Annotated in this window: 55 protein-coding genes (2 of these 55 running past the window's edge); 28 read left to right on the forward strand and 27 right to left on the reverse strand. The window is 64.1% G+C overall.

The window, feature by feature from the left end:
* Both V6B08_RS20180 and V6B08_RS20185 read right to left on the reverse strand, forming a co-directional pair.
* Nucleotides 1-1,014: the 5' portion of a tetratricopeptide repeat protein gene (locus V6B08_RS20180; protein WP_341984327.1), read on the reverse strand. Its footprint begins 789 nt before the window's first position; the window shows 1,014 of its 1,803 coding nt (coding positions 1-1,014); its start codon is at nucleotides 1,012-1,014; its stop codon lies off the left edge, out of view.
* Nucleotides 1,011-1,316, reverse strand: a complete 306-nt coding sequence (locus V6B08_RS20185; protein WP_341984329.1) for a hypothetical protein — start codon at nucleotides 1,314-1,316, stop codon at nucleotides 1,011-1,013. Before V6B08_RS20185 ends, V6B08_RS20180 begins: the two co-directional genes overlap by 4 nt.
* A gap of 122 nt (nucleotides 1,317-1,438) precedes the next feature.
* Between V6B08_RS20185 and V6B08_RS20190 the strand changes: the two genes are divergently transcribed.
* Both V6B08_RS20190 and V6B08_RS20195 read left to right on the forward strand, forming a co-directional pair.
* The gene (locus V6B08_RS20190) at nucleotides 1,439-3,139 is read left to right on the forward strand and encodes an ABC transporter permease (RefSeq protein WP_341984331.1); all 1,701 of its coding nucleotides are present in this window, start codon (nucleotides 1,439-1,441) and stop codon (nucleotides 3,137-3,139) included.
* Complete coding sequence (locus V6B08_RS20195) at nucleotides 3,136-4,680, forward strand: tetratricopeptide repeat protein (protein ID WP_341984333.1); 1,545 nt, start codon at nucleotides 3,136-3,138, stop codon at nucleotides 4,678-4,680. Before V6B08_RS20190 ends, V6B08_RS20195 begins: the two co-directional genes overlap by 4 nt.
* A gap of 4 nt (nucleotides 4,681-4,684) precedes the next feature.
* Here V6B08_RS20195 and V6B08_RS20200 read toward each other — a convergent pair whose 3' ends face one another.
* The 7 genes from V6B08_RS20200 to V6B08_RS20230 all read right to left on the reverse strand — a co-directional run bounded on the left by V6B08_RS20200 (nucleotide 4,685) and on the right by V6B08_RS20230 (nucleotide 11,136).
* The gene (locus V6B08_RS20200; RefSeq protein WP_341984335.1) at nucleotides 4,685-5,059 is read right to left on the reverse strand and encodes a hypothetical protein; all 375 of its coding nucleotides are present in this window, start codon (nucleotides 5,057-5,059) and stop codon (nucleotides 4,685-4,687) included.
* Nucleotides 5,046-5,807 (reverse strand): ABC transporter permease, encoded by a 762-nt coding sequence (locus tag V6B08_RS20205; RefSeq protein WP_341984338.1) that lies wholly within the window; start codon nucleotides 5,805-5,807, stop codon nucleotides 5,046-5,048. Before V6B08_RS20205 ends, V6B08_RS20200 begins: the two co-directional genes overlap by 14 nt.
* Nucleotide 5,808: 1 nt before the next feature.
* Nucleotides 5,809-6,633, reverse strand: a complete 825-nt coding sequence (locus tag V6B08_RS20210; protein ID WP_341984340.1) for an ABC transporter ATP-binding protein — start codon at nucleotides 6,631-6,633, stop codon at nucleotides 5,809-5,811.
* Nucleotides 6,633-7,640, reverse strand: coding sequence for an ABC transporter substrate-binding protein (locus V6B08_RS20215; protein ID WP_341984342.1), 1,008 nt, complete (start codon nucleotides 7,638-7,640; stop codon nucleotides 6,633-6,635). The genes V6B08_RS20210 and V6B08_RS20215 overlap by 1 nt, the downstream gene beginning before the upstream one ends.
* A 23-nt stretch (nucleotides 7,641-7,663) precedes the next feature.
* A complete protein-coding gene (locus tag V6B08_RS20220) occupies nucleotides 7,664-9,049 on the reverse strand; it encodes a dihydroorotase (RefSeq protein ID WP_341984344.1) in 1,386 nt (461 codons plus the stop codon).
* Nucleotides 9,050-9,052: 3 nt separating this feature from the next.
* A complete protein-coding gene (locus V6B08_RS20225) occupies nucleotides 9,053-9,829 on the reverse strand; it encodes an IclR family transcriptional regulator (RefSeq protein ID WP_341984345.1) in 777 nt (258 codons plus the stop codon).
* A gap of 257 nt (nucleotides 9,830-10,086) precedes the next feature.
* Nucleotides 10,087-11,136 carry a Fe(3+) ABC transporter substrate-binding protein gene (locus V6B08_RS20230; protein WP_341984347.1) on the reverse strand — a complete coding sequence of 350 codons (1,050 nt, stop codon included), beginning with the start codon at nucleotides 11,134-11,136 and terminating at the stop codon, nucleotides 10,087-10,089.
* A gap of 174 nt (nucleotides 11,137-11,310) precedes the next feature.
* On the opposite strand from V6B08_RS20230, the gene V6B08_RS20235 reads away from it, so the two are divergent.
* Nucleotides 11,311-12,384, forward strand: coding sequence for a hypothetical protein (locus tag V6B08_RS20235; RefSeq protein ID WP_341984349.1), 1,074 nt, complete (start codon nucleotides 11,311-11,313; stop codon nucleotides 12,382-12,384).
* Here V6B08_RS20235 and V6B08_RS20240 read toward each other — a convergent pair.
* Genes V6B08_RS20240 through V6B08_RS20250 form a run of 3 tightly spaced genes read right to left on the reverse strand, consistent with a single transcriptional unit; the run spans nucleotide 12,341 to nucleotide 15,194 of the window.
* The gene (locus V6B08_RS20240) at nucleotides 12,341-13,138 is read right to left on the reverse strand and encodes an alpha/beta fold hydrolase (RefSeq protein WP_341984352.1); all 798 of its coding nucleotides are present in this window, start codon (nucleotides 13,136-13,138) and stop codon (nucleotides 12,341-12,343) included. The genes V6B08_RS20235 and V6B08_RS20240 overlap by 44 nt on opposite strands.
* Nucleotides 13,135-14,685: a benzoate-CoA ligase family protein gene (locus V6B08_RS20245; protein ID WP_341984355.1), complete on the reverse strand. Its 1,551-nt coding sequence runs from the start codon at nucleotides 14,683-14,685 to the stop codon at nucleotides 13,135-13,137. Before V6B08_RS20245 ends, V6B08_RS20240 begins: the two co-directional genes overlap by 4 nt.
* 38 nt (nucleotides 14,686-14,723) lie before the next feature.
* Nucleotides 14,724-15,194 (reverse strand): flavodoxin domain-containing protein, encoded by a 471-nt coding sequence (locus V6B08_RS20250; RefSeq protein ID WP_341984357.1) that lies wholly within the window; start codon nucleotides 15,192-15,194, stop codon nucleotides 14,724-14,726.
* Between the two features lie 96 nt (nucleotides 15,195-15,290).
* Between V6B08_RS20250 and V6B08_RS20255 the strand changes: the two genes are divergently transcribed.
* The 5 genes from V6B08_RS20255 to gpt all read left to right on the forward strand — a co-directional run bounded on the left by V6B08_RS20255 (nucleotide 15,291) and on the right by gpt (nucleotide 20,425).
* On the forward strand, nucleotides 15,291-16,205 hold the full coding sequence (locus V6B08_RS20255) for a helix-turn-helix transcriptional regulator (protein ID WP_341984359.1): 915 nt from the start codon (nucleotides 15,291-15,293) through the stop codon (nucleotides 16,203-16,205).
* Nucleotides 16,206-16,264: 59 nt separating this feature from the next.
* Nucleotides 16,265-17,941, forward strand: coding sequence for a 2,3-epoxybenzoyl-CoA dihydrolase (gene boxC, locus V6B08_RS20260; protein ID WP_341984361.1), 1,677 nt, complete (start codon nucleotides 16,265-16,267; stop codon nucleotides 17,939-17,941).
* Nucleotides 17,942-17,943: 2 nt separating this feature from the next.
* A complete protein-coding gene (gene boxB, locus V6B08_RS20265) occupies nucleotides 17,944-19,356 on the forward strand; it encodes a benzoyl-CoA 2,3-epoxidase subunit BoxB (RefSeq protein ID WP_341984363.1) in 1,413 nt (470 codons plus the stop codon).
* A gap of 101 nt (nucleotides 19,357-19,457) precedes the next feature.
* Nucleotides 19,458-19,925: an acyl-CoA thioesterase gene (locus V6B08_RS20270; protein ID WP_341984365.1), complete on the forward strand. Its 468-nt coding sequence runs from the start codon at nucleotides 19,458-19,460 to the stop codon at nucleotides 19,923-19,925.
* The gene (gpt, locus tag V6B08_RS20275; RefSeq protein WP_341984367.1) at nucleotides 19,922-20,425 is read left to right on the forward strand and encodes a xanthine phosphoribosyltransferase; all 504 of its coding nucleotides are present in this window, start codon (nucleotides 19,922-19,924) and stop codon (nucleotides 20,423-20,425) included. The genes V6B08_RS20270 and gpt overlap by 4 nt, the downstream gene beginning before the upstream one ends.
* An 18-nt stretch (nucleotides 20,426-20,443) precedes the next feature.
* Here gpt and V6B08_RS20280 read toward each other — a convergent pair whose 3' ends face one another.
* From V6B08_RS20280 to V6B08_RS20300, 5 genes are all read right to left on the reverse strand, one after another.
* The gene (locus V6B08_RS20280; protein WP_341984369.1) at nucleotides 20,444-21,652 is read right to left on the reverse strand and encodes a hypothetical protein; all 1,209 of its coding nucleotides are present in this window, start codon (nucleotides 21,650-21,652) and stop codon (nucleotides 20,444-20,446) included.
* Between the two features lie 123 nt (nucleotides 21,653-21,775).
* Nucleotides 21,776-22,414 (reverse strand): ABC-type transport auxiliary lipoprotein family protein, encoded by a 639-nt coding sequence (locus V6B08_RS20285; protein WP_341984370.1) that lies wholly within the window; start codon nucleotides 22,412-22,414, stop codon nucleotides 21,776-21,778.
* Entirely contained in the window at nucleotides 22,411-23,439 is a 1,029-nt protein-coding gene (locus V6B08_RS20290) for an MlaD family protein (RefSeq protein ID WP_341984371.1), read from the reverse strand. Before V6B08_RS20290 ends, V6B08_RS20285 begins: the two co-directional genes overlap by 4 nt.
* Complete coding sequence (locus tag V6B08_RS20295) at nucleotides 23,439-24,275, reverse strand: ABC transporter ATP-binding protein (protein ID WP_341984373.1); 837 nt, start codon at nucleotides 24,273-24,275, stop codon at nucleotides 23,439-23,441. The genes V6B08_RS20290 and V6B08_RS20295 overlap by 1 nt, the downstream gene beginning before the upstream one ends.
* Nucleotides 24,276-24,278: 3 nt before the next feature.
* Nucleotides 24,279-25,388: an ABC transporter permease gene (locus V6B08_RS20300; protein WP_502258306.1), complete on the reverse strand. Its 1,110-nt coding sequence runs from the start codon at nucleotides 25,386-25,388 to the stop codon at nucleotides 24,279-24,281.
* Nucleotides 25,389-25,489: 101 nt separating this feature from the next.
* On the opposite strand from V6B08_RS20300, the gene V6B08_RS20305 reads away from it, so the two are divergent.
* Both V6B08_RS20305 and V6B08_RS20310 read left to right on the forward strand, forming a co-directional pair.
* Nucleotides 25,490-26,281 (forward strand): hydroxypyruvate isomerase family protein, encoded by a 792-nt coding sequence (locus tag V6B08_RS20305; RefSeq protein ID WP_341984377.1) that lies wholly within the window; start codon nucleotides 25,490-25,492, stop codon nucleotides 26,279-26,281.
* A gap of 107 nt (nucleotides 26,282-26,388) precedes the next feature.
* A complete protein-coding gene (locus V6B08_RS20310; protein ID WP_341984379.1) occupies nucleotides 26,389-27,498 on the forward strand; it encodes a TRAP transporter substrate-binding protein in 1,110 nt (369 codons plus the stop codon).
* Between the two features lie 3 nt (nucleotides 27,499-27,501).
* On the opposite strand, the gene V6B08_RS20315 is transcribed toward V6B08_RS20310, so the two are convergent.
* On the reverse strand, nucleotides 27,502-28,212 hold the full coding sequence (locus V6B08_RS20315) for a DUF6969 family protein (RefSeq protein WP_341984381.1): 711 nt from the start codon (nucleotides 28,210-28,212) through the stop codon (nucleotides 27,502-27,504).
* Between the two features lie 253 nt (nucleotides 28,213-28,465).
* Here V6B08_RS20315 and V6B08_RS20320 point away from each other — a divergent pair, with 253 nt between their 5' ends.
* The 10 genes from V6B08_RS20320 (at nucleotide 28,466) to argE (ending at nucleotide 36,387) form a co-directional block, all read left to right on the forward strand.
* Nucleotides 28,466-28,840 carry a c-type cytochrome gene (locus V6B08_RS20320; protein WP_341984383.1) on the forward strand — a complete coding sequence of 125 codons (375 nt, stop codon included), beginning with the start codon at nucleotides 28,466-28,468 and terminating at the stop codon, nucleotides 28,838-28,840.
* Between the two features lie 100 nt (nucleotides 28,841-28,940).
* Nucleotides 28,941-29,597 carry an MlaC/ttg2D family ABC transporter substrate-binding protein gene (locus tag V6B08_RS20325; RefSeq protein WP_341984385.1) on the forward strand — a complete coding sequence of 219 codons (657 nt, stop codon included), beginning with the start codon at nucleotides 28,941-28,943 and terminating at the stop codon, nucleotides 29,595-29,597.
* A gap of 17 nt (nucleotides 29,598-29,614) precedes the next feature.
* Complete coding sequence (locus tag V6B08_RS20330) at nucleotides 29,615-30,427, forward strand: tetratricopeptide repeat protein (RefSeq protein WP_341984387.1); 813 nt, start codon at nucleotides 29,615-29,617, stop codon at nucleotides 30,425-30,427.
* Between the two features lie 98 nt (nucleotides 30,428-30,525).
* A complete protein-coding gene (locus V6B08_RS20335) occupies nucleotides 30,526-31,722 on the forward strand; it encodes an MlaA family lipoprotein (protein WP_341984389.1) in 1,197 nt (398 codons plus the stop codon).
* 16 nt (nucleotides 31,723-31,738) lie between these two features.
* Nucleotides 31,739-32,347 (forward strand): gamma carbonic anhydrase family protein, encoded by a 609-nt coding sequence (locus tag V6B08_RS20340; protein ID WP_341984391.1) that lies wholly within the window; start codon nucleotides 31,739-31,741, stop codon nucleotides 32,345-32,347.
* Nucleotides 32,348-32,467: 120 nt separating this feature from the next.
* Entirely contained in the window at nucleotides 32,468-33,049 is a 582-nt protein-coding gene (locus tag V6B08_RS20345; RefSeq protein ID WP_341984393.1) for a sigma-70 family RNA polymerase sigma factor, read from the forward strand.
* Nucleotides 33,046-33,495, forward strand: a complete 450-nt coding sequence (locus tag V6B08_RS20350; RefSeq protein WP_341984395.1) for a hypothetical protein — start codon at nucleotides 33,046-33,048, stop codon at nucleotides 33,493-33,495. Before V6B08_RS20345 ends, V6B08_RS20350 begins: the two co-directional genes overlap by 4 nt.
* Nucleotides 33,496-33,500: 5 nt before the next feature.
* Nucleotides 33,501-33,977 carry a periplasmic heavy metal sensor gene (locus V6B08_RS20355; RefSeq protein WP_341984397.1) on the forward strand — a complete coding sequence of 159 codons (477 nt, stop codon included), beginning with the start codon at nucleotides 33,501-33,503 and terminating at the stop codon, nucleotides 33,975-33,977.
* A 203-nt stretch (nucleotides 33,978-34,180) separates the two neighbouring features.
* Nucleotides 34,181-35,179 carry a D-erythronate dehydrogenase gene (gene denD, locus V6B08_RS20360; RefSeq protein ID WP_341984399.1) on the forward strand — a complete coding sequence of 333 codons (999 nt, stop codon included), beginning with the start codon at nucleotides 34,181-34,183 and terminating at the stop codon, nucleotides 35,177-35,179.
* A 20-nt stretch (nucleotides 35,180-35,199) separates the two neighbouring features.
* Nucleotides 35,200-36,387 carry an acetylornithine deacetylase gene (gene argE / locus V6B08_RS20365; protein WP_341984401.1) on the forward strand — a complete coding sequence of 396 codons (1,188 nt, stop codon included), beginning with the start codon at nucleotides 35,200-35,202 and terminating at the stop codon, nucleotides 36,385-36,387.
* Nucleotides 36,388-36,644: 257 nt separating this feature from the next.
* Here argE and V6B08_RS20370 read toward each other — a convergent pair whose 3' ends face one another.
* Both V6B08_RS20370 and V6B08_RS20375 read right to left on the reverse strand, forming a co-directional pair.
* Nucleotides 36,645-38,027 carry a serine hydrolase domain-containing protein gene (locus V6B08_RS20370; RefSeq protein WP_341984403.1) on the reverse strand — a complete coding sequence of 461 codons (1,383 nt, stop codon included), beginning with the start codon at nucleotides 38,025-38,027 and terminating at the stop codon, nucleotides 36,645-36,647.
* A 15-nt stretch (nucleotides 38,028-38,042) separates the two neighbouring features.
* Nucleotides 38,043-38,864, reverse strand: coding sequence for an enoyl-CoA hydratase (locus tag V6B08_RS20375; protein ID WP_341984405.1), 822 nt, complete (start codon nucleotides 38,862-38,864; stop codon nucleotides 38,043-38,045).
* 274 nt (nucleotides 38,865-39,138) lie between these two features.
* On the opposite strand from V6B08_RS20375, the gene typA reads away from it, so the two are divergent.
* The 3 genes from typA to V6B08_RS20390 all read left to right on the forward strand — a co-directional run bounded on the left by typA (nucleotide 39,139) and on the right by V6B08_RS20390 (nucleotide 43,437).
* The gene (gene typA / locus V6B08_RS20380) at nucleotides 39,139-40,962 is read left to right on the forward strand and encodes a translational GTPase TypA (protein WP_341984408.1); all 1,824 of its coding nucleotides are present in this window, start codon (nucleotides 39,139-39,141) and stop codon (nucleotides 40,960-40,962) included.
* A 146-nt stretch (nucleotides 40,963-41,108) separates the two neighbouring features.
* Complete coding sequence (locus tag V6B08_RS20385) at nucleotides 41,109-42,149, forward strand: adenylate/guanylate cyclase domain-containing protein (protein WP_341984410.1); 1,041 nt, start codon at nucleotides 41,109-41,111, stop codon at nucleotides 42,147-42,149.
* Between the two features lie 19 nt (nucleotides 42,150-42,168).
* Complete coding sequence (locus V6B08_RS20390) at nucleotides 42,169-43,437, forward strand: MFS transporter (RefSeq protein WP_341984412.1); 1,269 nt, start codon at nucleotides 42,169-42,171, stop codon at nucleotides 43,435-43,437.
* A 47-nt stretch (nucleotides 43,438-43,484) separates the two neighbouring features.
* Here V6B08_RS20390 and V6B08_RS20395 read toward each other — a convergent pair whose 3' ends face one another.
* Nucleotides 43,485-44,795 (reverse strand): UDP-glucose dehydrogenase family protein, encoded by a 1,311-nt coding sequence (locus V6B08_RS20395; protein ID WP_341984414.1) that lies wholly within the window; start codon nucleotides 44,793-44,795, stop codon nucleotides 43,485-43,487.
* 25 nt (nucleotides 44,796-44,820) lie between these two features.
* Nucleotides 44,821-45,699 (reverse strand): UTP--glucose-1-phosphate uridylyltransferase GalU, encoded by an 879-nt coding sequence (galU, locus tag V6B08_RS20400; protein ID WP_341984416.1) that lies wholly within the window; start codon nucleotides 45,697-45,699, stop codon nucleotides 44,821-44,823.
* Between the two features lie 210 nt (nucleotides 45,700-45,909).
* On the opposite strand from galU, the gene V6B08_RS20405 reads away from it, so the two are divergent.
* From V6B08_RS20405 to V6B08_RS20420, 4 genes are read left to right on the forward strand one after another with little or no spacing between them, the layout of a single operon-like run.
* Entirely contained in the window at nucleotides 45,910-46,713 is an 804-nt protein-coding gene (locus tag V6B08_RS20405; RefSeq protein WP_341984417.1) for an enoyl-CoA hydratase, read from the forward strand.
* A gap of 9 nt (nucleotides 46,714-46,722) precedes the next feature.
* On the forward strand, nucleotides 46,723-47,205 hold the full coding sequence (locus V6B08_RS20410; RefSeq protein ID WP_341984419.1) for a CoA-binding protein: 483 nt from the start codon (nucleotides 46,723-46,725) through the stop codon (nucleotides 47,203-47,205).
* A 5-nt stretch (nucleotides 47,206-47,210) separates the two neighbouring features.
* Nucleotides 47,211-48,530: an O-acetylhomoserine aminocarboxypropyltransferase gene (locus V6B08_RS20415; RefSeq protein WP_341984421.1), complete on the forward strand. Its 1,320-nt coding sequence runs from the start codon at nucleotides 47,211-47,213 to the stop codon at nucleotides 48,528-48,530.
* Between the two features lie 3 nt (nucleotides 48,531-48,533).
* Nucleotides 48,534-49,181, forward strand: a complete 648-nt coding sequence (locus tag V6B08_RS20420) for a hypothetical protein (RefSeq protein WP_341984423.1) — start codon at nucleotides 48,534-48,536, stop codon at nucleotides 49,179-49,181.
* A 10-nt stretch (nucleotides 49,182-49,191) separates the two neighbouring features.
* Here the strand turns inward: V6B08_RS20420 and V6B08_RS20425 are convergent, their stop codons facing one another.
* The gene (locus V6B08_RS20425) at nucleotides 49,192-50,058 is read right to left on the reverse strand and encodes a helix-turn-helix domain-containing protein (RefSeq protein ID WP_341984426.1); all 867 of its coding nucleotides are present in this window, start codon (nucleotides 50,056-50,058) and stop codon (nucleotides 49,192-49,194) included.
* A gap of 107 nt (nucleotides 50,059-50,165) precedes the next feature.
* On the opposite strand from V6B08_RS20425, the gene pobA reads away from it, so the two are divergent.
* Nucleotides 50,166-51,347 carry a 4-hydroxybenzoate 3-monooxygenase gene (gene pobA / locus V6B08_RS20430; RefSeq protein ID WP_341984428.1) on the forward strand — a complete coding sequence of 394 codons (1,182 nt, stop codon included), beginning with the start codon at nucleotides 50,166-50,168 and terminating at the stop codon, nucleotides 51,345-51,347.
* Here pobA and V6B08_RS20435 read toward each other — a convergent pair whose 3' ends face one another.
* The 4 genes from V6B08_RS20435 to V6B08_RS20450 all read right to left on the reverse strand — a co-directional run.
* A complete protein-coding gene (locus tag V6B08_RS20435; RefSeq protein WP_341984430.1) occupies nucleotides 51,348-52,559 on the reverse strand; it encodes an MFS transporter in 1,212 nt (403 codons plus the stop codon).
* A 93-nt stretch (nucleotides 52,560-52,652) separates the two neighbouring features.
* A complete protein-coding gene (gene cutA / locus V6B08_RS20440) occupies nucleotides 52,653-52,979 on the reverse strand; it encodes a divalent-cation tolerance protein CutA (RefSeq protein WP_341984432.1) in 327 nt (108 codons plus the stop codon).
* The gene (locus tag V6B08_RS20445; RefSeq protein WP_341984434.1) at nucleotides 52,972-53,973 is read right to left on the reverse strand and encodes a COX15/CtaA family protein; all 1,002 of its coding nucleotides are present in this window, start codon (nucleotides 53,971-53,973) and stop codon (nucleotides 52,972-52,974) included. The genes cutA and V6B08_RS20445 overlap by 8 nt, the downstream gene beginning before the upstream one ends.
* Nucleotides 53,974-53,978: 5 nt before the next feature.
* Nucleotides 53,979-55,444, reverse strand: the 3' portion of a protein-coding gene (locus V6B08_RS20450) for an AMP-binding protein (RefSeq protein WP_341984436.1). The gene runs 151 nt beyond the window's last position; only the last 1,466 of its 1,617 coding nucleotides appear in the window; the start codon falls outside the window, past its right edge — the gene reads right to left on this strand; the stop codon is at nucleotides 53,979-53,981.

The following is a 55,444-nucleotide window of genomic DNA, read 5'->3' on the forward strand; positions in this document are numbered from 1 at the left end:
GCCCTCGGCAGCCTGCGTCAGCCAGCGGATGCCGCCGGCCGGATCCGCCGGCCCACCGCGCCCGCGCAGCAGCATTTCGCCGAATTTGCCCATGCCGGGCACGAAGCCGGCTTCCGCCGACAGTTGATAGGCCGAGCGTGCCGATGCGGCATCGGGCGGGCCGAGGCGCGGGCTGTTGAGCAGCAGGCCGAGATTGTAGCCGGCAATCGCCGTCCCCTGGCTGAGCGCGCGGCGATACAAATCCGCCGCCTGGCGCGGATCGGCGGCAACGCCGATGCCGAGGTCATAAAGCCGGGCGAGATCATTCGTGGCTGGACCATAACCGGCCTCGGCGGCCTGGCGCAGCAGCCTGGCGGCGCGCGGTGCATCGGCCTTCAGGCCATTGCCGCCGGCCAATAGCAGGCCGGAAAAATACAGCGTTGCTTCCGGGTGGCCGCGCTCCACGGCCTGTTCCACCAGGGCCATGCCCTCGGGCACCCGGCCCTCGGCGATATCCAGCCGGCCGAGGCGGTAGCGGGCATTCAGCGCACCGCCGGCAACGGCCCGCGCCAGCATCTGGCGGGCTTCCGCCGCCTCGCCGCGCAGCAGCAGCAATTCCGCGAGATTGGCGGTGGCGGAGGCTTCCCCGCCCTCGCCGGCCTGGCGCAAAGCCTTCTCGGCGCCGACCAGGTCCTGCGGCCCGCCACTGCCGGAAAGCAGCATATAGCCATGGGCGCCGAGGCCCTTCACATGGCCCTGGGCCGCCGCGCGGCCAAACCAGGCCCGCGCCGCCGGCCAATCCGCCGGGCCACCGAGGCCGAACTGGTAATCCAGCCCCAACTGATACTGCGCTTCCGCCTCACCGGCCTCGGCGCGGCGCTGCAACTCGGGCCGCGCCGGCTGCACGCCGGTCGGCTTTTCCAGCGGCTGGCTGACCGGGGCATCCTGCACCCCGAGCGCCGCCCAGGCCGGCCCCCCCGCCTGCAAACAGAAAACCAGCAGGGCGGCGGTACTAACGGTACTGAAAGACTTCATGCGACCCCGTCGTCGCGCAGCGCCTCGCGGCCTGCCTCGGTCAGCTTGCACACCACCCAGTCGGGCTTGATCGGATTCTCGAACCATGGCTCGGCCCAGCCGGCGCGGATGCAGGATTTGATGGTCTGCAGGCTGATCTGCTGGCCATCGAGATCGAACAACGGCAGCTTGCCGCCGGGCTGGCTCAGGCCTCGCTTGAGGTAGAGACGCTGTGCATGCGTGGTCTTGGTCACGGGTTCCGGCTCCACGGCCGCCACCGGCGGCTGGTAGTGACGCATCAATCTTACCACTTCACCCATCATACATCCCCTTCGTCGGCTGCGGCCAAGGCAAAGACCGGCGCCCGGTTGATCCGGCCGGCCCCGCCCTTCCGACGCTGGCGCAAATCCTTTAAAGAAATACCAATTCAAACCAAGAAGATGCCGTGACCGAGGTTACCTTTTCACCGAATGCGGCCCCCCAGGGATTAGCCCGGCGCGGCCATGGCCGGCTGGCCTGGACGCTGTTCGCCGCCGTACTGGCCCTGCTGATCGCCGCCCCGCTGCTGGCGGTGCTGGCCAATCTCGGCCGGCCGACCCAGGGCGTGTTCGCGCATCTGGCCGCCACCGTGCTGCCGGAGATGCTGCTCAACACCGTGCTGCTGCTGTTTGGCGTCGGCCTCGGCTCGGCGCTGATCGGCGTCGGTTGCGCCTGGGCGGTGACGATGATCGAATTTCCCGGCCGGCGCCTGTTGAGCTGGCTGCTGTTCCTGCCGCTGGCGATCCCGGGCTATGTCTCGGCCTTCGTCTATGGCGAGTTGATGCAGTTCGCCGGCCCGGTGCAGACCGCCGTGCGCCAAACCTTTGGCTGGAGCCGGGGCGATTACTGGTTTCCCGATGTGATGACCTTGGGCGGCGTCACCGCGCTGCTGACGCTGGCCTTCTATCCCTATGTCTACATGCTGGCCCGCACGGCGTTTCAGGATCAGTCGGTCTGCGTGCTGGAAGTCGGCCGCACGCTCGGCATCCGGCCCTGGGGCCGCTTCTGGCGCATCGCGCTGCCACTGGCCCGGCCGATGATTGCCGGCGGCATCGCCCTGGTGCTGATGGAGACGCTCGCTGAATTCGGCGCCGTCAGTTATTTCGGCGTGCCCACCTTCACCACCGCGATCTACCGCACATGGTTCGGCATGGGCAATCCGGTGGCGGCGGCACAGCTTGCCGGCATGCTGATGCTGTTCGTGCTTGGCGCGGTGATGCTGGAGCGTATCAGCCGCCAGGCCAAACGCTTCCACCACACCTCGGCGCGCACCCGGCCGCTGAAACTGCACCGGCCCACACCGCTGCTGGCCGTCCTCACCCTGCTGCTCTGCGCTCTGCCGGTGCTGCTTGGCTTCCTGCTGCCGGCTGGCCGGCTGCTCTATCTCGCCATCACCGAGGGGGACTCGCTCGGCTCCGCCCGCCTGCTCGGCTTCGCCCTCAACAGCTTCATGCTGTCTGGCCTGGCGGCGCTGCTGCTGGTCAGCCTCGGCCTGTTGCTCGCTTATGCCCAGCGCTTGGCGCCGGGCCGGCTGCTTTCCTGGCTGGGGCAATTCGCCACCATGGGTTATGCCGTGCCCGGCTCGGTGATTGCCATCGGCATCCTGCTGCCACTGGCCAGCCTGGATCACACCTTGAATACCTGGATGCAGCGGCTGTTCGGCCATGCGCCCGGGCTGCTGCTGTCTGGCACCCTTCTCGCCTTGCTCTATGCCTATGTGGTGCGCTTCATGGCTGTCACTCACAGCACCATGGATGGCGGCCTGCACCGCATCCGGCCGAGCCTGGATCAAGCAGCGCGCGTGCTGGGCGAAAGCCCGTTCGGCGTGGTGCGCCGGGTGCATGCACCGCTGCTGCGCGGCAGCCTGTTTACCGCCGCGCTGCTCGCCTTCGTGGATGTGCTGAAGGAACTGCCGGCGACGCTGATCGTGCGGCCGTTTGATTTCGACACCCTGGCAGTGCGCGTCTACCAGCTTTCCAGCGACGAACGGCTGAGCGAAGCCTCGACCGGCGCGCTGATCATCGTTGCCGCCGGGCTGCTGCCCGTGCTGTGGCTCAATGCCGCCCTGGCAGGTTCCCGCCCAGGCCAAGAACAGGACACCCCATGACCAAACCCAGCGACATGCTGCTGCAGCAATCCGGCATCGGCGGCGACGTTACCGTGCCGGTGGCATTCGACCTGCTCAACAAGGGCGAAGTGGAACTGGCCAACGCCGCTTTCACGCGCATCCTGCAGAAACAGCCGCGCTCGGCGGAGGCGCTGTTCGGCCTCGGCCAGATCGCGCAGCGGCGCGGCGACCTCAAGGAAGCCGCACAGTTTTACAGCCGCGCCGTGCAGGCCAACCGTTCGCTGATCGAGCCGCATATGGCATTGGGCAACGTGTTTCAGGCCATGGGCCGGCTGAGCCAGGCCTATAGCGCCTACAAGGAAGGCCTTTCCGTGGCGCCCGGCTACGCGCCGCTGCATTTCAATATCGGCGTTTGCCTGCGCCGCATGGGCGACCATGATACCGGCATCGCGGCGCTGAAGAATGCCGTGAAGCTGCAGCCGGACCACGTGATGGCGCTGTTCAGCCTGGGCAATGCCTACCGCGACCGCGAAGATGCCGCCAGCGCCGAGCAGTATTACCGCGAAGCCGTGCGCCTGCGCCCCGACTATGCCGACGCGCAATGCAATCTCGGCGGCCTGCTGGCGCAGCGCAAGGCGCATGAGGAAGCCGCCGCCTGCTTCGATGCCGCTTTGCGCGCGGTGCCGAACCATTTCGTGGCGCTGAAGAACCGCTCGCTGTCGCTGTTCCAGCTTGGCCGCTACGAGGAAGGCGCGCTGAATGCCGCCGCCGCGCTGAAGCAGCAGCCGGACGACATGATGCTGCATTACCATATGGGCGAAATGATCTACGGCCTGATGCGCAGCGGCAATGTGGAGACCGCGCGCCGCCATGCCCGCGAATGGGCGGCAGCGTATCCCGACAACAGCGTGGCACAGCATATGGCCGCCGCCGCGATGGGCGAAGGCGCCCCGAGCCGCGCCGACGACGCCTATGTGCGCGAAACCTTCGACCGCTTCTCCGCCGATTTCGAGAAGGTGCTGGGCGGCCTGGAATATCGCGCGCCGCAATTGCTGGAAGCCGCCATTGCCGCCCGCATCGGCGACCGCCGCGGCCTAAGCATCCTGGATGCCGGCTGCGGCACCGGGCTATGCGCGCCGCTGCTGAAGCCGCGCGCCGACAAACTGATCGGCGTGGACTTGAGCGGTGGCATGCTGGCGAAGGCCGAGGGGCGCGGCTATGACGCGCTGCATGAAGCCGAACTTGGCGCCTTCCTGCGCGGCACGCCGGACCGCTACGACCTCACTGTCGCCGCCGACGTGTTCTGCTATTTCGGCGACCTGGCGCCGCTGCTGGCCGATCTGGCGCCGCGCATGACGCAAGGCGCCCTGCTGGCTTTCACCGTCGAGCGCATCGACGGCGAGGCGCCGGCGGGGGGCTATCGCCTCAATCCCACCGGCCGCTATGCCCATGCCGGCAGCTATCTGCAGAACGTGCTGGCGCAACACGGCTTCACCGAATTGCAGATGCAGGAAGATGCCGCGCGCGTCGAAATGGGCGTGCCGGTGCCCTGCTATGTGGTGACCGCGCTGAAGGCCTAAACCGTCAGGCGGCGCCGCGCGGCACCAGGCGCACGGGCGGCTCGCCCTGCTCCAATGCCTCGGCCTCAATCATGCCGGCGAGATGCACTTCCTGCACGCAATCGCATTGCCCGGTGGCGACGCGGGCGCGGGAATACCATTTCTTCACATCGTCCATCATGGCTTCCATGAGGCGCTTGCGCATATCCCGCTCCGGCCATTCGGCGATCAGCCAGGCCAGCATCGCCTCATCGAGGAACATGTTGCCGAGATCGGCCGGATCGACGCCAAGCTGCATGGATTCGGCGCGTGCCTTGGCCAGTATCGCCACCGCCCGGCGGCGGCGCTCGGCGGCATCATTATCATTGTTCGGGATGGTAGCAGTGTCAGAGGGCGACATTGTTATCCGGCCTCCAGTGGTTGAAGCGGCGTTCCAGCAGCTTGACGATTTCGGTGAGGGTGATGCCGAGTGCCGCCAGCGACAGCACCACGACGAAGACATAATCGGTGGCGAACTGGTTGCCGTAATTGGTCAGCATGAAGCCCATGCCGGCGATGCCGAGGAACATCTGCGCCACGATCATGCCGATGATCGCCTGGCCAATGCCCAGCCGGAGGCCGGACATGATGAACGGCACGCTGCCCGGAATGATCACGGAAAAGAAAAGCTGCCGTTCGTTGGCGCCGAAGGAATAGGCCGTTTCCAGCAGCCGGGCCTCGATATTCTTCACCCCGGCATAGGTGCTGAGCAGGATCGGGAACACGGTGGTGCCGAACACCACCACGATCTGCGCCTGCACGCCGAGGCCGGCCCAGACGATGATCAGCGGGATCAGGGCGATACGCGGCACCACGTAAAGCGCGCTGACATAAGGATCGAGCAGGTATTCCAGGGTGCGGAAGCGGCCCATCAGCAGCCCGACCGGAATGCCGATGACGATGGCCGAGACGAAGCCGGCAGTGGTGACACCGAGACTGACCAGCACCGCCATGGGCAATTCGCCCGACGAGATAGTGGTGGCGAAAGCCTTGGCGATCTTCACCGGCGTGGACAGGAAGATCGGGTTGATATTGCTGCCGACGATCTGCCAGGCGGCCAGCACCACCAGCAGCGACAGGCCACGCAAAGCCCATTTGTTGCTCAGCATCTTACGCCTCGCTTGCGGTTTCGCCGGCGCTGCCGCGCTGGCCGAAGAGATGGTCGCGCAGCCGCTTGCGCAGGCGGGCGAATTCCGGCTCGGCGCGCACATCGTAATTCCAGCGCGGTTTCGGGAACGGCACCTCGATGATCTCACGGATGCCGGCAGGACGCCCGCCCAGCACCACGATACGGTCGGAGAGGTAGATCGCCTCGTCGATATGGTGCGTCACGAACAGCACCGTCTTGCGCGTCTTTTCGACAATGCGCAGCAGTTCATCCCAGAGAAATTCCGCCGTCTGCGCATCCAGGCTGCCGAACGGCTCGTCCATCAGCAGGATCGCCGGATCGGTGGCCAACGCACGGGCGATGCCGACGCGCTGCTGCATGCCGCCGGAAAGCTCGTGCGGAAAGGCATGGCCGTGATCGCCCAAGCCCACCAGGCGCACGAACTGTTCGGCACGCTCACGCCGGGCAGCGCGGGATTCGCCCTGCAACTCCAGCCCGAGCTCGACATTCTGCAGCACGTTGCGCCAGGGAAACAGATTGATCTGCTGGAACACCACGCTGCGGTCGCGGCCCGGGCGTGTCACCGCCCGGCCATCGATCTCGACCGTGCCGGCATTGGCCTGCGCCAGACCGGCAACGATGCGCAGCAGCGTGGTCTTGCCCGAGCCACTGGCACCGATGATGCTGATGAACTCATTCTCCCGCACGTCAAGGTTGACGCCGTCAAGGATCGTCGCCTGCCCCGCGTCCTGTTGCTGGCCGCGGCGCAGGGGAAAACTCTTGCCGACGCCCTTGAGACGCAGGCGCGGTACGCCAGCAGCGGCCATCAGACCGTCCCCAGCTTCGCAACCGCACGGGCGACATGGCCGGTGACGGCCCATTTGTCAAAATCGACGGGGCCGGAAATGACGCCGTAGCGCACCATGTCGGCCACGGTTTCGTCGCCGGCGGTCTTGTTCAGCAGCGCGTCATTCGGATCCCACGGACCGGTTTTGAGCAGGATGTCGTAGGAACGCGAGATCACATCCGGTGTCATCGGCGCCAGCGGCGGCGGTGCATAGGACATGAATTGCTGCTTGTTCAGCGCCTCGCGGGTGGAAAGCAGATGCGCACGCACGATGGCATCGGCGGTTTCCGGATTCTTCTCCAGGAAATCGCGCTTGGCCCAGAAGGCCTTGAAGATGGTGTTCTTCAGGCCGTCGAATGGCGCCGGCACCAGATCGAACGATCCCTTCTCCATCAGGTCGAGCGCCTGGCCGACCTGGAACATCGCCGCCTTCACGGCGCCCGAGATCATGGCATTGGCACGGCCGGCGCCGCCGCCAACAACACGCCACTGCACCTTGGTGGGATCGGCGCCCTGGGAGCGCATCATCATCACCAGCAGGTAATAGGTGGAATCGACCAGCGAGATGACGCCGACTTCCTGGCCCTCGAGCTGCTTCAGGCTGGTGATACCCTTGGCCGCCACCGGCACCAGATAGGGCCGCGCGCCGGAGGCCAGACAGAAGACGCGGATATCCTGGTTCTGCAGCACAGCGGCCAGGCCGGAACCGAGCGTGGAAATGCCGACCTCGGCCTCGCCAACCAGAACCGCCTGGATGGCGCGCACCGCGCCAGGCACATAGGTGACGCTGGTCTGGTAGGCGCCTTCCTTGGGCAGGAAGACCTCGAAGGTGCGCACATCGGGCAGCGACAGGATATCCAGCGTGGTGCCATTGGCGACACGCACCTGCTTGGCCTGCGCCCAGGCTTTCGGAGTAAGCGACGGCACGACGCTGGAGAACGCGCCAAGCGCGCTGGCGGCAAGGAAAGAACGGCGGTTGATGATCATGGACCTCTCCTGTCTGCTATTCATTAAACTTGGGTGGAACTGGCAATGAAGCGGCCCTTGCCGGGCTCTCCGGTGACCTTACCGTTCTCCATCACGACGCGGCCGCCGGCGATGGTCATGGCAACGCGGGCGGAAACGTCGCGGCCGGTATAAGGCGACCATTTGACCTTGGTGTAGCATTCCTCGTCGGTGAGGCGGCCCGGACGCGCCATGTCGACAACGGCAATATCGGCATCGGCACCGACCCGCAGCGTGCCCTTGCGCGGATAAAGGCCAATCAGCTTCGCCGGCCCCGTCGCCAGCACCTGCACCAGGGCTTCAAGCGTCAGCACATTCTGGTTCACCATGCTGAGCAGCACGGATGTGACATGGTCGAGCTGCGGATTGCCGAACGGAATGCTCCAGGCATCCTTCCAGCCTGGCTCCAGTTCGGCGCGGGTATGCGGCGCGTGGTCGGTGGCCAGAACATCCACTAGGCCTTCGCGCACACAGCGCAGCAGCGTGGTACGCTGGGTCAGCGGCAGGCCGTAGGGCGTGCTGGCGGGGCCGAGGCGTGCCATGTCCTCCTCACCCAGCAGCATGTATTTCGGATTGATTTCCAGCGACACCGGCACGCCCTCGGCAGCCGCCTCGCGGATCATCTTGATGCTGCGCTCGGTGCGCACATGCAGGATATGGGTGCGCGCCTGGGAGGCACGGCTCATCTCGATCAGCGTGCCGATGGCGGTGTGATCGCCGACGAAATTCTCGCCGAAATAGGCTTCCAGGAAGTCGCGTGGCCCGGTGGTGCCCGCCGCCCAGCGCTTCTTCGATTCATGGGTGAAAAGCTGCTGGTTCTGCGGATGTACGGCGCAATAGATGCCGAGGTCGCGCGCCAGCTTCAGCACGTCGTAAAGCTCGCCATGGTCGCCGGTGAACAATTCCGGGTCATGCGGGTATTTCGACTTTGGATCCGAGACCATGAAAATCTTCACACCGATGGCGCCCTCTTTCACCATGCCCGGTATCTCGTCCGGATTGGTGGCACCGGCATAGAGCGCGAAATCCACCAGCGCCTTCTGCGCCACGGAGTCGCGCTTGTTGCGGAAACGCTCGGCGGTGAGCAAGGCCGGCTTGTTGTTCGGCATGTCGACAACGCAAGTGACGCCACCATGGGCCGCCGCCTGGGTACCGGTGAGGAAGTCTTCCTTGTAGGTCAGGCCCGGGTCGCGGAAATGCACATGGGTGTCGATGAAGCCCGGCAGCGCGATCTGGCCGGTAATGTCGATCACGCGCTCGGCCGGCGGCGTCCAGTCACGCGCCGAAACGAAGGCGACCTTGCCTTCCGAAATGCCGAGCGAGGCCTCGACCAGGCCGCCATCGGTGAAAACCTTGCCCCCGACCAGCAGAATATCGACTGACTTACCCATGATTCACGCAGCTCCTGCCATATCGCGCCGGCCTTCGCCGGCGCTGTAACCCAACTTGTTGGAAATCTCTTCCGCGGCGCGCTTCACATGCGCGCCGAGCACGGCCGTGGCCGCGCCATCGAAACGCTCGCGCGGCCCCCACACATCAATCGAGGCCATCACGGCACCGCTGGCATCCCGGATCGGCGCAGCGATACCCCAGATGCCCTCGCGCCATTCGCCGCGATTGACGGCAAAGCCCTTGTCGCGGATATCGGCGAGTTCGCGGGCCATCGCCGCCTTGGTGATGATGGTGGCCGAGCTGTGGCGCTGCAGCGGATACTGCAACTGCGCCGACAGCGGCTCGGAAAAGGCCAGCATGGCCTTGCCGCAGGAGACGCAATGCATCGGCACGCGGCTGCCGATCTGGGTGATGGCGCGCAGCGGGTGCGGGCTGTCAGCCTTGTCGACATACACCATCATCAACCCTTCCGGCACCGCAAGCTGCACCGACTCGTTGGCATCGATGCAGAGCTGGCGCACCACAGGGCGGGCGACTTCCGTGAGGCTCAGGCGCCGCAGGCTGCGCGAACCGAGTTCCCACAGCTTCATCGACAGCACATAGCCGCCGCGTTCGCCTTCCTGCACCACATAGCCCTGATCCATCAGCGTGCGCAGCAGGCGATGCACATTGGCCTTGGTCAGGTTCAGCGACACTGCCAGCTCGGTAACGCCGCGAGGCTGTTCGGAGATGGATAACTCCTCGAGCAGGGTCAGGGCTTTGACGACGGTTTTATCCACTGGGGTCAGCCTTATCCGCTTGCGTATTGTTCCAAATATTGATACAGTGGTACGAATCTTGGAATAGGATAAGCAGCCCTGCGCCTGTAACGCAAGGGTAAAAAAATCCATGCGCCCTATCGGCCAGCAACGGCTTGCGGGCGGCGAGAAGCAGCCAGACGGCTTTCGCCAGAAAATTTAAGGTGGAGAATTTCAGGCAAAGAAAAAGGGCGGGAGCCTGAGCCCCCGCCCTGTTTGTCTCATCTATTGCTGGAGGTTTACTTCCAGCCGGCGCGATCCATCAGCTTCAGCGCCGCTTCGTTGTTCTTGCCGAACACGGCAGCATTCACGTTGTCTTCCTTGAACTCGGCCCAACGCTGGATCACCGGGTGCAGCTTCACGCCACCAACCACCGGGAATTCATAATTGCCCATGGCGAAGTAGCTCTGCGCCTGCTTGGAGGCCAGGTATTCCAGGAACTTGATCGCGTTGGCCTTGTTCGGCGAATAGCGCGCCACGCCGGCGCCGCTGATATTCACATGGGTGCCGCGATCCTGCTGGTTCGGGAAGATCACCGCCAGCTTCGACACCACTTCCACATCCTCAGGCTTGGTCGAAGCCATCAGGCGGGCAAGATAGTAGGTGTTCGACACAGCGATATCGCCTTCACCGGCGGCCACCGCCTTGAGCTGGTCGGTATCGCCGCCCTTCGGCGGACGCGCCATGTTGGCGACCACACCGCGCGCCCAGGCTTCGGTCTTTTCCTCGCCCTGGGAAGCGATCATGGCGCCAACCAGCGACTGGTTATAGACGTTGGTGGAGGAGCGGATCACCACCTTCCCCTTCCACTTCGGATCGGCGAGATCCTCGTAGCGGCTGATCGAACCCGGCGCAACACGGGCCTTGTTCACCACGATAACGCGGGCGCGCTTGGAGAAGCCGAACCACTGGCCCGACGGCTCGCGCAGATGATCCGGGATCAGCTTCTCAAGTTCGGCCGACTTGATCGACTGCAACAGGCCCATCTCCTGGGCGCGGTAGAGGCGGCCGGCATCGACGGTGATCACCACATCAGCCGGGCTCTTGTCGCCCTCGGCCTTGAGGCGCTGGATCAGTTCATCCTCGCGCGCTTCCAGGCGGTTCACCTTGATACCGGTCAGCTTGGTGAATTCGGTGTAGAGCGCCTCGTCGGTATCGTAGTGACGCGACGAGTAGAGATTGACCTCGCCCTGCGCCAGCGCCTGGCCCGGCAGCACCAGCATGGCGGCAAGAGCGGCGGCGGAAAGCCCGAAAGCAGCAGCGGCGCGACGCGTCGGATGCTTGATCATTGAGGACACTCCCTAGTTCCTTTTGCGAATAAGAATAATCTACGTATAAATACCCTGCCCTCTGCCACCCCGCAAGTGCGACTAAGTCGCATTTTTGTTATATCACGAAAACGTTTGTTTTCCGCAAATAACCGTGCTTTGACAGTTTCACGGGCAATCACCACGATGTCCGCAATGTCCATCCTGCGCCGCAGCCTGTCCCTTTGCTTCATCGTTTTGCTGCTCGCGGGCTGTGTCTCGACGGACAGGCAAGCTGCGTCATCTGCCGCTCCGCGCCTGCTGCCGCGCGACAAGATCGTGCTTGCCTCCACCATCTCCGTGGACATCACCAGCATGAGCGCCGTGCTGCCGCTTTATCGTGGCACGGCAGAGGGACGCACGGTCTGGCATGTCATCACCGACTCATCCGATGCAGCCGATGCCAAGCTGCGCGGCGTGGTGCATGCGCCACTGCTGGCCCGCGCCGGCCATGTGCAGGAAGTGCGTGAGCGGAACGGCGTGATCGACTTCAATGCGGCGCCGGATTTTTCAGCCAACCGCCGCGTGCAGCCGGGACCGCAGGGCTTTCCTCCCGCCTCTGCCCTGCCAGGCGCCACGGCACCGGCCGGCTATTCGCCCTTCATCCGTCTCAGCCCCGATGGTCCGGTGCTGAATGCGCCGATCGTTGCGGTCGGAGACGGCCCTTTCATCATCGAAGGCCACGGCACGACGCTGGACCGCGTGCTGGCCATCGACACCGCACAACGCCGCGTCACGCTGCAGCTCAGCCTCGGCTTCGCCGAAGGCCGGCGCGTGCTGTATTTCAGCAGCGAAGCCTCCGACCCGGCGGTTGCGGCTCTGGAGCGCGCCACCTATGTGCCGCAGCTCGGGCGTGGCGATGGCGATATCGGCCTGCTGGCTTTCCTCAATGGCCGCGAGCAAGGCATGCAGACACTCTTGCTGAAAGGCCGCATCGCTGCCGAAGCCCTGCCGGAGACCGCCGCCGGCCTTGGGTCGCCGGACAATGTGCTGACTGCTTTTCCCACCGGCAAGACCGCCGGCGGTTATTCGCCGCTGTGGAGCGTGACATTGCTGCTGTGGAGCGATGAAGCCGTGGCGGCTCGGCGGAATTCGCGCCAGACCGACCAGGCGGCGATCTATCGCCTCTATGGCAAAGGCTTGAGCGGACCCGATGGCAAGGCGGTGGAGCCGAGCGGCATCACCGTCAATTGCCCGGTCGTGGCATTCCTCGACGAAGCGCCGCCGTGAAATCAACCAGCGCCGCGCGCACCGCATCGGGCTGGTCCTTGTGCGGCGAGTGGCCGCAGGCGGGCAGCACCAGCGTCTCCACCCTGCCCTTGGCCAGCGCCTTGATGGTGTCGATCTGACGCAACGTGCCGTATTCGTCGCCCTCGCCCTGGATGGCCAGCAGCGGCAGCGTGATCCGCGCTACTTCGGCCTCAATATTCCAACGGGCGAAATCCGGGTTGAGCCAGGAATCGCACCAGCCACGAAAAGCGCAATCGACATTGTCGCCGTGATACTTCGCCAGCCGTGCCCGCAGGTCGCCCTGCTCATAAGCCTGATGCGCCGCCTGGATCGAGCCGAAGGACACCGCCTCGCCATAGCTGTGTGGCGCCATTACAGCCAGGCCGAGCAGGCCTGAGGGCGGGTTCGAGCCGGCATGGATCAGTGCAATCGAGGCACCATCGGAATGGCCGACCAGGATATAGCGTTCAACGCCCAGCGCGGTGAGAAGATGCGGCAGATGGATCAGCGCATCGTCATGCATGTAGGTGATCGGGCGCGGCAGCGCGCAGGCACTGGACGCGCCATAGCCGATGCGGCTGTAGACCAAGGTGGGTAAGCCGGTGGCGGCGGCAACGGTATCGGGGAAATCGCGCCACATGGCAACGCAGCCAAGGCCTTCATGCAGGAACACCAGCACCGGCAAATCGCCCTGGCGCGGGCCGATCCAGCGGTACTCGATGCGGCCGCCCGGAATCTCTGCGTACTCGGTCATTGCCTCAACTTGAAACGCTGGATCTTGCCGGTGGCGGTCTTGGGCAGTTCGGCGACGAACTCGATCCAGCGCGGATATTTATGCGGCGCCAGACGCTCTTTCACGAATTGCTGCAACTCGGCGGCCAATGCCGCATCGCCGCCGATGCCGTCGCGCGTCACCACATAGGCCTTGGGCTTGATCAGCTTGTCGGTGTCTTCATTCGCCACCACGGCGGCTTCCAGCACCTTGCCATGGGCCATCAGCGCGGACTCAACCTCGAAGGGCGAAACCCAGATGCCGCTGACCTTCAGCATGTCGTCGGAGCGGCCAGCATAGGCGTAATAGCCATCCTTGTCGCGGGTGTATTTGTCGCCGGTGCGGGTCCAGGGGCCATGGAAGGTGGCGAGGCTCTTGGCGCGGTTATTCCAGTAGGCGACGCAGCAGGACGGGCCGGCGACCAGCAATTCGCCGATCTCGCCATCCGCCACATCGCGGCCCTGCTCATCGACGATGCGCAGGTCATAGCCCGGCACTGCCTTGCCGGTGGTGCCATGGCGGATGTCGTCGGGCCGGTTGGAGACGAAGATATGCAGCATCTCGGTGGAGCCGATGCCATCGAGGATCGAGACACCGAAACGCTGGTCCCAGCGTTTGGCAATATCCTCAGGCAGCGCCTCACCCGCCGAAACGCATTGCCGCAGTTTGGCTGAGCCGCTTTCGCGCGTGATCGACTGGTCGGCCAGGATCGCGGCATAGAGCGTCGGCACGCCGTAGAAAATGGTAGGCTGGTGCTGCTTCAGGCGCGCCATCACGCTTTGCGGCGTCGGGCGTTCGGCCATCAGCACGGCGGTGGCGCCGACATGCAGCGGGAAGGTCATGGCATTGCCCATGCCATAGGCGAAAAACAGCTTCGCCGCCGAGAACACCACATCAGACTCGCGGATGCCCAGCACTTCGTCGGCATAGAGCACGGCGGTATGCACCAAGTCGCCATGCAGATGCATCGCGCCCTTGGGCTTGCCGGTGGAGCCGGAGGAATAGAGCCAGAAGCCGATATCGTCCGGCGTGGTATCAACCGCTTCAAGCTGATCCGACTGCTCGGCCAGCAGGCTTTCCAGCGGCTTGATGGTGGGCGCCACGCGGCCCGATACCAGCACCTGCTTCAGGTGGGGCTGGTCGTTGACGATGGGGCGGAATTTCTCCAGCAGCGCATCGGAGACCGCCAGCACCACGGCGCGGCTGTCGCGCAGCAGGAAATCGTAATCCGCAGTCGGCAGCAGCGTGTTCACCGGCACCGGCACGGCACCAATCTTCAGGGCGCCGAAAAAAAGCGCCGGGAAGTCGATGCTGTCCAGCATCGCCATCAGTACGCGCTGTTCGCGCTGCACGCCCTGGGCCTTGAGCAGATTGCCTGCGCGGTTCACCCGCGCGGCCAGATCGGCATAGGTATGGCTGCCGCGGTCGTCGATGAACGCGACCTTTGCGCCGCGCCCCTCGGCGACATGCCGGTCGATGAAATGAGTGGCGGCGTTATACCGCCGCGGCAGGTCTAGAAAGCGCGGCATGGTTTCCTCCCAGAAACCGTTTTCTTGTTTTTATGGTGTTAGGCAGCGGCCTGTTGCAGCGGCTCCACCACCTTCACCCATTCCAATGCCCAGGCGACGCCATCCTCTTCCGGCAGCGTGGTGCCAGACGCATTGTGCTGCATGCGCTCGCCCACCAGGGTGGCGCCGAGATCGCGCAGGATCTGTTCGAACTGGGCGCCGCCATTGTTGAAGGTGTCGCCATAGGTGGTGTCGCCAAGGCCGATGACGCCAACCAGCTTGCCGGCGAGGTCCGGGCGGACCTTTTCCAGATCGGCATAGAAGTCGCGGGCATTGTCGGGCACATCGCCCTGGCCGTAGGTGGATGTGCAGATCAGGAAAGTGCCCGGACGGGCAAACACATCGGCCTTCAGATTATCCATCAGCAGCACGTCGACGCCATGGCCCTCGGCCTCCAGCGCCTTCTTCACGTCGCCGGCGACGATCTCCGCCGTGCCGGTCATGGTGCCGACCAGAATACTCACCTGCATGATCACCCCTCTTAACGCCACTGATTTTCACAAGAGGCCGAAATATAGCGCATTGATTTCTAGCGTTCCAGCCCAAAAAGCACTATAATGCATGTTATGGTCAAGGCACCGGAACAATCTCCCGTCAGCGATACGGCGGATAACGAAGACCAGGCTTTCCTCGCAGCGGTGGGCGAGCGCGTGCGCAATGCCCGTGCCCGGCGCGGCATGAGCCGCAAGATCCTGGCCCGCGATTCCGGCGTGTCGGAACGCTACCTCGCCCAGCTCGAAACCGGCGCCGGCAATATCTCCATCCTGCTGCTGCGCCAGATCGCCCAGGCGATGGACCTGCCGATCGGCGATTTCCTCGCCGACCGGCCGAAATATGGCGTCGATCAGGCGCTGCTGCTGCAGCAGATCGAAGAACTGACCCCGGCACAACAGCAGGACCTGCAGGCCATTATCCGCGAACGCTTTGGTGTCGCCCCCGCCGTGAAGCGCCATATCGCCCTGATCGGCCTGCGCGGTGCGGGCAAGACCACGTTGGGCCAGCGACTGGCCGCCGGTCTGGGCCTGCATTTCGTCGAAATGGCCAAGGAAATCGAGGCCGAAGCCGGGCTGAGCTTGAACGAGATTTTCGACCTCTATGGCCAGGGCGCCTATCGCCGCTTCGAGCGCCGGGCGCTGGAGCGCGTTACCGCCGAACGCGCGCCGGCGGTGATCGCCAGCGGCGGCTCGCTGCCCTCCGAACCCGGCACCTTCGCGCATCTGCTGGCCAATTGCTTCACCATCTGGCTGAAGGCGCGGCCGGAGGAGCATATGGGCCGGGTGGTGGCCCAGGGCGACATGCGCCCGATGGCCGGCATGTCGGAAGCCATGGGCGACCTGAAGCGCATCCTGGCCCAACGCGAAACCCTCTATGCCAAGGCCGACATGGCCTTTGATACCGCCGGCAAGCCGGTGGAGGCCGCCAGCGCCGAATTGCTGGCCGCCCTGCAGGCCCATCCCGGCTGGCTCTCCCCTGCAAAATAATTCTTGAGCCGATCAAAAAATGCATTATAATGCCGGTCACGTTCTAGGGGTGAAACGCCATGGCCGAGCCAAAAACCGATGCCGCCGCGCTGCCGCCGGTGGATTTCCGCACTGATCCGAGCCGCTACAAGCATTGGAAGCTGAGCATCGACGGTCCCGTCGCCACGCTGGCGCTGGATGTGCGGGAAGATGGCGGCCTGCGCCCCGGCTATGAACTGAAACTGAATTCCTACGATCTCGGCGTCGATATCGAACTGCATGATGCCGTGCAGCGCCTGCGCTTCGAGCATCCGGAAGTGCGCAGCGTGGTGCTGACCTCCGCTAAGGAACGCGTATTCTGCGCCGGCGCCAATATCCGCATGCTCAGCCAGTCCACCCATGGCTGGAAGGTGAATTTCTGCAAGTTCACCAACGAAACCCGCAACAGCATCGAGGAAGCCACCGCTGAATCGCGCCAGACCTATATCGCCGCCGTGAACGGCCCCTGCGCCGGCGGCGGCTATGAACTGGCGCTGGCCGCCGACCACATCGTGATGGCCGATGACGGCAATACGGCGGTGTCGTTGCCCGAGGTGCCGCTGCTGGCGGTGCTGCCCGGCACCGGCGGCCTCACCCGCCTGGTGGACAAGCGCCAGGTGCGCCGCGACCGCGCCGATTTCTTCTGCACCCTGGAAGAAGGCATCAAGGGCAAGCGCGCCGTGGAGTGGCGCCTGGTGGATGAAGTGGTGCCGCGCACCCGGCTGAACGAAGCCGTGCGCGAGCGCGCCCTGAAGCTGGCCGAAAAATCCGACCGCCCCGCCGATGCCAAGGGCATCGCGCTGCCGGAACTGGTCCGCCAGGTGAATGGCGCCTCGCTGGCCTATTCCCATGTCGATGCCAAGATCGACCGCGCCAAGGGCATCGCCGAGATCACCGTGCATGGCCCCAAGGCCGCCGCGCCGGCAACGCTCGACGGCATTGATGCCGGCTTCTGGCCGCTGGCGCTGGCGCGCGAGCTGGATGACCTGGTGCTGCATCTGCGCACCAACGAGGAAAGCATCGGCATGTGGGTGATCCGCAGCACAGGCGATGCCGATGCGGTGGCGGCCTATGACGCGCTGCTGGAACAGCATAAGAGCGACTGGCGCGTGCGTGAAATCCGCCTGTTCCTCAAGCGCGTGTTCAAACGCATCGACGTCTCTTCGCGCAGCCTGTTCGCGCTGATCGAGCCCGGCTCCTGCTTCACCGGCACGCTGTTGGAACTGGCGCTGGCCGCTGACCGCTCCTACATGCTGGACGGCCAGTTCGAGGGCGACAACCGCCCGCCCGCGACGATCCGCCTGACGCCGCTGAATTTCGGCGCCTATCCGATGGTGAACGGCCTGTCGCGCCTGCAAAGCCGCAGCCTGGATGACCTTGCCCGTGTCGATGCGTTGCGCGACCAGATCGGCGAAGACCTGGATGCGGAAGCCGCCGACGAAGCCGGGCTGGTGACCTTCACGCCCGACGACATCGACTGGGAAGATGAAGTGCGCATCGCCATCGAGGAACGCGCCGCCTTCTCGCCCGATGCCCTCACCGGCATGGAGGCGTCTCTCCGCTTCGGCGGCCCGGAGACGATGGAAAGCAAGATTTTCGCGCGCCTCACCGCCTGGCAGAACTGGATCTTCCAGCGCCCGAACGCGGTGGGCGAGCAAGGCGCGCTCAAGCTCTATGGCACCGGCCAGCGTGCCAATTACGACCGCAGGAGGGTCTGACCATGGCGATCGACTACGCTTCGCGCATCCCGAACAACGTCAACCTCTCCGACAACCGCCGCCTGCAGCGCGCGCTGGAGGATTGGCAGCCGAAATTCCTCGACTGGTGGCAGGATATGGGCCCGGCGGGCTTCCAGGCGCGCGAGGCTTACCTGCGCACCGCCATCAGCGTCGATGCCCAGGGCTGGGCGAATTTTGGCTATGTGAAGATGCCGGATTACCGCTGGGGCATTTTCCTTGCCGAGCCTGAAGCCGGCCGCAAGGTGAATTTTGGCGACCACAGGGGCGACGACGCCTGGCAGGAAGTGCCCGGCGAATATCGCGGCGTGCTGCGCCGCCTGATCGTGACCCAGGGCGATACCGAGCCGGCTTCCGTCGAACAGCAGCGCCTGCTGGGCCAGACCTGCCCGTCGCTCTACGACCTGCGCAACCTGTTCCAGATCAATGTCGAGGAAGGCCGCCATCTCTGGGCCATGGTCTACCTGCTGGATGCCTATTTCGGCCGCGATGGCCGCGAGGAAGCCGAAGCCCTGTTGCAGCGCCGCTCCGGCGATGCCGACAAGCCGCGTATCCTCGGCGCTTTCAACGAGGCGACACCGGACTGGTTGAGCTTCTTCATGTTCACCTTCTTCACCGACCGCGATGGCAAGTTCCAGCTCGCCTCGCTGGCGGAAAGCGGCTTCGACCCGCTGTCGCGCACCTGTCGCTTCATGCTGACCGAGGAAGCGCACCATATGTTCGTGGGCGAGACCGGCATCAGCCGCGTGCTGCAGCGGACCTGCGAAGTGATGCGCGACTTCAAGACCGATGACGTGCGCAAGCATGGCGTGATCGACCTGCCGACGATCCAGAAATACCTCAACTTCCATTTCTCGGTATCGCTCGACCTGTTCGGCTCGGAAATCTCCACCAACGCCGCCAACTACTACACCATGGGCATCAAGGGCCGCTTCGATGAGACCCGCATTGCCGACGACCACAAGCTGACCGACGCGGCCTACAAGGTGCTTGAAGTTCATGGCGACGGTTTCCGCGAGAAGGAAGAATCCGCCCTCACCGCCCTGAATGAACGGCTGCGCGACGACTACGTGGCCGATTGCGCGCGCGGTGTGATGCGCTGGAACCAGGTGATCAAGCGCGCGGGCATCGACTTCGAACTGAAGCTGCCGCACCGCGCCTTCCATCGCCAGATCGGCCAGTTCGCCGAACTGCGCGTCGATCCCCAGGGCCATATCATCAGCCAGGCGGAATGGGATGCCCGTCATCACCGCTGGCTGCCGACCGAGGAAGACCGCCTCTATGTCATCAGCCTGATGCATGCGGTGACCGAGATCGGCAAATACGCCAACTGGATCGCTCCGCCGGCCCGCGGCATCAACAACATGCCGGTCGATTTCGAGTATGTCCGGGCCTGAGGCCCGGCCCCCTTTCCTCCCCAACATGGCACCGGGGCTCCGCCGAAATGGTTGGAGCCCCATCTTTTTTTACGCCCCGGCCCTGTGTATAGTCCGCCGCCATGAAACCCGTGCCGCCACCCTATTCGCCAGACCGCCTGTTTGCCATCGAGCGCGTGGTGCAATGGGGCGAGGCCGACCCGGCCGGCATCGTCTACACCACGCAATTCCTCGACTATGTGATCGAGACGGTGGAAAGCTTCTGGCGCGAGCAGATCGGCTGCAGCTGGTACCACCTGCACAAGCGGCACAATCTCGGCTCGCCCACGGTCAGTTCGAAGCTGGATTTCCAGAAGCCGCTGCGCGCCGCTGATCCCTTCACGGTCGAGCTGCGCATCCCGCGCCTCACCCGCTCCACCATCACTTTCCATATCGTCGGCCGCAATGCCGCTGGCGAAAGCTGCTTCACCGGCGAACTGGTCTCCTGCATCATCGACGATCAGGCGGTGCGCTCGGTAACGATTCCGGACTGGATCCGGCAGCCCATCGAGGCCTACCGGACAGCGACTGCACAAGAGGACATGCCATGACCGAGGGCCACGGCTACAACAAGTTCTTCCCCGTCTCTTGGGAGGAACTGCACCGCCATTGCAAGGCACTGGCCTGGCGCCTGCTGGAGCGCGGCCCCTATCAGGGCGTGGTGGCGATCACCCGTGGCGGCCTGGTGCCGGCAGCCATCGTGGCGCGCGAACTGAATGTGCGCGTGATCGAGACGATTTCCTGCTCGACCTATAACGAACTCGAGCGCGGCACCAAGGTGAATATCCTGAAGCAGGCCGATGCGGCGCTGCCTTCCCAGGGCGAAGGCTGGCTGATCGTTGACGACCTGGTGGATACCGGCATCACCGCCAAGGCGGTGCGGCAATTGCTGCCGAAGGCGCATTTCGCCACCATCTACGCCAAGCCGAATGGCCGCCCGATGGTGGATACCTACATCACCGAAGTGAGCCAGGACACCTGGATCCTGTTCCCCTGGGACCAGGAAGCGGTGATGAGCAAGCCGATCGTCGAACTGAAGAAGGGCGGCTAGGCCCGGTCACCGGTTTGGTCACTGGTTCGGCGCCGGATTGGCTGCTGGATTGGGCTGAGGATTCGGTGCCGGATTCGCCGCCGCCGGTTTCGCCGGCAGGTTCTTCGAGCCGATATAGACCGTGTTGCTCAAGCCCATCAGGATCAGGTAGCCCTCCGGAATCGACGGAATCTCATAGGTCGTCAGCACATTGGCGAGCACGAAGCCGGCCGAGATGACGGTGAAGATCAGCATCTGCAACCGCGTGACGTCGATTACCTCGCCTTCCGCCCCGCCGCCGACCAGATCAATGAACAGCGAGCGCGGCGCATTCGGATCGGGTGCAGCAGCATCGCTCGGCGTCGGGCTGACCTTGGCCAACAGCGTGGCGCCACCAGCAATGCCGAGCAAGACCAGCGTGCTGCTGGAAATATCAACCAGCGCACCGGAAATCAGCATGACATAGACCGAAGAGAAGGCCACCACGATGGTCCAGAGCATGACCTGGAACTGCGACAGGCTGGCCTTGCCCGATCTGGTACCGATCAAGCGGTAGATCCAGTTCGGCCCCTTTTCGTCTTTGGCGCCGTCCGTGCTTGGACGCTTCTTGGTCATCCAGCCGACAAGCAGCAGAATGATCGCGAGAGACAGGAGGAAGGTGATGAGCTGATGCGTGATGCCGACAACATGTGAGACATCGACCACGATATTGCCCTGGGACACACCGATGATGCGCAGATCGGCCAGCGGCACCACGAACAAATCGGTATCGCCCTGCAGCCAGCCCGACGGAATACTGAAGTCGCGCGGCACTGTCACCGCTACCGTGATCGCCCCATTGGCCGCCGCCTTGCTGATATCCACCGGCGCCTCCACTGCCTGGGCGCCATCGCGCTTCCAGGTCAGGCAGGCGATCAGGCGGGTATCGGCGGGCAACGGCACGGCCGGCGCGATGGTGAAGGTGAAGCTGCCATCCACTGGCTGCCAGTTTTTCTTCACCGCCATGGTGACGGAACCATCGGTCAACCGGGTGCCGGTCTGGCTTTCGTTGCAGAACGCGCGCAGCGGCTTGGCCGGTGTCGTCGTTGATGCCGGCGTTGTCGTAGCCGCCGGCACTGTCGTGGTTGCCGGCGTGGTGACGGCTGGGGCTGCGGGCGGGGCCTGGCTCTGGGCAGGCAGCGGAGGCGCAACCAGCATCAGGCCGAGCAGAATCGCGGCACAGACACCCAAGCGAGGAGATTGACTCATTTTTCCCCCAATCCAGGCCAAGCCTAGCCTGAAATTGAGGAATATATACACCAATATGTATATTATTTAAACAACAAACACATCCATACAGGGTTATGCTTCTTTTCGTTTCGTCCAGACCTCTTACGCAGGATTGCCACTGCGCAGGGTCCATTGCACCGTATCGCGCAACACGCGGCCCAGCGCCTCATCGAAAGCCTGCACCACCGACAGCACATCGGTGCCCGCAGCCTTCATGCGGCGCTCGAAACTGGTGGCGGCAACGATTTCCTGGCGCGGCTGCTGGATCAGCTTCGAGGCCAGCGCGACACGCACGGTCGGCACCGGATCGCCGCCGCTCAACTCCGCCTGGAATTCGCGCAATTCGCTTTTGAGATTGAAGTCCGAGCGCAGCCCCACCGACTGGCGCCCGACCGAGAGGATCTTGCCGGTATTCTCGAAGCTCTCCACCAGCAGGGTCTGTATCATGCGCGGCACCCGCTCGGCCCAGCGCGCCTCGGCGTAATACTTCACCTCATAGGGATTGGTCATGATCGCGATGCGGTGGGTATCCAGGCCGCCCGCCGCATAAGGCTCCTCCACCACTAGCTGCCAGGTCGCGCGCGGCAGATCAGCGGCGAAAGTGTTTTTCGGCGACAGTGTGTAGAGGTTCGAAGGCGGCGCCTGCGGGATGATGCCGCCGCAGGCAGTGAGGCCAATACCCATCAGGCCGCTGGCGCCAAGACCGCGCAGCAGGCCACGCCGGTTGAAACTCGCCGTCATCGCCGGCCTCCCTCGCTACGGTATTCAGCATCGCGGTTGCCAAACAGCACCGCGCTCGGATCGTCTTCCAGCCGCTGCGCCACCCGCGCCAGGCTGCCCACCAGGATGCGCGCCTCGGCAATGAAGCGGCGGAATTCGCCGAAGCCATCGGTGGTGATGGCATTGATCGGGGCGCGGTTCTCCGCCACCATTTCGTTCACGGTGGACAGCACGGCATCAAGCTGCTGCATGGCGCCGCGGATATCCTGCACTGCCACCTGCGCATCCTTCACCGTGGCGGTGGCATCGCCCTCGATCAGCTTCGTGGTCGCCTCCAGCGTGTTGCGCGCCGCCACCAGGGTGCTGTTCGCCTCCTTCACGATGCCGCCGAACTGTTCGGCGACATCGCGCGCCGCGCGGGCGGCAATGGCGATGTCGGCGCTGGTGCGGTCGAAGCCATCAATGGCCCGCGTCAGGGTTTCCTGGCGGCTGGCCAGTGTAATGGTAAGCTGGCGGATATCGCCAATGATGCCGCCGATATTGTCGATATTCTGATCCGACATGATGCGCGCGGCGCGGTTGACCAGGTCGGGCGCCGCCTCGAACAATTCGGCGATGGAGGAATTGCGCGAGCGAATCACCGGCAGTTCCGACACATCCTCGCTGTAGCGCGCCGGCAGCAATTCCGCCGCCTTGGTACCGGAATTGATCTGCACGAAGGAAACCCCGGTGATGCCCTGCAATTCCAGGCTGGCAACGCTATCGGCGCGGATTGGCGTATCAGCGGCCACATTGATCGTGACGCGGACTTTGGATGTATCCTCGCGATCAATACTGATCTGACTGACATTGCCGATCTTGATACCGTTGAAGCGCACATCGCCGCCCTGCCCCAGGCCGGCCACTGAGCCGGTGAAGAAGATATTGTAGCGGGCGATCTCGCGGTCGAGCTGCGTCTTGGCCAGCCACAGCGCGAAGCCGAGGATGCCGAGCAGGAACAGCAGCAGGAAACTGCCGATCAGCAGATGGTGGGCGCGGGTTTCCATTACGAACCGCCTCCTTCAGGTACAAGCCCAGACAATACCGACCCAGACGGGGCATGATCTGCCGTTGCCTGGGCGGCGCGGGCACGCGGCCCGTGAAAATATTCCCGGATCCAGGGATGCGGGTGTTGCAGCAGGTCACGCAGCGGCCCGGCGACCAGCACCTTCTTTTCGGCCAGCACGGCAATGCGGTCGCAGATCGCATGCAGTGAATCCAGATCATGCGTCACCATGAACACGGTGAGGCCCAAGGCCTGCTGCAGGTCGCGTACCAGGGTATCGAAAGCGGCGGCGCCAATGGGATCGAGGCCGGCGGTCGGCTCATCCAGGAACACGATCTCGGGGTCCAGCGCCAGGGCGCGGGCCAGGCCGGCGCGCTTGCGCATGCCGCCGGAAAGCTCGGACGGGATCTTGCCCGCTGCATTGGCCGGCAGGCCGACCATGCGGATCTTCGCCGCCGCAATCTCATTCAGCAGATCGGGCGGCAGATCGTAGAATTCCTTCAGCGGCACCTGGATATTCTGCGCCACGGTGAGCGAGGAGAACAGCGCGCCATCCTGGAACAGCACGCCGACACGCTGACGGGCGCGGCGCCTTGCGTCCTCATCGCCTTTGATCATGTCCGAGCCCAGCAGGTCGATCTGCCCGGCTTGCGGCTGGTTCAGCCCGATGATGGTGCGCAGCAGCACCGACTTGCCGGTGCCAGAGCCGCCGACCACGCCAAGCACCTCGCCGCGATAGACATCGAGATCGAGGCCGTCATGCACCTTGAAGCCATCGAAGGCGTTCACCAGGCCGCGCACCTTGATCACCACATCCCTTCCAGCATCACCGGCCATTGCCTAGATCCCCAACGCCGAGAAGAAGATCGAGAACAGTGCATCGGCCACGATCACCAGGAAGATCGACTGCACCACCGAACGCGTGGTGAGCCGGCCGACGCTTTCCGCATCGCGCTTCACCCGCAGGCCTTCGTAACAGCCGACCATGGCGATCAGCGCGGCAAACACCGGCGCCTTGACCAGGCCGACCAGGAAGGAATTCACCGACACTGCCTCATGCAGCCGCTGGAAGAACAGGAACGGCGTGATATCCAGCGTCACCCATGCCATCAGCGCGCCGCCCAGCAGGCCCATGATATCGGCGAAGAAGGCCAGCAGCGGCAGGGTGATGATCAGTGCCAGCACGCGCGGCACCACCAGTACTTCGACCGGATCGAGGCCGAGCGTGCGGATCGCATCCACTTCCTCGTTCACCTTCATGCTGCCGATCTGGGCGGTAAAGGCGCTGCCGGAGCGGCCGGCCACCACGATGGCGGTGAGCAGGATGCCAAGCTCGCGCAGCACCGAGACGCCGACCAGGTTGACGACAAAGACCTCGGCGCCGAATTGCCGCAGTTGATCCGCGCCCTGATAGGCCATCACCACGCCGATCAGGAAGGAGATCAAGCCGACGATGGGCAGCGCGTTCAGCCCGGTCTGCTCCATGTGGAACACTACCGAGGTGAAGCGCAGCCGACGCGGGCTGATGGCTATACGGGCGAAGGCCTCGACGACACGGCCGATGAAGGTGATGAAGCGGCGCCCCTCGCGCGCCGCGAACAGCACCAGCCAGCCGAGATGGGCGACGAAACGCAGCAGGCCGTTGCCCGACCCGGGCGGCGCCGCCGAGGCCGCATCGCAACCGGCCACATAGTCGATCAATGTCTGATGCTCGGGCTTCACAGCGCGCCATTCCACCGCCACGCCGGGGCCGAAACGGCCATTCAGGCGCTGCAGCAACACGGCGCCGGCGGTATCCACCCGCTCCAGCCCGCCGGCATCAATGCGCAGCCGCCGCGCGGCACCGAGATTGAGACTATCGAGGCTATGCGAGAGGCGTGCCGCCTCGCCCAGCGTCCAGGCGCCGGAGAGGCTCAAACTCGCCATGCCGTCTTCATGCCTCAGACTCATGCCGCCGGGCTGCACGCGCCAAAATCCCTGTTGCCTACGCCGCTTGTCTGAAAGTTACCAAACATGACATGCTGCGCGTAAGGGTTAGCCGGGACCGATGCATGCCGCGCTTCAGCGCCAATCTGACATTCCTGTTTCAGGAATATGCCTTCCTCGACCGCCTGGCGGTAGCGCGCGAGCAGGGTTTCGCTGCCGTCGAATTCATGTTCCAGCCGGACCAGTCGCCAGCGGCCATCGCCGCCGCCTTGCGCGACAACGGCCTGGAGCTGGTGCTGATGAATACCCCAGCGGGCAATTTCGAGGCCGGCGAGCGTGGGCTGGCCTGCCTGCCGCAGCAGCGCCAGGCCTTCCGCACCTCGATCCACCGCGCTTTCGAGGTGGCGACTGCTGCCGGCTGCAAACGCCTGCATGTCATGGCCGGGGTGGAGCCGCCAGGCGCCGACCGCCGCGCGCTGGAAGCCTGTTTCCTCGACAACCTCGCCTGGGCTGCGGAACAGGCGGCAAGGGCCGGCCTGACCCTGCTGCTGGAGCCAATCAACCGCCGCGACATTCCCGGCTACTTCCTGCACGATTACGATGTCGCCGAACGCATTTTAAGCGAAATGGCCCTGCCGCAGTTGCGGCTACAATTCGACATGTACCATGTTCAGGTAGTGCATGGTGACGTGAGCAAGCGCCTGGAGCGGCAATTGCCGCTGATCGAGCATATCCAGATTGCCAACCCGCCGGACCGCCGCGAGCCCGGCAACGGCGAGCTGGATTACCGCTTCCTGCTCGGCCGCCTCGACCAGCTCGGCTATGCCGGCTGGGTCGGCTGCGAATACCGTCCCACAGGCGATACGCTGGCGAGCCTGGCCTGGATCCGGCCCTGGGGCGTGACGCCCCGCCGTTAACCCTATAGCCGGTTGCCTGACCGGAACCGGTTGCCAGGGCCGGCATCGGCACTTTATGGTGCGCAACCAGGAATTTCGGAGATTTAACAAAGAGGCAATCTCAGGGCATGGCACGCAGTTTTGCCATCGCGATCATTGCGTTCTTCGCCGGGCTTTGCATTGGGCTCGGCTATCTCGCCGTGCAGCGCGCGACACCGATCCCCGAACGTGTGGTGGTGCCGCAGAACCCGGTGCTGCGCGACGACATGCAGCCGATCTCGCTGCGCCTCGCCTCCTCCTATACATCGGCCGCGCCGCAATTGGGCAGCATCGGCGCCGCCACCACCACCAAGCTGGCGCGCCTCTCGGGCGGTCTGCTCGATCTGAAATTCCATGAGCCCGGCGCCCTGGTGCCGGCGGCGGAAGTGTTCGATGCCGTGGCCTCGGGCGAAGTCGATGCCGGCTGGACTTCGGCGGCCTATCTGCTGGAGAAGGACTCAGCTTTCGGCTTCTTCGTCGGCCTGCCCTTCGGCCCACGCGCCTCGGAATATCTCGGCTGGCTGTATCACGGCGGCGGCCAGGAATTGATGGCGGAATTGTTCGGCCGCTACGACGTGGTACCGATGGTCTGCGGCGTGCTGGTGGCGGAAGGCGGCGGCTGGTTCCGCAAGGAGATCAACTCGTCCAACGACCTGCGCGGCATGAAGCTTCGCTTCCCCGGCCTGGGCGGCGAAGTGCTGCGCAAGCTTGGCGCCGAAACCAATTCGATTGCCGGCGGTGAAGTTTATAACGCCTTTGCCACCGGGCAGATCGACGGCAGCGAATTCTCCACGCCGATCAACGATCTCCGTTTCGGCTTCTACAAGGTGGCGCCGCATTACTATCTGCCCGGCTGGCACCAGCCCTTCACCGCCATCCTGATGGTGTTCCACCGCGCGGCCTGGGAGAAACTCTCGGAATCGCAGCAGGCGATGGTCGAAACCGTCTGCGGCGACAACATCTCCGACAGCCTAGCCGAGGGCGAGGCGCAGCAGCCTTATGCCATCAACGAATTGCGCGCCAAAGGCGCCATCATCCACACCTGGCCGCCGGAAGTGCTGCAAGCCTTCGAAAGATCCTGGCGCAAGGTGGTGGCCGAGCAGTCCGCCGCCAACCCGAACTTCAAGCGCATCTGGGAAAGCTATTCAGCCTTCCGCGAAGCCTCGAAGGAATGGCGCCAAGTCAACTACATGAAGTAAGGCCTAGCCGAGCTGACGGCGCAGTTGCCGCAGGCGGCGCTCCACCGAGATGTCCAGCGACGCGGTGATTTCCAGGCTGCGGTCCTCCAGCGCGTTGGCGCGCGGATTGGCCCGCGCGCGGGCTTCCACGGCGGCATCGCGGCGGCGGATCAGTTCGGCGATCTCGGGGTGAAACAGCCGCAGCAGGTTGGTCAGCCAGCCATTCACCTCGGCTGACGGATAACTGTGACCGACCTGGAAACGGTCGAGCATGGCGATCACGTCGCGGGCCGCGAACCAGGTTTCATCCGTGACCCAGCGATTGACGGTAAACAGCCGCACCGGCAGGCCGTAATTGTCCATGCCGATGGCGATGATATGGGCCAGCGCCGCGTTGCCGGTCGGGCCACAGGGCAGCGCGATGCCGGGCTTGCCGCGCCGCGCCGGCTCGAACCTTTCGGGCAGGTGATGCGGCCGCATGAAGACATGGAAATGACCATGCTCGCGGGCATCGCCGCGATGGGCATGATAGTAGTATTGCGCGCCGCTTTCGGGGTCGAACACGTCGCCGTCAGGATAATGCTCCTGTTCGTAGAACTCGCCCTGCCCGCGCAGCAGCTCGGCCACAAGATTGCCGCGCCGCGCCGCCAGGGCTTCCTGGATCCGCAACACCTCGAGACCGGCCGCAAGCATGCCTTGCAAGCGGGGGCGACCGAGGCTGGTCATCATGTTCATGCGCTACTACCCCTGATGAAACCGCGCTACCTAACCACGGCGTTCTTAAACGGCGGTAAATGCGACTCGGTTCACCACCTCCGGGAATCGGGGCTGGGGGAAAAAATTTCGCGCTGGCCGGTTCCCGATCACGAAACCGCTCATGCGGCAATGCGCCGCTTTGTCGCCGGCAAGCCGCCGTGCTATCTCAATGGCAAGCATTTACCAGGAGTTAGCTGGTAATTAGCCAAGCCCCTATGCCTGGAGTCCCCCCATGATGCGTCTCCCGCTTGCCGCCGTCCTGGCGGCCCTCGCCCTCAGCCTCACCAGCGGCTTCGCCCAGGCGCAGGATGCCGCCGCCGGCCAGAAGGCCTTCGCCAAGTGCCGCACCTGCCACGCCCTCGAAGCCGGCAAGAACGGCGTCGGCCCCAGCCTGGCCGGGGTTTTTGGCCGCAAGTCCGGCACCGGCGCCGGCTTCAAGTATTCCGATCAGATGGTGGCCAAGGGCGTGATCTGGGACGAAACCTCGATCGCCGCCTATCTGGCCGACCCGAAGGGCTATATTCCGGGCAACAAGATGGTTTTCCCCGGGATCAAGAAAGAGTCGGAAGTCGCTGATCTGATTGCCTTCCTCAAGACGGCCAAGTAAGTACCCGCAGAGCGCGAAAAACAGGCGGGGCAGCCTCGCCTGCCACTCTTTCAAGGAACCTGCTCTTTCAAGGTAATGGCTCGGTCTGTATGCTGCCGCCATGAGCGCGCCCCTACGGATTCGTCCCGCCTTCATCAGCCGCCGGAATTTGCTGCTGGCCGGTCTGGCGGTACCGCTTGCCGGCCTGGGCCTGAACCGCCCGGCAGCCGCCTCCGCCGATACCAATGCCGCGATCCGTTTCATCGACAGCCTGGGCCAGCAGACGCTGGGGATCCTGGGCCAGCAGCAGCCGCTGGCGCAGCGCGAGAGCCAGCTCCGCGAATTGCTGCGCCAGGGCTTCGACCTTGCCTTCATCGGCCGCTTCGTGCTGGGCCGGCCCTATGCCTCGCTGAGCCCGGAACAGGCCGCCGACTATCATCAGGCCTTCAATGACTTTGTGCTGCGCACCTATGCCCGCCGGCTGTCCGGCTTCCAGGCGCGCAGCTTCGCCATTCTCGGCGCCCGCGCTGCCGGCGACACCGACACCGAGGTCTCAACCCGCATCGACCCGGCAAACGGCCAGCCGGTGCGCTGCGACTGGCGGGTGCGCCAAAGCGGCCAGCGCCTCGGCATCATCGACGTGGCGATCGAGAACGTCTCCATGGCGGTGACGCAACGCAATGAATTCGCATCGGTGGTCAACACCGGCGGGGTCAACGGCCTGATCGGCACGCTGCGCGCGCGGGCCGACCGAGAGACGGTGAGCGTCTCGCGCTGAGCCACAGGGAGGGAAGCATGACGAAACAATACGCCGCGCGGCCCATACTTTTCCTTACCGGCCTGATGCTGTTCGCGGCGCCGGCCTTCGCCGGCCCCTATGAGGATGGCCTCGCCGCCTACGACCGCAGCGACTTCGACACCGCCGTGAAGCTCTGGTTGCCGCTGGCGGAAGCCGGCGATGCACGCGCTCAGTTCAATCTCGGCGCTCTCTACCAGGATGGCCTCGGCGTGCCGCTGGACCTGCGCCCTGCCCTCTCGCTGTGGCGCAAGGCGGCGGAACAAAATCATCCGCAGGCGCTGCATAACCTGGCCATGCTCTATATCGCCGGCGACGAGGTGCCGCAGGATATGGCGCAGGCGCGGCAATATCTCGAACGCGCCCAGGCCGCCGGTTCGGTACGCAGTATCTACAGCCTGGCTAAAATGTATCTCGATGGCCTCGGCGGGCCAGAGAACAAGCCCGCCGGCTTTGCCCTGATGTTGCGCGCCGGGGAAATGGGCTTCGACAAGGCGCAGTATAATCTCGGCAAGATGTATCGCGATGGCGAAGGCACCCATCGCGATCTGGTGGCCGCCGCCGCCTGGTTCAGCAAGGCTGCCGAGCAAAACAATGCCGCCGCCCAGAACCATATCGGCAACCGCTATCTACGCGGCGAAGGCGTGGCCAAGGACGATGCCGCTGGCCTCACCTGGCTGACCATCGCCGCGCGCAACGGCTTCGGCCCTGCCGGCGACCGGCTGGAAGCCTTGCGGCCCCAGGTCGATGGCGCATTGTTTGCCGAGGCCGAGCGCCGCGCCGAGGCCTTCCTGAAATCCGTGAAGCAATAACCCTCCAAACCTGAGGCCGCGAGCCGATGCGTCATCTTCTCCCGGCCCTTCTCCTGTGCCTTGCAGTCCTCGGCTCAGGCCCGTTACAGGCCCAGCCTGTGCCGCCGCAGGTCTCGTCCGAGGTCGATGCCATCCTCCAGGCCGGCGCCACTGAGCAGGCGCGCGACCGCGCCGCCTATGGCACGCTGCGCAATGGCGAAGTGCTGGCGACCAAGGAGCGGCAACTGGCGGCACGCATGAGCCGCGAGCTTTCCGGCGTGGTGGCACGCGAAGCGGTGCTGGATCAGCGCCGCGGCCAGGCGGCGGCAGCCTATATCGCCAGCAGGGCGCCGAGCTTCGGCCCCGCCGCCTATGCCGCCGCCGCGCAGTATCAGGCCGCGGCGCAGCCTGCCCTGCCAGGCAACTGGTATGCCCAGGCCAGCGCCCCCGCCTATGCCTCGCCGCCGATCCAGCCCACCACCTATGTAGCCGGCCCCGCCGCCGGCCGGCCCGGCCAGTGGTACGAAAACCCCTACATGGCGCGCTACGGCTTCCAGACCGCCAGTACCGCCGCACCCGCCGCCGCCTTGCAGCCGATGCAACAGCCGCTTTTCACCGCCTCTGCCGCCGGCACCGGCCCGGTCAGCACCGCGCCGGATGTGTGGGATCCGCTGGAGCCCATGAACCGCGCCTTCTTCGCTTTCAACGAGGTGCTGGATACCTTCCTGCTGCGGCCGATTGCCTGGCTCTACTCCTTCACGCCCGATGTGGTGAAGGGCGGCGTGCGCAGCGCCTTCGCCAATCTGAGATCGCCTGCCGTGCTGATGAACCATACCTTGCAGGGCAGCTTCGGCGATGCCGCCACCACGGTCGGCCGCTTCGCGGTGAATTCCACCATCGGCGTGCTCGGCCTATGGGATGCCGCCAACGACCTGTTCGACTGGAAGGGCAAGCCGGCGGATTTCGGCCAGACCCTGCATAGCTATGGCATCGGCGAAGGTCCCTTCCTGATGTTGCCGCTGCTCGGCCCGGCGAATACCCGCGATGCCATCGGCGGCGGCGTCGATGCCTTCGCCGATCCGCTCATGTACATCCTCAACGACAACGCCAACATCGCACTCACCGCCGGCAAGACGCTGGCGCGGCGCGAGGAACTGCTTGTGCCGCTGGACGAACTGCGCGCCGGCTCGGTGGATTATTACGCCAGCCTGCGTTCCTCCTCGCAGCAGCAGCGCCGCGCTTTCCTGCGCGGCGACGCCCCGGCCTCGCCAGAGCAGCGCAAGGCCAATGACGACCTGTTCAACGAAGTGAAGTAAAGCGAAGGAAACGCCCATGCCCATCCACGGCCCCGACGTGGTGCTGAACGATCCCGCCTATATCCATGAGACCGCGCATATCTATGGCAAGGTGCGGCTGGAAAAAGGCAGCTCGGTATGGATCAACGTGGCGATGCGGGCGGAGAATTTCGAGATCGTGGTGGGTGAGTACACAAACATCCAGGATTTCTCGATGATCCATATTGGCGGCCAGACCGCCACCCATATCGGCAGCCATTGCTCGATCACCCATCACTGCAACATCCATGGCTGCACCATTGGCGACAATTGCCTGATCGGCATCGGCGCCACCATCATGGATGGCTGCGTGATCGGCAATAACTGCATCATCGGCGGCGCCGCCTTCCTGAAAGAGGGCACTGTGATCCCGGACAATTCGGTGGTTGTCGGCGCACCGGGCAAGGTCATCAAGACCCAGAACAACTACGTGCGGAACCGGCTCAACGCCTATCTCTACTACCGCAACGCGCTGGCCTATAAACAAGGCCAGTACCGGGAATGGGATCAGCCCGAGACGCTTAAGGCCATCGGTGAGGAAATCGCCCGGCTCAACGCAGAATTGAAGGCGTTGGATGATGGCTCACGGCTGATGGGCCGCGCCTAGAGCCCGGCCAGCGCAGGAAAACACCCGCCATGCCGTGTGTTCTCCTGCATGCCAAGTATCGCCTGGACATTTTCCGCCCCTGCCGGCGCCAGCCCGCGCAGCCGTGCCACGGCCTCCGCCATGAACGCGGATGAACGCCTGCGCCAGGCCGAGGAAGACCGCGCCCTGATGGCGCGGGTGGCACGGCAGGACCGCGCCGCCTTCGCCCTGCTGCTGCAGCGCCACCTCACCGGCGCCGTGGTGACGGCGCAGCGCATCCTGCTGAACCAGGCCGATGCCGAGGAAGTGGCGCAGGAAGCCTTTCTGCGGGTGTGGCAGCATGCGCCGCGCTGGCAGGTGGATGGCGCCGCCAGCTTCCGCACCTGGCTGCTGCGCATCGTGGTCAATCTCGCCATCGACCGCAAACGCCGCCCCGGCATGGATGCGCTGGACGAGCAGCCGGAGCCTGAGGACGGCGCCCCCAATCCCTATGATCACCGCCTTGCCAGCGAGACCGAAGCGCGCATCGCCGCCGCGCTGGCCAAGCTGCCGCCACGCCAGCGCGCTGCGCTGCAGCTCTGCTTCTGGGAAGGCGAAGGCAATATCGAAGCCGCCGCCACGCTGGGCATCAGCGTCGGCGCCCTGGAATCCCTGCTGGTACGTGCCAAGCGCACGCTGCGCGATGAATTGGGCCCCATGCTGGGCCGGGAGGAAAAGCCATGAACCTCGACCGCTTTGCTGAAATCGTTGCCGCCTATGGTGCCGATCCGGCTTTGTGGCCGGCAGCCGAGCGCAGGGCTGCAGAAGCATTGGCGCAGGCTTCCAGCGAGGCCCGCCGCCTGCTGGATCAGGCAGCCCCGCTGGATCATCTGCTGCGCCAGGCAGCCATGCCTCAACCGAGCGCCGATCTTGCCCAGCGCATCATGGCCCGCCTGCCGGCGCGAGTAGCTGCCCATCGTGTCTCGGGGCGACGCCTGTCGGCCTGGAAAGAGTTCAGCCTTGCGGCATTTCCGTTCCGCGCCGCCTGGCCGCAATTCGCCGTGCTGGCCTTGGCCTTGAGCCTCGGCATTGGCGCCGGACTTGGCGGCCTGGAAGAAATTCTCGCGGAGGATTCGACGCCCTACGCCGTGCAGATGGTTATCGCAGACGCCAGTTTCATTCCGGAGTAACGCTCATGGCCGATACCGCCGCCCCCGCACCGAAGCCGCGCTACAATAAATGGCTCGCCATCGCCCTCACCGTCTCGGTGGCGCTCAATCTCGCCGCCATCGGCTGGGGTGCCAGCCGCTATTACAAGAGCCGTGAAATCGCCCGCGCGCCCTTCTCCCAGCTTGAGAAGCGCTTCAGCCGCCATCTGCCGGATGCGGCGGCGGCGGCTTTCCGCGCCGAGTTGGACAAAACCCGCCAGGCCGTCGGCCCGGTGGAATTCGGCCTGGTCCGCCGTGGCCTCGCCGCTGCCTTGGGCGCCGAACCCTTCGATGCCAAGGCGCTGAACGCCGCCATGGAGCAGCAGCGCCTGCGCATGGAACAGTTCCACCAGGGCATGCAGGCCGCCCTGCTCGCCGCTGCTCAGGCGATGACGCCCGAGGAACGCAAGCGCTATGCCGAGAAGCTCGCCCGCATGCCAAAGCATTGGGAAAAGGAAAAGTAAGTAATTTTCCAATACGTCCCAACCCCACAATGCGTCATGCCCGGGCTTGACCCGGGCATCTCAGGCCGAATGGAGAGAGATGCGCGGATCAAGTCCGCGCATGACGATTGCAGAGAATGGTTTTTCACCCCCCTCGACATTGTCAGTAGGCTTACGATCCGCTTAGATAGCCGCTCCAAATAAAAAGCCTTATGGGAGCGGACATGTTGAATGTGGTGATCACCGGCGGCGCCGGCTTTATCGGCCAGGCCCTGACCAAGCAGCTTCTGCAGCGCGGCGAACTCACCGGCCCGAGCGGCAGCCCTCAGAAGATCAGCCGCATCACCCTGTTCGATAACGTCGCCCCGAATGATTTCGGCGACAGCCGCGTCACCACCATTGTTGGCGATATCGGCGACCAGGCCGAAGTGCGCATGCTGATCGGCCAGGACACCCATTCGGTGTTCCACCTCGCCGCCGTGGTTTCGTCTGGCGCCGAAGCCGATTTCGACCTCGGCTACCGCGTCAACCTGGCCGGTACGCGCAATGTGCTGGAAGCCTGCCGCAGCCTGGACGGCACGGCGCGCGTGATCTTCGCCTCCTCCGTCGCGGTCTATGGCGGCGCCCTGCCCGCCACCGTCACCGACAGCACGCCACAGCGCCCGACGACCTCCTACGGCGTGCAGAAGCTGATGGGCGAATTGATGGTCAACGACTATACCCGCAAGGGCTATATCGATGGCCGCGCCGTGCGGCTGCCTACCATCATGATCCGCCCCGGCAAGCCGAACAAGGCCGCCTCGACCTGGGCCAGTTCCATCGTGCGCGAGCCGCTTTCCGGCGTCGATGCGATCTGCCCGGTGTCGCCGGAAAGCATGATGGTCTGCCTCTCGCCACGCCGCACCGTGGATGCCTTCATCCGCCTGCATGAACTGCCCGGCGAGGCGCTGGGCGTCGACCGCGCCATGCTGCTGAACGGCATCCCGGCCTCGGCCGGCGAGATCGCCGCCGCCATGGAGCGCAACACCGGCAACCGCAAGGTCGGCAAGATCATCTGGCAGCCGGACCCGCATATCCAGAAGATCGTCGATGGCTGGCCGCGTGCGCTGAGCAGCGACCGCGCGCGCAGTCTCGGTTTTTCGGTGGACCAGAATATCGATGAGATTGTACGCTTCTTCATCGAGGACGATCTGGACAACCAGATCAAGAGCCTAGCCTCCTAAGACAAAAACCAGAAAGCACCATGAGCCGACCGAGCGATGCCTCCCTGGCGATGATCCGCCAGTTGATCGAAATGCCCACCGTGAGCCGGGATTCCAATCTCGACCTCATCCACTGGGTGCGCGATCACCTGAAGTCGCTCGGTGTCGCCTCCACCCTGGTGCATGACGCCAGCGGCAAGAAGGCGAACCTGTTCGCCACCATTGGCCCCACGGACGTGCCAGGCATCGTCCTTTCGGGCCATACCGACGTGGTGCCGATTGATGGCCAGGAATGGGATACCGACCCGTTCAAGCTGGTGGAGAAGGATGGCAAGCTATGGGGCCGTGGCACTTCGGACATGAAGTCCTTCGTCGCCATCGCGCTGGCCTATGCGCCGCATTTCCTGGCGCAAGACCTCAAGACGCCGATCCACTACGCCTTTACCTATGACGAGGAAGTCGGCTGCCTCGGCGCCAAGCAGCTCATGCCGGTGCTGGCGAAGATGCCGGTGAAGCCGGCCGCCTGCATCGTCGGCGAGCCGACCGAGATGCAGGTGATCGCGCAGCACAAGGGCAAGAAAAGCTGGCGCGTCGATTTCCGCGGCTTTGAATGCCATTCCTCGCTGACGCATCAGGGCGTCAACGCCGTGGAAGCCGCTGCCGAGCTGATCGCCCATATCAAGTCGATTGCCCGGCGCAAACGCGACCAGGGTCCGTTCGATCCTGAATTCGCGCCGCCCTACACCTCGCTGCATACCGGCGTGGTGCATGGCGGCACGGCCCTGAACATCGTGCCGAAGGATTGCAGCTTCCTGTGGGAAATCCGCTATCTGCCGCAGGACGATGTGGATGCGCTGTATCAGGAAGTGGTGGATTTCGCCCGCACGCGGATTGAGCCGGAAATGAAGGCCGTGCAGCCCGATTGCGGCTGTTCTTTCCACCAGATTTCCGAGTTCCCGGGCCTCGCCACCGACGACCGCTCGCCGATTATTGAGCTTGGCAAGGCGCTGACCGGCGCCAATCGGGTGCAGAAAGTGTCCTTCGGCACCGAGGCCGGCCTGTTCAGCCAGACCGATATCCCGACCATTGTCTGCGGCCCCGGCAATATCGAGCAGGCGCATAAGCCGAACGAATTCATCGAGTTGACGCAGCTAAAGCTGTGCGAGGAGTTCCTCGACCGCCTGCTGCCGCGCTTGCGCGAAGGCAAAACCGGCTTGGCAGGCGTCTAAACAGCTTATTTCACGATAATGCCGCAATCTGGTCATTGAATTTTTACAATCCAGGCCTACATTACTTATCAAGCCCAGCAGCAATGTTGGGTGGAGAAGGCACCGTCCGTAATGCAGGATGCAGTGGCCTGCCGGTGACACCTTCTCCCGCCCCCGGGCCTCCTAGCGGAGGCCCTTATGATTCCGGGCTGGCCTCCTAGCGGAGGCCTTTTTGATTCTGGCGGCCTCCCGACAGGGAGGCCTTTTGATTCCTCGGGCTACTTCTTTGCTGCTTTCACTGGCTTGAAGCGCTTTGCCACTTCGCGCGCGGCGGCCGCCTCCGATTGCAGGCGGAAGCCAGCGAATTGCACTTCCTTCACCCGGCCCCGGCCATCGCGGATACGCCGTACGGCTTCACCATGATTGGCATAGCCGGCGGCCTCGATGCGGCCCTCGTCGCGGCTGCTCGGCACGATCTCGCTGGCATCCATCAGCGGATTGAGCCAGGCCGGGGTTGCCACCAGCACGCGGTTGCCCATCGGCAGCCAGTCGCCGGCGCCGAACAGAGTCCACCAGCGGCCACCCCAATCGGCGACGCGGCGGCTCGGCGCACCATGGCGAGCCCAGGCACGCAGCAGATGCGCGATGCCATCGGCCCAGGGGCCGGACAGGCCATCGCCGGCATTGGTCAGCACCGACACCGCCAGACCCGGCTCCGGCAACACGAAGCTGCGCGTCAGCGTGCCCTGGAAGCCGCCGTTATGGCCGTAGAGATCCCAATCCTGAATCTTGCCCGACATCACGCCATAGCCGTAATGCTGCTCCAGCAGGCCCGTCGGGCGCCATTGCCGGCGCAGCATGGCGCGGCGGCTGGAGACCGACAGCAGGCTCCGCTTCGCCGCCGGATCTAGCTGCGAGAGGAAGCGCACGATATCGGCGGCGGTGCTGACAAAGCCGGTGGCCGGAGCCAGCGCATGGGTGGCATTGTCGCCCGGCACCACATGGCGCAAACCTGCCGGTGCGATGGCGCTGTGGCCGCGCGCCAGGCGCCAGCCGCGCCAGCGCGGCGGGCAATCCGGCAGGGTTTCTGCCAGGCCGGCGGCGGCGATCACCTCGCGCTGCATCCAGGCGCCATAGCTCTCGCCCGTCACCTGCTCGATCACCAGGCCAAGCAGGCCGAAGCCGTGGTTGGAATATTTGAACCGCGTACTGCCGGCCAGCACCGCCGGGCGCTTGAGGTCGGCGCGCAGTTCTTCCGCGTTCAGGAACGGCCGGCGGTCCAGCCATTGCCCGGCATCCCAGCCATCGCGGATCAGCCCGGCGCTGTGCGACAGCAATTCGGCCAGGGTCGCCTCGGCGATGCTCTTATGCAGGCCGGAAACATATTGGCCGGCGGTATCGTCGAGTTTCAGCTTGCCGCGCTCGCGCAGCAGCATGATGCCGGTCGCGGTGAAGCATTTGGAATGGGAAGCGACACGGAAACGGTGGCGCGTGGTCAGCGCCTCGCCGCTGGCCAGATCGGCATGGCCGAAGGCACCCTCCGCCACCAGCTTGCCGCGATGCGCGATGGCATAGGCGCAGCCCGGCTGGCGGTGCTGCCGCATCTGGAAATCCAGCCAGCGCGGAATGTAATCCAGCGCCGGTTTGAGCCACTTTTCCATGCTGCTTCCTGATCCTTAGTTACCGCTGAAATTCGGCGCGCGCTTTTCCATGAAATGCGCCACGCCTTCCTTGAAATCGGCACTCTTGAAACTGGCCAGCATCTCGGAATTGCCGATGGCGGTGGCCTCGCTGAGATTCTGGAATGCCGCCTCCCAGAGCTGGCGCTTCATCACCCGCATCGAGCGCGGCGACACCATGTCGGCCAGCTCGCGGGCATAGGCACGCACATCATCCTGCAACGCCTCGGGTTTGCACAAGCGGTCCACCAGCCCGATGCGCAGCGCCTCTGCCGCATCCACCTTGCGCGCCGAAAGCATCAGGTCCATGGCCCGGCTGGGGCCGACCAGACGCGGCAGCAGCCAGGAAATGCCATGCTCGGCGATCAGGCCCCGGCGCGAGAAAGCCGTGGTGAACACGGCGGTATCAGCGGCGAAGCGCATGTCGCAATACAGCGCCGCGATCAGGCCAAGGCCGGCGGCGGGGCCATTGATGGCGGCGATCACCGGCTTTGGCAGGGCCGGAAAATAGCTGTAGCGCATCTGGAAGTTCGGGTTAGCGGTGGCGTCGAAGGGTTCGCCGCCGACGGCGCCACCGCCCTTTCCACTATTGTCCTGCTGGATATTCGACAGCAGATCCATATCCGCCCCGGCGCAGAAGCCCCTACCCGCCCCGGTCAGCACGATCACCCGCACGCCCGGATCTGCCGCCGCCAAGGCCATGGCGACACGGATTTCGCCCTCCATGGTGGCGGTCCAGGCATTCAGCTTGTCCGGCCGGTTCAGCGTTACCGTGGCGATGCGGTCGTGCACCTCGTAGAGGATATGCTCATAGGTCATGGCGTTTCCTTCCCTTGTCATGTGCCCAGCTTCCGCCTCAGTCCTCACGCGGGTCAAGCCCAAAAACCCGACAAATCGTCATTATCCCATGGGAATCAAAGAGTTGCGGAAGGACGGGGCAGACGTCCCGCCGGGTGGCGCATAGCTGCCCTGCCGAACTCTTCTGTTGCGCCGTTTTGTGCGCCGCACTATAAACCCCGCAACCAGCCGCAACCTTAGAGGAATCGCGCCCGGCCGCCTTTACCAAGGTCGACCGGGCCTTTCGTTCAAGCCCATGGAAATTCGCAATATCGCCATCATCGCCCACGTTGACCACGGCAAGACCACCCTGGTCGACGCCCTTCTGCGCCAGTCCGGCTCGTTCCGCGAGAACCAGCAGGTGGCCGAGCGCGTGATGGACTCCAACGACCTCGAGCGCGAGCGCGGCATCACCATCCTGGCCAAGTGCACCTCGGTGGAATGGCACGGCACCCGCGTCAACATCGTCGATACCCCCGGCCACGCCGATTTCGGCGGCGAAGTTGAGCGCATCCTCTCCATGGTGGATGGCGTGGTGCTGCTGGTGGACGCCGCAGAAGGCCCGCTGCCGCAGACCAAGTTCGTGCTTGGCAAGGCACTCGGCCTCGGCATGCGCCCGATCGTGGTGATCAACAAGGTCGACCGCTCTGACGCCCGCCCGGTCGAAGTCCATTCCGAAGTGTTCGATCTCTTCGCCGCCCTGGACGCCAGCGAAGAACAACTCGACTTCCCCTGCATGTTCGCCTCGGGCCGCTCCGGCTGGGCCGATGACAGCCTGGAAGGCCCGCGCAAGGACCTCGCCCCGCTGTTTGACCTGGTGGTGCGCCATGTGCCGGCACCGACCGTGGAGAAGGATGCGCCGTTCCGCATGCTGGTCACCACGCTGGAAGCCGATCCGTATCTCGGCCGCATCCTCACCGGCCGCATCCATTCCGGCGTGCTGAAGGTGAATAGCCCAATCCACTCGCTGCGCCGCGATGGCAGCGAAATCGAGCAGGGCCGCGTCACCAAGCTGCTGGCCTTCCGCGGCATCGAACGCGTGCCGGTGGAAGAAGCCGAAGCCGGTGATATCGTGGCGATTGCCGGCCTCACCACCACAACGGTGGCCGATACCATCTGCGAACTGGCCGTATCCGATCCTGTGCCGGCCAACCCGATTGATCCGCCGACCCTGGCGATGACCTTCTCGGTCAACAATTCGCCCTTCGCCGGCAAGGAGGGCTCCAAGGTGCAGAGCCGCGTGATCCGCACCCGCCTGATGCGCGAAGCCGAGGGCAATGTGGCGATCCGCGTGCGCGAGAGCGACGACAAGGATGCCTTCGAAGTCGCCGGCCGTGGCGAATTGCAGCTCGGCGTGCTGGTGGAAACCATGCGCCGCGAGGGCTTCGAGCTTTCGATCAGCCGTCCGCGCGTGCTGTTCCAGCAGGATGAGGACGGCAAGCTGCTGGAGCCGATCGAGGAAGTGCATATCGACGTGGATGATGCCTTTACCGGCATCGTCGTGGAGAAGATGAGCCTGCGCAAGGCCGAGCTGCGCGACATGCGCCCGTCGGGCGGCGGCAAGACCCGCATCACCTTCCATGCCCCGTCGCGCGGCCTGATCGGCTACCACGGTGAATTCCTCACCGATACGCGCGGCACCGGCATCATGAACAAGCTGTTCCACAGCTATGGCCCGCATCGCGGCGCCATCCCGGGCCGCCGCAACGGCGTGCTGATCGCCAATGGCACCGGTGAAACCACGCTCTACGCGCTGAACTTCATCGAAGAGCGCGGCGTGCTGTTCGTCGATCCGGGCGTGGCCGTGTATGAAGGCATGATCATTGGCGAGCACAGCCGCGACAATGATCTTGACGTCAACCCGATGAAGGCAAAACAGCTCACCAACATCCGCGCTGCGGGCAAGGATGAGCAGGTGCGCCTTACCCCGCCGCGCAAGATGACCCTGGAGCAGGCCATCGCCTACATCGCCGATGACGAACTGGTGGAAGTGACGCCGAAGAGCATCCGCATCCGCAAGAAGATGCTGGACCCGAATGACCGCAAGAAGGCCCAGCGCCAGGCCGAAAACGCCGCGTAAGCCAGCCACCGCCGCCAGACATGATCTGGCGGTGACAATGGTCACAGCGACAGGCCGGGCCACAAGCCCGGCCTTTTTGCTGCCGCTTTCCTATTGCGGTTGATCAGCTTATCATCGCCGGGTCTCGTTCGCGGAATGAACCAATAATGGCTCTTTCTACCCGCCGCCGCCGCCAGGTGCTGCTGCTGCTGCGCTTCATCGGCATCGGCAGCCTTGCCGGCGCGCTCTATGGCCTTGCCATCGATTCATCGCTTGGCGGCGATTCCGCCCGGCTTGGCTTCCTGCGCGGCCTGATCACCGGCGCCATGGTTACATTCGCGATTGCGGTTTTTGAAATCTTCTACGCTACCGGCCCCAGCGGCCAGGGCCTGCGCCGCCTGCCCTTCATGCGCGTGGCGCTGATCAAGACCGTACTCTACTCCTTCTTCATCGTTTCCCTGGATGGGCTCGGCAATGTGCTGGTGCCGATCGAGGACGCAGAACCGACCGGCTTCAACTCCGCGACGCTGATTACCCTGGTGGCGGCACTGGGCTTCACCTTCGTGGTCAACACGCTGATGCAGATCAACCTGCTGCTCGGTCGCCGCGTGCTGAAGAACTTCATCAAGGGTCGCTACCACCATCCGCGCCTGGAACAGCGCGTGTTCCTGTTCCTCGACATGCGCGGCTCCACCGCGATTGCCGAGCGCATCGGCGATATCGCCTTCCACAAGCTGCTGAACCAGTTCTTTTCCGACCTCGGCGAAGCGGTGGAAGATCATGAGGGCAGCATCGAGAAATATGTCGGCGACGAAATGATCGTCACCTGGCCGTCGCCTGTGAGCGATGCCCGTGCCGTCGCCACCATATTCGCTGCCCGTGACCTGTTGCAGCGCCGCGCCGCTTTCTACGCCGAGCGCCTGGGCGCTGTGCCGGATTTCCGTGCCGTGCTGCATGCCGGTCCGGTGGTGGTAGGCGAAATGGGCGATTTCAAGCGCGAGATCGCCCTGCTCGGTGATACCATCAACACCACGGCCAAGATCGAGCAATGGGCCAAGGGGGTGGAGCATACGGTTATCGCCAGCCGCGCCGCGCTCGACGCCATGGGTGCGCTGGAGGATGTAAAGGCCGTTCCGCTCGGTGCGCAGACGCTGCCAGGCAAGGCCCAGCCACTAGAACTTTTCGCTTTACAGTCAGAACAGAAATAACGCCGGGAAGAGAGTGATCATGAGTACATCGGTTCCGCTGGCATTCATCGCCGGGCGCGTGTTGCTGCCCTTCGCCTGCGGCTATTTCATGTCCTACCTGTTCCGCTCGGTGAACGCGGTGATCGCGCCGAACCTGCAACAGGATCTTAATATCGGCGCCGCCGATCTCGGCAGCCTGACCGCTGCCTATTTCATCATTTTTTCACTGGCACAGTTGCCGCTCGGTATCCTGCTTGACCGCTACGGGCCGCGCCGTGTGCAAGCTGCCTTGCTGCTTTTCGCCGCGCTCGGCGCCGGCGTGTTCGCCCTCGGCACGCAATTCTCGCATCTGTTCATCGGCCGCACCCTGATCGGCCTGGGCGTTGCCGGCGGCCTGATGAGCGCGATGAAAACCATTTCGCTGTGGCTGCCCGCTGAACGCTGGGCGCTGGCCAATGGCGTGTTCATGACCGCCGGCGGCCTCGGCGCACTCTGTGCCACGCTGCCGGTGGAATTGCTGGTGCAGTGGCTCGACTGGCGTGCCGTGTTCTGGATTCTCGCCGCCATGGTGACGGCGGCATCGGCGGCAATCTTCTTTGCCGTGCCGGAGAAACCCGGCTCGCATAGCGCGGCGGAAAGCCTGGGCAGCCAGTTGCGCGATTGCGGTCGCATCCTGGTCGACCGCCGCTTCTGGCGCATCGCGCCGGTTTCGATGCTGGGCATGGCCAGCGGCATGGCGATCCAGGGCTTATGGTCCGGGCCTTACCTGCGCGATGTCGGTGGCCTGGGCCGGCTTGAGGCCGCGGAATTACAGTTCATGCTGGCCGCTGCCTTAACGCTCGGCTTCACCCTCACCGGCATCGTTGCCGACCGGCTGCAGCGCTTTGGCATCAGCCTGCGCGCAACACTTTGCGCCGCAACGATGCTCTACGGCGTCACGCTGGTGATTCTGGCTGCCGGCTGGGCGCCGACCAGCCTGATCGTCTGGTGCGTGTTCGGCCTGCTGTGCAACACCACCGTATTGGCCTACCCGATCCTTAGCACGCAGTTCCCGGCGCAAGTCACCGGTCGCGTCAACACGCTGCTGAACGGCGTGGTATTCGGCTTCGCCTTCTTCGCCCAGGCCGGACTCGGCTGGATCATCGACCTGTGGCCGCGCCAGGCCAATGGCGGCTATCCGCCGGAAGCCTATACCTGGGCCTTCGGCATCCCGCTGGTGGCGATGCTGCTGGCGTTGCTGTGGTACATGGCGCCGGGGCGTACCAAAATGGATAGAGATGCGCGGATCAAGTCCGCGCATGACGACTGAAGAGTAAACACGTCATCCCCGGGCTTGACCCGGGGATCTCATGCCACTCACACGCTGGGCCGGCCGACGGAGTGATAGGTGAAGCCGGCCTGGCTCATCTCCTGCGGCTTGTAGATGTTACGCAGGTCGATCATCAGCGGCTGCTTCAGCAGGCGCTTCAGGCGGTCGAGATCGAGGGCGCGGAACTGGTTCCACTCGGTGATGATCACCACCGCGTCGGCACCTTCCACGGCCTGATACGGCCCTTCGCACCATTCCAGGCCGGAAAGCAGCTTCTTCGCCTCGCCCATGCCTTCCGGGTCATAGACGCGCAAGGCGGCACCCGCTGCCTGCAAGGCCGGCACAATCACCAGGCTGGGGCTGTCGCGCATGTCGTCGGTCTCGGGCTTGAAGGTCAGGCCCAGCACGGCAACGGTCTTGCCGGCCAGCTTGCCACCCATCGCCGCGATCACCTTCTCGGCCATGCGCTGCTTGCGCTTCTCGTTGATGTCCACCACGGTTTCGACGATGCGCAGCGGCGCATCATGCTTGCGGCCGGTGGCGACCAGCGCCTGGGTATCCTTCGGGAAGCAGGAGCCGCCATAGCCCGGGCCGGCATGCAGGAACTTGCCGCCGATGCGGCCATCCAGGCCGATGCCTTTGGCCACATCCTGCACATTCACGCCGGTCTTTTCGCAAAGATCGGCGATCTCGTTGATGAAGGTGATCTTGGTCGCCAGGAAGGCATTGGCGGCATACTTGATCAGTTCGGCGGTTTCGAGCTGGGTGAACAGGATCGGCGTTTCGTTGATATAGAGTGGCCGGTAGAGGCGGCGCAGCAGATCCTTCGCCCAGTCGCTCTCGGCGCCGCAGACCACGCGGTCCGGCCGCATGAAATCCTCGATGGCCGCACCCTCGCGCAGGAATTCCGGGTTCGACGCCATCTCGAATTCGGCATCCGGCCGGGTGGCGCGGATGATGCGCTCCACCTCGCGGCCCGTGCCCACCGGCACAGTGGACTTGGTGACGACCAGGGTGCGCCGCGTCATGCTTTCAGCGATCTCGCGCGCGGCAGCATAGACATAGCTCAAATCGGCCTCGCCATCGCCGCGCCGCGACGGCGTGCCGACGGCGATGAACACCGCCTCGGCCTCCGCCATGCCGGCGCGGATATCCTGGGTGAAGCTGAGCCGCCCGGCTTTCACATTGCGCGCCACCAGATCCTCGAGCCCCGGCTCGAAGATCGGGATCTCGCCGCGCTCCAGGGCTTCGATGCGCTCCGGATTCTTGTCGACACAAATCACCGTATGGCCGAATTCCGAGAAGCAGGCTCCCGAAACCAGGCCGACATAGCCGGTGCCGATCATCGCGACGCGCATCGTGTTACTCCCCCGGGGGTGACGCTTACAGCGTCTTGACTACTTCGCGCATGATGCGGGCCGCATCGGCGCGCAGGTCGGGCCGATCCAGCGCAAAGGCGATGTTGGCTTCAAGGAAGCCGATCTTGTCGCCGCAATCATAACGCTCGCCCTTGAAGCGCAGACCGTTGAACGGCAACTCGCCGATCATCTTGGCCAGGGCATCGGTAAGCTGGATTTCGCCGCCAGCGCCGCGCTGCACCTGATCCAGATAATCGAACACGCGCGGCTGCAGGATATAGCGGCCGATCACGGCGGTGGTGCTCGGCGCGGCAGCCGGTTCCGGCTTTTCCACCAGGCCCTTGACCTCGACCATGCGGCCTTCGCTCTTGCCCGGATCGACCACGCCATAGCGGCGAGTATGCTCGCGCGGCACTTCCATGGCGGCGATCATGTTGCCGCCGACCTCGTTATAGGCCTCGATCATCTGCGCCAGGCAGCCGGTGCGGGCCAGGATCAAGTCGTCCGCCAGCAGCACGGCGAAGGGTTCGTTGCCGACCAGCGACTTGGCACAGCGCACGGCATGACCCAGCCCCAGCGGCTCCATCTGGCGGGTATAGGCGACCTGGCCGGCCTGCGGCATCCAGCTATGGATCGCTTCCAGCAGGTCGCGCTTGCTGCGGTCACGCAGCACGTCTTCCAGTTCGTAGGAGCGGTCGAAATGGTCTTCGATCGCCTGCTTGCCACGGCCGGTGACGAAAATGAATTCCTCGATGCCGGCGGCCTTGGCCTCTTCCACCGCATATTGGATCAGCGGCTTGTCGACGACAGTGAGCATTTCCTTCGGCATCGACTTGGTGGCCGGCAGGAAGCGGGTGCCGAGGCCGCCGACGGGAAAGACGGCCTTGCGGATCGGACGAATCATGGGCGCGAGACTTTCGGGGTTGTTCGTGGTCAGGTTTTTACGCCGAGGCGGGTTCCCGTGCAACCGGGTGGCCGCGCCGACAGCCCCGGTTCTGCCCCCGCTTTGCGGCGGAATTACGACAAATTCCTTTTGATTTGAAGGCCTTTGAGGGGGGCGCCGGCTGGGCTATGATCCGCCTCCCCCGACCCGCCGTCGCCCAGGAGCTGCCCGATGTCCGCCGCCCTCGACCTCAGCCCGGATACAATTGTGCTGCGCGAGCAGGCCGCGCCGGGCGTGGTGCGCCTGACGCTGAACCGGCCCAAGGCCTATAACGCGCTGTCCTCCGACCTGATGCGGCAGTTGCAGGCGGAACTCGACGTCCTCCGCAATGACCGCGCCACCACGGTCGTGATCATCGCCGCCAGCGGCCCCGGCTTCTGCGCCGGCCACGACCTGAAGGAAGTGCGCGGCCTGCCGAACCGCAAGGCGATCGAAAACCTGTTCAAGCAATGCTCGACCCTGATGCAATCCATCGTGGCGTTGCCCAAGCCGGTGATCGCCCAGGTGCATGGCACTGCCAGCGCCGCCGGCTGCCAGTTGGTGGCGAGCTGCGACCTGGCCGTGGCCGCCGATACCGCCCGCTTCGCCACGCCGGGCGTGAATATCGGGTTGTTCTGCTCCACCCCGATGGTGGCCTTGTCGCGCAATGTCTCGAACAAGCAGGCCATGGAAATGCTGCTCACCGGCGAGCCGGCCAGCGCCCAGCATGCCCGCGAGATCGGCCTGATCAACCGCGTGGTGCCCGCCGCCGAGCTGGCCGATGCCACCCTGAAGCTGGCCGAGCTGATCGCCTCGAAATCGCCGCTGACACTCAAAATCGGCAAGGAAGCCTTCTACCGCCAGCGCGAATTGCCGCTGGCCCAGGCCTATGACTATGCCTCGCAGGTGATGACCGAGAATATGCTGATCCGCGATGCCGAGGAAGGCATCGACGCCTTTATCGAAAAGCGCATCCCCTGCTGGAAGGGCGAGTGAGTCCCGATCATGAATCACGATAGCTATAGCGAAGACTATATCCGCGGCATCCTGCGCAGCACGCAGGTGATCGCCATGGTGGGCGCCAGCGCCAACTGGAACCGGCCGTCCTATTTCGCGATGAAATACCTGCAGGCCAAGGGCTACCGCGTCATCCCGGTGAACCCGCGCGAAGTCGGCAAGGAAATCCTCGGCGAGAAGGTCTATGGAGCCTTGAGTGAAATTCCAGTGAAGGTTGACATGGTGGATTGCTTCCGCAATTCGGAAGCCATCCCGCCGATTGCCGACGAAGCAATCAAGATCGGCGCCAAGGTGCTGTGGATGCAGCTTGGCGTGCGCAACGACGAAGCAGCCGCCAAGGCGGAAGCCGCCGGGCTGAAGGTGGTGATGAATCGCTGCCCGAAGATCGAATATGGCCGCCTGTCGCTGGAAATCGGCTGGATGGGGGTGAATACCCGTGTCATCTCCGCCAAGAAGCAACGCCGGATCTGAGTGTCATGAGCAACAACACGAATCCCCCCTCCCCTAACAATCCCAACGCCTCGCCCTTCGGCTTCGACACCCTGCAGGTGCATGCCGGCACCTCGCCTGAGCCGAATACCGGCGCCCGCACCACGCCGATCTTCCAGACCACGGCCTATGTGTTCGACGACGTGGACCATGCCGCGTCGCTGTTCAACCTGCAGACCTTCGGCAACATCTATACCCGCCTCACCAACCCCACCACCGCCGTGCTGGAGCAGAAGGTGGCCGCCCTTGAGAATGCGCGCGCCGCCACCGCCGTGGCTTCCGGCCATGCGGCGCAGCTCATCGCCTGCCACATGCTGATGAATCCGGGCGATCATATCGTCGCCTCGCGCAAGCTCTATGGCGGCTCGATCACCCAGTTCACGCACAGCTTCAAGCGTTTCGACTGGCACGCGACCTTTGTCGATCCCGATGATATCGCCGGCTTTGCCGCCGCCATCACGCCCAAGACCAAGGCGATCTTCGTCGAAAGCCTGGCCAATCCGGGCGGCGTGATTTCCGATATCGAGGCTTTGGCAAAGGTAGCGCATGACGCCGGCATCCCGCTGATCGTCGATAACACCATGGCGACGCCCTATCTCTGCCGCCCGGTCGAATGGGGCGCCGATATCGTGCTGCATTCCGCCACCAAGTTCCTTGGCGGCCACGGCAACTCGATGGGCGGCGTGATCGTCGATGGCGGCAATTTCAACTGGGGCCAGAACGACAAATTCCCCCATGTCGCCGCCGCCACGCCGGCCTATCACGGCCTGAACTTCTACGAGACCTTCGGCGACATGGCCTTTGCCGTCGCCTGCCGCGCGGTGAGCTTGCGCGATCTCGGCCCGGCGATCTCGCCGTTCAATGCCTTCATGATCCTCACCGGCATGGAAACCCTGAGCCTGCGCATGCAGAAGCATTGCGCCAATGGCCAGGCGGTCGCCGAGTTCCTCTCCAAGCATCCCAAGGTGGCCTGGGTCAGCTATGCCGGCCTGCCCAGCGACCGCTATCACGCGCTGGCGAAGAAGTACCTGCCCAAGGGCGCCGGCTCGGTCTTCACCTTCGGCGTCAAGGGCGGCTATGCCGCCGGCACCAAGCTGGTGGAGACCGTGAAGCTGTGGTCACACCTCGCCAATATCGGCGATACCCGCAGCCTGATCATCCACCCCGCCTCCACCACGCACCGCCAGCTCACGCCCGAACAGCGCGCCGGTGCCGGTGCTGGCGACGACACCATCCGCCTGTCCGTGGGTATCGAGGATGTCGCCGACCTGATCAGCGATCTGGATGCGGGCCTGAACGCCGCCTGAACTATGCCTACGGACGAAGAAAAAACGGCCTTAAGAAGAAAAGTCAAAAGCATACGGCTGAGTTACAATACTATTTTAGACCGACTGGCTCGCCTAACCTCCTTTGCAAATGCGTTAGAAAGTGAAACTGAAGTAGATATAAACGAGCGACAAAAATCACTGTTTGTTGATGACATTATCGCACTAGCTATTAATGCACGCCGCTTCTTGTCTGATTTGGAAATGACAAAGGCATCACAAAAAGCACACGTTCCACTCTTAGGTTTTTATTTTAAACAGAATTACGAAGATGTTGATATTTATCCCAGCACAAAAACAATACCCATTTCTAGAATTCTAAATATCATTATCCATCATAAAGAACTTGTCATCTTTCGATCAAAGATGGATATCGTCGCAAAACTAATAATACGACCGCGCAACATCGAGAGCAGCGAACTCGACAGTTTTTTCCATATATACAATATAACTCAAAAGCTTCGGATGCAGAAAATTAAACCCATAATGAGCATCCAGTCTGACAAGCCTACAATGCTTGTTTTGCAAGTATCAGAATTTATAAGCGTCTTCTCTGAAGCCATCTTCACAAAGGCTATCGAACATTGTGAGGATCATGAAATTTTTCTAAATGATAATTGGGATGAATATTGATTAAAGCTTTTCAGGCTGAATCTTTCCTTGTTGAACGCCGCCTGAACTCGGTCGGCGTCATGCCGGCCTGCTTGGTGAAGAAGCGGGTGAAATAGGCCGGGTCCTGGAAGCCCAAGGAATAGGCCACTTCCTTCACACTCAGCAGCGTGAATGTCAGATCGCGCCGCGCTTCCACCAGCAGGCGCTGGTTGATCACGCCGAGCGCCGAGTGGCCGAGGCTGGCGCGGCAGACGCGGTTGAGATGCACCTCCGAAATGCCGAGCTTGCGGGCATAGAAGGCAACGCTGCGCTGCTCGCGATAATGCTGGTCCAGCAGGGCGCGGAAGGCGGCGGCATGGCGGTTCGGACTCAAGGCATCGGCATCGGCGGCCAGCACGCGGCCCAGCGTGATCAGCAACACGGTCAATTGCGCCTCGATCATGCCGACCCGGCTGACGCCTGAACCGGCATAATCGCTCACCACGGCCTGCACCGCCTGCGCTACGGCAGGGCTGGAATCCGCCGGCAACTCGATGATGCGCGATTGCGCCAGCAGCGGCCGCAATTGCGGCGCCAGGCCGGGAAATTGCAGCGCCTGGTCGGCCAGCAGCGTCAGCACATGGCCATCGGTATCGGGCGAGAAGCGGAAACCATGCACCACGCCCGGCATCACCAGCACCGCCACCGGCGGCTTCAGCGGCCGCCACACCTCGCCAATCAGGCAATCGGCGCGGCCCCGGGTCATGTTCAGAATCTGAAACAGGTTGGTATGGCGATGGGCGGCAATCTCCCAGTTGAAGCGCGACGACCGCGCCGGGATCGACTCGCAATGCAGCCAATCCGTGGGCTGATTCGAGCTTTTTTCGCCGTATAGCGCATAGGTCGGGACTTGCCGCATCCCCTCACTCCTCCCGTTTCATGTTCGGATTATCCAAGTTTTTGTTACATCCGTCCATCGCGCTGGAGCCCGCCGGAGCCTACCTTGGCCACAGCGGAGGAAACCACATGACGCTGCCCAAGCGTACCCAAGTCGCCATCATCGGCGCCGGGCCGGCCGGCCTGCTGCTCGGCCAGCTATTGCACAAGGCCGGCATCGACGCCGTGATCCTGGAATTACGCAGCGCCGACTACGTGCTGGGCCGCATCCGCGCCGGCGTGATCGAAACCGGCACAGTGGGACTGCTTGAGGAAGTCGGCTGCGCCGAGCGCCTGCACCGCGAGGGGCTGGTGCATGAGGGCGTCGAGATCAGCTTCGGCGGCGCCCGCCACCGCATCAATTTCCACCAGCTTGTCGGCCGCAGCGTCGTCGTCTATGGCCAGACCGAGATCACCCGCGACCTGATGGAAGCGCGCGCCGCCTCTGGCGCCCTCACCATCTACGAGGCCGAGGATGTAATACTGCATGATGTGACCACCGCCCGCCCCTATGTCACCTTCAAGAAGGATGGCGTGGTACAGCGCCTGGATTGCGATTTCATCGCCGGCTGCGATGGCTCGCATGGCGTCAGCCGCCGCAGCATCCCGGCCCATGTACAGCAGGTATTCGAACGCGCCTACCCATTCGGCTGGCTCGGCATCCTGGTCGACAAGCCGCCGGTCTCGGAAGAACTGATCTATGCCAACCACGAGCGCGGCTTCGCGCTCTGCTCGATGCGCTCCCATACGCGCAGCCGGCTGTATATCCAGTGCGACCTCGACGACAAGGTGGAGAACTGGTCCGACGCGCGGTTCTATGACGAGCTCAGCCAACGACTGGATGCCACCGCCGTGGCACGGCTGGAGCAAGGCGCTTCGATCGAAAAGAGCATCGCGCCGCTGCGCAGCTTCGTCGCCGAGCCGATGCGCTACGGCCAGCTCTTCCTGGCCGGCGATGCCGCCCATATCGTGCCACCGACCGGCGCCAAGGGCTTGAATCTCGCGGCCAGCGATGTGTTCTATCTCAGCCGCGCACTGATGGAATTCTACATCGAGAAGTCACCCGCCGGCATCGATGCCTATTCCGCCACGGCGCTCGCCCGGGTATGGAAGGCGGTGCGCTTCTCCTGGTGGATGACCAGCATGCTGCACCGCTTCCCCGACAGCAGCGGCTTCGAGCAGCGCATCCAGCACACCGAACTGGATTATCTTGTCAGTTCAGAGCATGCGCTGCGGGCGATGGCAGAGAATTACGCCGGCCTGCCCTACTAGTTACTCCGCTGCCTGGGCTTCCGGCGCAGCCGCCGCGGCATTGCCGTTATCCTTGGGCAGCAGCAGCGCGAAGGCACCGGCACCAATGGCGCAGCAGCCGAGTACGACGAACAGAATGTCCAGCGAGCCGGTGAACCGGTAGATCACCGGGATCATCGCCGCGCCGAGCGAGCCGACACCCAGGGTCAGCACGAATTTGGCGCCGAAGGCGCGGCCGCGCCATTGCGGCGGCGTATAGCGCGCCAGCAGCGAATTCTCCGCCGGCTGGCCCAGCACATTAAGGCCCACCATCAACGCCGCGACGCCGACCAGGGCCGGATGCACAGTGATCATGCCAATTGCGATCACCGGGATCTGCAGCCATTGCGCGCTGGCATAAACGCCGCGCAGCGAATAGCGGTCGGCGAGTTCGCCCCCCACCACCTGCAGCAAAGCCGAGAGCGTGTAGACCAGCGTGACCATGCCGCCGATGCCCAGCACCGAACCGCCAAGCGTGGCGCCAAGGCGTTCGTCGAACACCTTGGGCAGAGCAAAGGATGTTGCCTGGAAGGTCAGGCCGGTGCACAGCATGGTGGCCGACATCACCCAGAAAACGCGCCAGATATCCGCCTTCTCCGGCTGCGGCTGCGGCGACATATCCTCGCCGCGATCCAGCAGCAGATCGCTTTGCCGCGCCCAGACGAAGGCAAGGCCGATCACCAGGCAGACCAAGCCCGGCACGATGAAGGCAGCGCGCCAGCCGTAGAAATTCGCCAGCAGGCCGGCAACCAGGGCAGCGGAAGCCGTGCCGATGGAGCCGAACACGCCATTGATGCCAAGCGCACGGCCGCGATTGGCGGCATTGCGCACCAGCCAGGGAATACCGACCGGATGATAGATCGAGGCGAACAGGCCGATGCAGGCAAGGCCGAGGCAGAGGGAGAGCGGACCATCCGCGAAACCCGCCGCGATGGAACCGGCACCGACGCCAAGGAAGAACAACGCCATCATGCCCGAGGCGGACCATTTGTCGCCAAGCCAGCCGGCGGGCAGAGCCGCGGCGCCGAACAACACGCTCATCGGAATCGAGAGCGCAAACAGCGTGTCGTAGCTCATGCCCCATTCACGCTCGAGCACCAGCACCACGGTGGCGAAGAGCAAGGTGAACAGGTGGGAAAAGGTGTGCGCGACGCTGGAAAAGGCCAGCGTCAGGAAAGCGGCGTGTTTCTGCATGGGGAGCCCGGCTGATTCTTAGGCCTAGCCTACGCCTCCTGCCCGTCAGGACAAGCGGTAAAAATGCACCGCTACAATCTTACTGTGTCTGGCTTACTGTGTCTGCTCCGCCAGCCAGGCGCGGTAATCCGGGTTGCCGCCCGGCAGCACCGGCAGCGGCAGCACGCACGGCACGGTGTAAGAATGGGCCGCCTTGATCGCCGCGGTGGCAGCCTCCACCAGATTTGCCTGAGTCTTGAAGATCAGCACGATTTCATCGGCTTTTTCCAGCTTGCCCTGCCACCAATAGACCGAGCGCATGCCGGGCAGGATATTGGCGCAGGCGGCCAGCCGCTGCCCGACAACGGCCTCGGCAAGCGTCTCCGCCTCCGTCAGGGTCGGACAGGTGACATATAAAAAAACAATATCCGCTTCAGCCATGGCGGCGTGCCTTGCCATGCCACAGCATGATGCCGCCCATCAGCACCAGCAGGGCGCCGAACTGGTGCAGCGCCCCCAGCGAAACCGGCACATGCGCCAGCAGCGTGGCAATGCCCAAGCAGACCTGCAGAAGCACCATGCCGAGCAGCATATGACGGGCGCCATTGCTCACCCGGCCGGCATAGCGGACCCAGATCAGGATGGCAAAAGCGAGCACGGCATAGGCCAGCATGCGATGCTGGAACTGCACGGTGAGTGCATTCTCGAAGATGTTGTGCCACAGCGGCGTCATGATGCCGAGACCATCGGGAATGAACTTGCCTTCCATCAGCGGCCAGGTGTTATGCGCCAGGCCGGCATTCATGCCGGCGACCAGGCCACCGGAAAGAATCTGAAGATAGACCAGCGCAACAAACAGGATCGCCAGGCCGCCACCGGCCGGGCTCTGCATGCGCGAGCCGCGCGCCATCGAGAGCACGCCCCAGAGCAGGTAAGCAAAGATCAGGAAGGCCAGACCGAGATGCATGGTGAGGCGGTAATGGCTGACATCGGGATGATCGATCAGGCCGCTGGCGACCATGAACCAGCCAACGCCGCCCTGGGCGCCGCCGAGCAGCAGCATCAGCACCAGATGCAGATGCATGCCGGCCGGAATCTGGCGCCGGATCCAGAACCACAGCAGCGGCAGCGCGAAGGCAACGCCGATCAGGCGGCCGAGCAGGCGATGGATATATTCAAACCAGTAGATTTCCTTGAAGCCGGCGAGATCCATGCCGAGGTTGATCTTCTGGTATTCCGGGAATTGCTTGTACTTCTCGAACTCGGCCATCCAGGCGGCTTCGGAAAGCGGCGGCAGCCAGCCGGTGACCGGCCGCCATTCCACCATGGAGAGGCCGGAATTGGTCAGCCGCGTCAGGCCACCAATCACCACCATCAGGGCGACAAGCCCCGCGACGATAGCCAGCCAGCGTGCCAGATGCTTTTGTGTCGTCATATCCCTCACCGCTTCTTGCGCGCCCGCAGGTCGATGATGCCAGGGCGCTGCCTGGGATCCTCGCCAGGGCGGAAAATCTGCGTCTTCTGTACCTTCTGGGTGCCGGTAGTCGGCAATGCGTCGACAAACAGCAGCCAGCCTGGCGCCTTGAAATAGGCCAGCCTTTCGTTGCACCAGGCAAAAAGCTGTTCTGCCAGGGCCTCGTTGGCCTTGGTTCCGGGCATCGCCACGATGCAGGCCAACACCTCTTCCTCGCGGATTTCATCCGGCACCGCCAGCACCGCCACCTGTGCCACGGCGTCATGCGCCTGCAGCACCGCCTCGATCTCGGCGGCGGCGATATTCTCACCCGCGCGACGGATGATATTCTTCATGCGGTCGACGAAATACAGCATCCCGTCATCGCCCATGCGCACCGCATCGCCGGTATGGAACCAGCCGCCCTTCCAGGCTTCCTCGGTGGCCTCAGGGTTCTTGAGATAGCCGCCATAGAAGCCACGGCGCGGGTCGGCGGCTGAATGGCGCACCAGCAACTGGCCTTCCTCGCCGCGTGGCACTTCCACATCATTGGCATCCACCACCTTGGCTTCCAGGCCGGCGACCGGCTTGCCGAAGGCGCGCGTGTCGATGCGGCGCGGCTCGAAATTATCGGCCAGGATGCGCCCGGTCTCGGTCATGCCCCAGACCTCGACCAGTGGGAAGCCAAAGCGATCCTCGAACGGCTTGTGCAACAAAGGCTCGACCCCGGCACCAAGGCCAAAGCGGACACAATGCTGGCGCTCAATATCGCTCTGTGGCTGGTTCAGCAGCAAGGGCGGCACCACGCCGAGGTAATGGATGACGGTGGCGCGGGTCTGCACCACTTCGGGCCACCAGCGGGTCGGGCTGAAACGCTCCGGCAGGATCAGGCAATTACCGGTGAGGATGGCACAGGTCACCGTGATCGCCAGATGGTTCATGTGGAACAGCGGCAACGGATTATAGAAACGCTCCTCGCCTAGCCGCAGGCTCATCACGCCGCCGATATCGCGATACCAGGCGCCGGCATTGAGAAAATAATAGTTGGTCAGCACGCAGCCCTTGGGCCGCCCGGTGGTGCCGGAGGTATAGAGCAAACCGGCTTCGGTCTGCTGGCCAGGCACGCCTTCGCCCGGCGGCGTCGCCGGCTTCGGCAGTTTGGCCGGCATCTTCAGGCCGTTCACCACCGGCAGCGGCTTCTCAGGACGGTCGGCGGCAACCCGCTCCAGATCGGCGATGCGGCCCGGCAGCACCACGGCAAGATCGGCTTCCGAATGCTGCATCTGGTAGAGCATTTCGTCATGCCGGTAATCCGGATTGACCGGCACGATGCCGACGCCGAGTGCATTCAATGCCAGATAATGGAAAAAGAATTCCGGCCGCATCTCCAGCAGCAAGGCCACGCGATGCCCCAACCCGTAGCCCGCTGCCTTGTACAGCGCCTTCATCGCCT

Source organism: Ferrovibrio sp. MS7, assembly GCF_038404985.1.
Classification (GTDB): domain Bacteria; phylum Pseudomonadota; class Alphaproteobacteria; order Ferrovibrionales; family Ferrovibrionaceae; genus Ferrovibrio; species Ferrovibrio plantarum.

Coding starts and splice junctions, on each gene's coding strand:
- V6B08_RS20185 (WP_341984329.1), bottom strand. CDS start 1,316: ATGATGGGTGAAGTGGTAAGATTGATGCGTCACTACCAGCCGCCGGTG.
- V6B08_RS20195 (WP_341984333.1), top strand. CDS start 3,136: ATGACCAAACCCAGCGACATGCTGCTGCAGCAATCCGGCATCGGCGGC.
- V6B08_RS20200 (WP_341984335.1), bottom strand. CDS start 5,059: ATGTCGCCCTCTGACACTGCTACCATCCCGAACAATGATAATGATGCC.
- V6B08_RS20205 (WP_341984338.1), bottom strand. CDS start 5,807: ATGCTGAGCAACAAATGGGCTTTGCGTGGCCTGTCGCTGCTGGTGGTG.
- V6B08_RS20210 (WP_341984340.1), bottom strand. CDS start 6,633: ATGGCCGCTGCTGGCGTACCGCGCCTGCGTCTCAAGGGCGTCGGCAAG.
- V6B08_RS20215 (WP_341984342.1), bottom strand. CDS start 7,640: ATGATCATCAACCGCCGTTCTTTCCTTGCCGCCAGCGCGCTTGGCGCG.
- V6B08_RS20220 (WP_341984344.1), bottom strand. CDS start 9,049: ATGGGTAAGTCAGTCGATATTCTGCTGGTCGGGGGCAAGGTTTTCACC.
- V6B08_RS20230 (WP_341984347.1), bottom strand. CDS start 11,136: ATGATCAAGCATCCGACGCGTCGCGCCGCTGCTGCTTTCGGGCTTTCC.
- V6B08_RS20235 (WP_341984349.1), top strand. CDS start 11,311: ATGTCCATCCTGCGCCGCAGCCTGTCCCTTTGCTTCATCGTTTTGCTG.
- V6B08_RS20240 (WP_341984352.1), bottom strand. CDS start 13,138: ATGACCGAGTACGCAGAGATTCCGGGCGGCCGCATCGAGTACCGCTGG.
- V6B08_RS20245 (WP_341984355.1), bottom strand. CDS start 14,685: ATGCCGCGCTTTCTAGACCTGCCGCGGCGGTATAACGCCGCCACTCAT.
- V6B08_RS20250 (WP_341984357.1), bottom strand. CDS start 15,194: ATGCAGGTGAGTATTCTGGTCGGCACCATGACCGGCACGGCGGAGATC.
- V6B08_RS20255 (WP_341984359.1), top strand. CDS start 15,291: ATGGTCAAGGCACCGGAACAATCTCCCGTCAGCGATACGGCGGATAAC.
- boxC (WP_341984361.1), top strand. CDS start 16,265: ATGGCCGAGCCAAAAACCGATGCCGCCGCGCTGCCGCCGGTGGATTTC.
- boxB (WP_341984363.1), top strand. CDS start 17,944: ATGGCGATCGACTACGCTTCGCGCATCCCGAACAACGTCAACCTCTCC.
- V6B08_RS20270 (WP_341984365.1), top strand. CDS start 19,458: ATGAAACCCGTGCCGCCACCCTATTCGCCAGACCGCCTGTTTGCCATC.
- gpt (WP_341984367.1), top strand. CDS start 19,922: ATGACCGAGGGCCACGGCTACAACAAGTTCTTCCCCGTCTCTTGGGAG.
- V6B08_RS20280 (WP_341984369.1), bottom strand. CDS start 21,652: ATGAGTCAATCTCCTCGCTTGGGTGTCTGTGCCGCGATTCTGCTCGGC.
- V6B08_RS20285 (WP_341984370.1), bottom strand. CDS start 22,414: ATGACGGCGAGTTTCAACCGGCGTGGCCTGCTGCGCGGTCTTGGCGCC.
- V6B08_RS20290 (WP_341984371.1), bottom strand. CDS start 23,439: ATGGAAACCCGCGCCCACCATCTGCTGATCGGCAGTTTCCTGCTGCTG.
- V6B08_RS20295 (WP_341984373.1), bottom strand. CDS start 24,275: ATGGCCGGTGATGCTGGAAGGGATGTGGTGATCAAGGTGCGCGGCCTG.
- V6B08_RS20300 (WP_502258306.1), bottom strand. CDS start 25,388: ATGAGTCTGAGGCATGAAGACGGCATGGCGAGTTTGAGCCTCTCCGGC.
- V6B08_RS20305 (WP_341984377.1), top strand. CDS start 25,490: ATGCCGCGCTTCAGCGCCAATCTGACATTCCTGTTTCAGGAATATGCC.
- V6B08_RS20310 (WP_341984379.1), top strand. CDS start 26,389: ATGGCACGCAGTTTTGCCATCGCGATCATTGCGTTCTTCGCCGGGCTT.
- V6B08_RS20315 (WP_341984381.1), bottom strand. CDS start 28,212: ATGAACATGATGACCAGCCTCGGTCGCCCCCGCTTGCAAGGCATGCTT.
- V6B08_RS20320 (WP_341984383.1), top strand. CDS start 28,466: ATGATGCGTCTCCCGCTTGCCGCCGTCCTGGCGGCCCTCGCCCTCAGC.
- V6B08_RS20325 (WP_341984385.1), top strand. CDS start 28,941: ATGAGCGCGCCCCTACGGATTCGTCCCGCCTTCATCAGCCGCCGGAAT.
- V6B08_RS20330 (WP_341984387.1), top strand. CDS start 29,615: ATGACGAAACAATACGCCGCGCGGCCCATACTTTTCCTTACCGGCCTG.
- V6B08_RS20340 (WP_341984391.1), top strand. CDS start 31,739: ATGCCCATCCACGGCCCCGACGTGGTGCTGAACGATCCCGCCTATATC.
- V6B08_RS20345 (WP_341984393.1), top strand. CDS start 32,468: ATGAACGCGGATGAACGCCTGCGCCAGGCCGAGGAAGACCGCGCCCTG.
- V6B08_RS20350 (WP_341984395.1), top strand. CDS start 33,046: ATGAACCTCGACCGCTTTGCTGAAATCGTTGCCGCCTATGGTGCCGAT.
- V6B08_RS20355 (WP_341984397.1), top strand. CDS start 33,501: ATGGCCGATACCGCCGCCCCCGCACCGAAGCCGCGCTACAATAAATGG.
- denD (WP_341984399.1), top strand. CDS start 34,181: ATGTTGAATGTGGTGATCACCGGCGGCGCCGGCTTTATCGGCCAGGCC.
- argE (WP_341984401.1), top strand. CDS start 35,200: ATGAGCCGACCGAGCGATGCCTCCCTGGCGATGATCCGCCAGTTGATC.
- V6B08_RS20370 (WP_341984403.1), bottom strand. CDS start 38,027: ATGGAAAAGTGGCTCAAACCGGCGCTGGATTACATTCCGCGCTGGCTG.
- V6B08_RS20375 (WP_341984405.1), bottom strand. CDS start 38,864: ATGACCTATGAGCATATCCTCTACGAGGTGCACGACCGCATCGCCACG.
- typA (WP_341984408.1), top strand. CDS start 39,139: ATGGAAATTCGCAATATCGCCATCATCGCCCACGTTGACCACGGCAAG.
- V6B08_RS20385 (WP_341984410.1), top strand. CDS start 41,109: ATGGCTCTTTCTACCCGCCGCCGCCGCCAGGTGCTGCTGCTGCTGCGC.
- V6B08_RS20390 (WP_341984412.1), top strand. CDS start 42,169: ATGAGTACATCGGTTCCGCTGGCATTCATCGCCGGGCGCGTGTTGCTG.
- V6B08_RS20395 (WP_341984414.1), bottom strand. CDS start 44,795: ATGCGCGTCGCGATGATCGGCACCGGCTATGTCGGCCTGGTTTCGGGA.
- galU (WP_341984416.1), bottom strand. CDS start 45,699: ATGATTCGTCCGATCCGCAAGGCCGTCTTTCCCGTCGGCGGCCTCGGC.
- V6B08_RS20405 (WP_341984417.1), top strand. CDS start 45,910: ATGTCCGCCGCCCTCGACCTCAGCCCGGATACAATTGTGCTGCGCGAG.
- V6B08_RS20410 (WP_341984419.1), top strand. CDS start 46,723: ATGAATCACGATAGCTATAGCGAAGACTATATCCGCGGCATCCTGCGC.
- V6B08_RS20415 (WP_341984421.1), top strand. CDS start 47,211: ATGAGCAACAACACGAATCCCCCCTCCCCTAACAATCCCAACGCCTCG.
- V6B08_RS20420 (WP_341984423.1), top strand. CDS start 48,534: ATGCCTACGGACGAAGAAAAAACGGCCTTAAGAAGAAAAGTCAAAAGC.
- V6B08_RS20425 (WP_341984426.1), bottom strand. CDS start 50,058: ATGCGGCAAGTCCCGACCTATGCGCTATACGGCGAAAAAAGCTCGAAT.
- pobA (WP_341984428.1), top strand. CDS start 50,166: ATGACGCTGCCCAAGCGTACCCAAGTCGCCATCATCGGCGCCGGGCCG.
- V6B08_RS20435 (WP_341984430.1), bottom strand. CDS start 52,559: ATGCAGAAACACGCCGCTTTCCTGACGCTGGCCTTTTCCAGCGTCGCG.
- cutA (WP_341984432.1), bottom strand. CDS start 52,979: ATGGCTGAAGCGGATATTGTTTTTTTATATGTCACCTGTCCGACCCTG.
- V6B08_RS20445 (WP_341984434.1), bottom strand. CDS start 53,973: ATGACGACACAAAAGCATCTGGCACGCTGGCTGGCTATCGTCGCGGGG.